This window comes from Iodobacter fluviatilis (assembly GCF_004194535.1).
GTDB classification, from domain to species: Bacteria; Pseudomonadota; Gammaproteobacteria; order Burkholderiales; family Chitinibacteraceae; genus Iodobacter; species Iodobacter fluviatilis_A.
This window is the reverse complement of the sequence record NZ_CP025781.1, coordinates 2,015,331-2,073,001: the sequence shown is the minus strand read 5'-3', so window position 1 is coordinate 2,073,001 and position 57,671 is coordinate 2,015,331. Positions and strand designations below refer to the sequence as shown.

Below are 57,671 nucleotides of genomic sequence, written 5' to 3'. Positions count from 1 at the left end.
CGGCGAAATCTCAATTTCTGGCGCAAAAAACGCCGCCTTACCTATTTTATGCGCCAGCTTGCTGACTGCAGGCACTTTGCGTCTGACCAATGTGCCTCAGCTGGCTGACGTAAAAACCACCCAAAAGTTGCTGCAAGGCATGGGCGTGCGCGTGATGACGGATAACGTGCACGAGTACGAAATCACCGCCAATGAAGTCACCACCCTAATCGCGCCTTACGAGCTGGTTAAAACCATGCGCGCATCGATTCTGGTACTTGGCCCCACTTTAGCGCGCTTTGGCGAAGCTCAGGTTTCCCTGCCAGGAGGATGCGCCATTGGCGCTCGCCCCGTTGATCAACATATCAAAGGTCTGCAAGCGATGGGTGCCGAGATTGTGATCGAGCACGGCTATGTAAAAGCCACTGGTAAGCTAAAAGGTGCACGCATTGTTTGCGATATGGTTACCGTAACCGGCACTGAAAACCTGCTGATGGCTGCCACATTGGCAGATGGCATTACGATTATTGAAAACGCCGCACGTGAGCCAGAAGTGGTTGATTTGGCAGATTGCCTGATCAAAATGGGCGCAAAAATCAGCGGCCACGGTACAGATACCATCACGATTGAAGGCGTTGCCAAGCTGCACGGTGCAGAGCACGCCATTGTGCCGGATCGCATTGAAACCGGTACTTTCCTGATCGCCGCCGCCGTGGCGCAAGGCAAGCTGGTATTACGTAATACCCGCGCCGACATCATGGAAGCCGTGCTAGAAAAACTACGCGAAGCCGGTGCGTATATCGAAGCGGGAGACGATTGGATCGCCATCGATATGAAGCAACGCCCAAAGGCTGTGAATATCCGCACCATGCCCTACCCAGCTTTCCCAACCGATATGCAAGCACAATTTATGCTGCTGAACTGTGTAGCGCAAGGCACGGGCATCATCACCGAAACCATCTTTGAAAACCGCTTTATGCACGCACCCGAGCTGATCCGCATGGGCGCTAAAATCAATACCGAAGGCAATACCGCGATTGTGACTGGGGTAGAAAAGCTAGAAGGTGCAACCGTAATGGCAACCGACCTTCGTGCATCGGCCTCTTTAGTGATTGCAGGGATGATCGCCACTGGTGAAACCATTGTTGATCGCATCTACCACCTTGACCGTGGCTACGAGCATATCGAACGTAAATTGTCGGCGGTTGGTGCGCAAATCGAAAGAATTTCCTAATTGCTTGTTGGGCGCGGCATGCCGCGCCCATACACCTAGGTATCTCCATGCTGATTTTCAATCCCAAACCCGCAGCAGAGGAGCAGGACGATAAGCCGCGCCCTCCCTCACAAAACGAAAAAGGAGCCGCCGCCCTTGCCCATCTAGCGGGTGTATTTTGGCTACCTATTTTGCCGATGGCGGCGCTGGCGCTATTGATTCCCGTGCTGGTACTGCAATTTGCGCGGGTGCATTCAGATTTTGTTGAACAACATGCCATTAACGCCTGCAATTTTCAGCTCTTAATGGGCTGCTTTTATGCCTTGGCGATGCTGGCAGGTTTTGCCCTGCAAAGCCTGCTACCACTTTGGTGGGTAGCCATAGGCTCCGCTATTTTTGCACTATGGGAAGGCGCGAAAGCCATTAATGGCTGGCCTTCTAAATATCCCGTTTCGTTTAAATTGTTTAAATAATCGCCATAGGGCACGGCTGCCGCGCCCCCTACACGGGTACCCACCATGATTACCATTGCACTGTCTAAAGGTCGTATCTTCGAGGAAACGCTGCCGCTCTTGGCTGCAGCAGGCATTGTCCCTTCTGAAGCACCAGAATCCAGCCGCAAGCTGATTATTGGCACCAATTTGGAAGACGTCAGGCTGATTATTGTTCGCGCAACCGATGTACCCACCTATGTGCAATACGGTGCTGCAGATTTGGGGATTGCTGGTAAGGATGTGCTACTAGAGCACGGTGGTGCGGGCTTATATCTGCCGCTAGATTTAGAGATCGCCAAGTGCCGGCTAATGGTGGCGGTGCAGCAGGGCTTTGATTACGAAGGCGCAGTCAAGCAAGGTGCGCGTTTACGCATTGCTACCAAATATACCCAGTGCGCACGCGAGCATTTTGCCAACAAGGGCGTACACGTTGATCTAATCAAGCTCTACGGCTCGATGGAGCTAGCCCCACTGGTGGGCCTAGCCGATGCCATCGTCGATCTGGTGTCCACAGGAAGCACGCTTAAAGCCAATAATTTGGTAGCAGTAGAAGACATCCGTGAGATTAGCTCTCGCCTTGTGGTTAATCAGGCCTCACTCAAGCTAAAGCACAGCCGAATCCAACCCATGATTGATGCCTTTGCCGCGACAGTAGCGGCGCGCAACGCTTAGACACAGCCTTTCTACGCAAGCTTAATGCCCTCATCTCTTGAGGGCATTTTTTCTGAACCTTGCTATTCAAATCTGCTTATTTCAAGCAGATGAATACGCCTGATAATCTACTCAATCCCAAATAGATATTTAATACTCAACACATTGAATAATCACAAATACAAAATAATTAATTAAGTCGCATTGACATTAATTAATTATTGGGTAAAATCCGCTGCATATTAACTATCTAAGAGGCTGTCTGTGGACAACGACGGATGTAATCAATCTGTGTTTGTAACCGCGGCATAGCAGGATAAAGTAGATTCAATCTGCCATATCCTGTTACGCAGGGTGTGGTGTCTTTTGGCTTTTTGCCGCCCGTACTCATCTATTCCATTGTTGCTGAAAGAATCAGCGCTTAATAAACTGCTCCTACGCCTATGCGTACAGGGTTTAATGGGCCGGTACACGCTTATTGATTTGGCTCTTCAAGAGCCGCGCATCCTCCCCTAACCGGAGGAAAATCATGCATTATCTAAAAAAAATCTTTATTGCCCTAAGGGCTATGCACGGCCGTAAAACCAATAACTCACAGTATTTTTTGCAAATTACCAGTGCCGAATCTAGCATCAGTAATCTGCGCAAGCTATTGATTCAAAATCTAAATCACTTAGGCCTGCAGGCGCAGCAGCTAAAGGTTTTTCGCCTGCCTGAAGGCAAATACTGCTTGTCGGTCTTGCTGCATTTATCGGCCCATCTGCAGCAAAATTTTAACCAGATGGCCATCAGCCTCAGCCAGCATCACGATGTAAACCAAATTAAGTGGGGCTTAAGGCGTAATCACAAGCCGAGCTAGCTGCTAGGCAATTTACTATTTAGTGTTTATCACATTAAATAATGCGCCTATCGTTTATTTAATCATTTATTAATGAATAGGGTGCGCTCGTCCTTAATATTTTATATTAAGAATCATGTTATTCATTTTTATTGCTTAGGAATAAATCCCATGCCAGACCAACCGATACCGCTCGCTGAATTGCAATTAAGCAATTCAGCGGGCGAATTAAATCTCTTTATTCATTTCAGCGCCACACCCGTGCGCAAGGGGACTGCTTTGCTTAAATAATGCATCGCACCCCTGCACGCTGGTGAACAGGAATAAGCAGCATGACGCAAAATCACACACCAGCTCATCCGCAACACCCCAAAGCCTTAAGCGACAGCCAAGCTGCCGAACGCTTACATACCCATGGCCTTAACGAAGTCGCTCACGATAAGCCGCCACACGCCATCATCCAACTTTATCTCGCATTTAAAAACCCTTTTGTGATGGTGCTATTGGTATTGGCCATCATCACCTATATCACCGATGTGCAAATGGTTGGCCCAGACGAACAAAGCTGGATAGGGATTATCATCCTCACCACCATGGTGACCTTAAGTGGCTTATTACGCTTCTTTCAGGAATACCGTACTGGTAAATCCGCTGAAAAACTCAAATCCTTGGTCAGCAATACCGCCACCGTTTTACGCACTAACGCCACAGGCTTGGCGCGCAAACTAGAAGTGCCAATGAGCAATGTGGTGGTTGGCGATATTGTTTATTTGCAAGCTGGCGATATGATTCCGGCCGATATCGAGCTACTAGAGTCGCGTGATTTATTTGTGAGCCAAGCCGTACTCAGCGGCGAAGCGCTGCCGGTTGAGAAATACGATACCTTAGGCGATGTAGCAGAAAAATCAGCCGAGTCCAGCAGTAGCGAGGCAGAAAGCCTACTGGATAACAACAATATCTGCTTTATGGGTACCAATGTAGTTAGCGGCACAGCCTGCGCTAGGGTGGTTGCCACCGGTAGCCAAACCTATTTTGGCGCTCTAGCTAAAAATGTCCTTAGCCATAAGCGGGTAGAAACCAGTTTTGACCGAGGAGTAAGCAGCGTTTCATGGCTATTGATTCGTTTTATGCTGGTAATGGTACCGATTGTCTTTTTGATTAACGGGCTAACCAAGGGCGATTGGCTATCTGCACTGACCTTTGCGATGGCAGTTGCGGTGGGCTTAACCCCAGAAATGTTGCCGATGATTGTTTCTGCCAACTTGGCCAAGGGCGCAATCGCTATGGCCAAACGCAAAGTGGTCGTAAAACGGCTGAATTCGGTACAAAACTTTGGCGCAATGGACGTGTTATGTACCGATAAAACCGGCACGTTAACTCAAGATAAAATCATTCTAGAAGAGCATTTCAACTGCCAAGGACTGCTGGACGAAAGCATATTACAGCTGGCGTGGCTCAATAGCGTTCACCAGAGCGGTATTAAAAATCTGATGGATATTGCGGTGCTGGAGCGCGCCAAAGATGTGAGCGATTTACCTAGGAATTACCACAAGGTAGACGAATTACCCTTTGATTTTATCCGCCGCCGCTTAACTGTAGTCGTCGCCGATCAGCAAGATCAGCAGCTGATGATTTGTAAAGGCGCAGTAGAAGAAATGCTGGCCGTGTCGACACACTATCAAGCGGGCTCCAACATTCTCGCCTTAGACCAAGCCGCAAGGAGCCGCCTACTCAGCCAAACCCAAGCCTATAACGAACAAGGCTTCCGCGTTTTATTAGTGGCAACTAAAACCATTACAAAAAACAAAAAACACTATCTGGTGGCTGATGAATCCGATCTAGTCGTGCGCGGGTTTCTAACCTTTCTCGACCCACCTAAAGCCTCGGCCGCACCCGCCATTAAAGCGCTGCGTGATTACGGCGTAACGGTCAAAGTGCTTACTGGCGATAATCCTATCGTGACCAGTAAAATTTGCCGCGATGTTGGCTTAGAGCCGGGCATCCCGCTGCTAGGGCCAGAAATCGAAGCGATGGACGATATCGCGCTTTGCCAAGCCGTCAAGGATTGCAGCGTATTTGCCAAACTTACACCGCTGCATAAATCACGCGTGGTAAAAGCCCTACAGGCCAATGGCCACACCGTTGGCTTCTTGGGTGACGGGATTAACGACGCACCAGCGCTACGCGATGCCGACGTAGGTATTTCGGTGGATAGCGCGGCAGATATTGCCAAAGAAACTGCCGATATTATCTTGCTAGACAAAGATTTGATGGTGCTAGAAGAAGGGGTCATTACGGGCCGCGAAACCTTCGGCAATATTCTGAAATACCTGAATATCACGGCCAGCTCTGCGTTTGGCAATGTGTTTTCGGTGCTGGTGGCATCGGCTTGGCTACCTTGGGAGCCCATGCTGGCGATGCAATTACTGATTCAAAACTTAATCTACGATATTTCCCAGATTGTTTTACCTTGGGACAAAATGGATAAGGAATACCTGCAGCAGCCACGTAAATGGGAAGCAGGCAATATCCGCCGCTTTATGATCTGGCTTGGCCCAACCTCATCGGTATTTGATATCACCACTTATATTTTGATGTGGACCGTATTTGGCGCAGGAGCCGCCTATTACGCCCACGGCGGCGGTCAGCTGATTATGAATTCTGGCTGGTTTATTGTTGGCTTAGTATCGCAAACCTTAGTGGTGCATATGCTACGCACCAAGAAGATTCCTTTTCTGCAAAGCCGCGCAGCATGGCCAGTGATGCTCTCTACGGTGATTGCCGTTGCAATTGGCTGCTGGTTACCCTTCTCGCCCATTGCCGAATCGCTTGGCTTTGTCTCACTCGACTCTTCCTACTGGTACTGGCTCATCGCCACCATGATCGGCTATATGGCACTGGCGCAATTCGTTAAAACTATCTACATCCGCCGTTATGGGGTGTGGTTTTGAAAAATAACTAAATTAACTTAATCATCCATGGCTTCAAAGGTGCGCCCTTTGGAGCCATTTTTTTTGCACCTCAAGACAAGTAATCTTTATCAAACGGATAAAAAACGCCAATCAATTTTTTAAATTTGTTGTAAAAAAACAAAGTAGTCGCAAGGATTAAACCCCTGAAAAAGTGGCGGGTTATAAGGCTTTTGCTCTCATTTCTAGCTTTATATACAAGCCAAATATAACATCAAACACTTATAAGCCGACATACAATGTATTGCCTAAGTAAGTTTGAAGTATATTTATTGTGCCAAGATGGAAAAAAAATCATAAAGAAAGTGGATTACACCATTTTCAACTCCTATCCATTAAATCAAAAAATATTCAGGGGCATTATTCATGAAGCTAAAAGCCATTACTCATTCTATTCTTTTCGCCAGCGCAATCGCCTTCTCATCCAGCTCATTTGCAGCAATAATCAATGCAAACTTTAGCACTTACGCACCAGGCACTCTCCTTTCAAATCAAATTGATGGCGTTACTTTTGCCGTACTAGGTGGCCCTGGCCCATCTGGTGCCGCAGCCATTAATTATGGCGGGCTGACCAATAGCACAAGAGGCAGATATCCAACTAGTTCGATTTTAGATTTAAAATTTACCGGCCTAGCTAATTTTGTGAACTTCACTTTCAATAATCATGGCTATACCAGTACTGGCGTTGGAGCTACCTTTTATACAGCCTATGATGCTTTAGGCTCTGTGCTAGAAACCGGCAAGGTAGGTGGTGGTGGCTCATTCTCTCTTGTATCTACTGGCATTGCTAACTTACGTTTTAACAATAACACCAATGGCGCAAGCAACTGGATCTTCTCTTTAAACTCCCTCAAAGCAAATGTATCCCCCGTTCCAGAGCCAGAAACCTACGCCTTGATGGGCTTAGGTTTAGTGGGTTTATTTGCTGCACGCCGTAAAAAAACAATAAACACATAATCTTCCGCGTTAAGCTAAAAATCCAGCGATCTGCGCTGGATTTTTAGCTTTATACATCCGCCTATCAACTTCCCTTCAATAGCTACGATAAATCTAAAGCCGAGCGCACGCCCATTTTGGGGAGCCTATGGGGTCAGAAACCTATGGGTAAAGTAAAGAACAGGCTTTCACATACCCTTCCTCATCAAACCGTGCATGCGATTTTCTCCCACACGGCTTTCCGATATTTTTCACGCCTAGCAGCCCGCTTTTGTCGATATTTTATATAGCCCATCGCCTCCATACAGATCGACACTCGTGAATTGACTTAGGATTTAACGATTGAGGCGATAACTAGTTTGACAATTACCGTTACTACTTGATTTGCCTTACGCACCACTAATGATTTACAAATGCTTCTACCGCCGAACGACTTTGATGGTTCTTACATGCCCTAACAGGCAGAGGAATACACGATGCGCCAATATCACTTTACGCTATCCACCGCCAGCATGGCCCTCTTGGGCTTATTAAGTTTCTCCACCAGCTACGCAGCCCAGCCCATGGCTGACACCATTTATAGTGGCGGCACCATTGTGACGGTCAACGAGCTGCAAGCCGAAGCCGAGGCGGTTGCGATTAAGGGCGGTAAAATTACAGCGGTTGGTTATCTTGATGAAATCAAGAAGCTGCGTGGCCCGCGAACCAAGATGGTGGATTTAGCCGGTAAGACCATGATCCCAGGCCTGATTGATGGCCACGGTCATGTGTTTATGACGGGCATTCAGGCGCTATCGGCCAATTTACTACCACCACCTGATGGCGAAGGGGCTGATATCCCCGCTTTGCAACGTCTGCTTAAAGATTGGGCTAGCAAAAATCAAGCCGCCATCGATGCCGTAGGCTGGATTATTGGCTTTGGCTATGATGATTCTCAGCTTAAAGAGCAACGCCATCCAACGCGTGAAGATCTAGACCAAGTCTCCACCACCCTGCCAGTGGTGATCGTGCATCAATCGGGGCATTTGGGCTCGATGAATAGCAAGGCGCTAGAGCTAGCAGGCTATACCGCCGCCAGCAAAGACCCGAAGGTGGTGTGATTCGCCGCAAAGATGGCTCACAAGAGCCAAGCGGCGTACTCGAAGAAGCCGCATTTTTTAATTCAATATTCAAGGTATTAGGCACGCTAGGCCCAAAAGAAAATATCGCCATTCTGAAAGCAGGCACCGAGCTATACGCAAGTTTTGGTTACACCACCGCCCAAGAAGGCCGCGGTACACCAAGTGCGATTGCAACGATGAAAGCCGCCGCCAAACAAGGCGATCTTAAAATCGATGTGGTGGTTTATTCCGACATTATCGAAGCTGCAGGCACGATTAAAGCGCCACTCTTTTCACGCAACTACAGCAATCACCTGCGCATCGGCGGGGCAAAGCTTAACCTAGACGGCTCACCTCAGGGCAAAACGGCTTGGCTGACAAAGCCTTACTATAAAGTGCCTGCAGGCCAAAAAGCCGATTACAACGGCTACGCCACCATGACAGACGAGCAAGCTACCGCTTACGTCGACAAAGCCTTTGCCAATGGCTGGCAGCTATTAACTCACCTCAGCGGCGATGCGGCTATCGATCAATACCTCAAAGCAGTCAGAGCCGCCGAAGCCAAATACGGCAAGGCCGATCGCCGCCCTGTCGCCATCCATGCCCACACCGCCCGTGTCGATCAAATCGATGCCTTTAAAGAGCTGGGCATCATGCCCTCCTTCTTCCCCATGCACACTTTCTACTGGGGCGATTGGCACCGTGATTCAGTGCTAGGCGCTGAGCGCGGCCAAAATATCTCGCCAACGGGCTGGGCCATGCAACGCGGCATGATTTTTACTTCGCATCACGATGCACCGGTCGCCAAGCCTGATTCAATGCGCGTACTCGACGCCACCGTCAACCGTATCACCCGCAGCGACCAAGTGCTTGGCCCACAGCACCGTGTTACCCCCTTAATTGGGCTAAAAGCGCAAACACTTTGGTCGGCATACCAGTACTTTGAAGACAAGAGCAAAGGCTCGATCGAAGTCGGCAAACTAGCCGATTTTGTCCTACTCGATCAAAACCCACTCACCATCGACCCGCTGAAAATCAATGGAATTAAGGTGCAAGAGACCATTAAAGAAGGCAAAACTGTTTATCGCCGCAATGCCAACAAAGAAGTCTCAAGCCGCTGCGCCGATTCTGAAGCCTGCTTTAAAGTCGCCAGCAACGCGCTCAATACCTCGAGCGTGATCGATATGCATTCCCACCAAGACTAAATCCCACCGTGCACCCCATCGTGGGGTGCACTTTTAATCCAGACTCGAGCCCAACACCCATTTACCAAATGCAAATAACTCAAACAATTCACCGTATTCGCCAAGCGCAAGCCATCAGCCAAATCCCCCTTTACACGCCATACAAGCCCAATCCTATCAACTTAATAACTGATAAAAAAACCTATAGGTTCAGGTCTTACATTTAACATGAATTAATCAATTTAGGCGGCTTTGCAAACTTCTGTAAATTCTATCTTATGTAAAATGTAAAACCTGACCCCGTGATTTTTCTTTGGCGAAGTTAAAGGCGACTATGGAGAATTATTTAAAAAACGAGTTTATAATCTGGCGAGACTTGACACACCGTGCAATTTGTCTTTTCATACCCATGAATAGTAAGTTTTTAAAGCTATTCACTTTTATTTAAACATACCATTTAAGGATATCAAAATGAAAAAATTACTGATTGCCATGATTTTGGGCTTATTAGCGGCTACGGCGATTGCCGGGCCTAAGGAAGATAAGAATAAAGCACTGGTCCTTAAGTTTTATGATATTGCATTTAATAAGTTAGACGCCGAGGCCGTGGTCCCCTTTATTGCCAAAGATTATATTCAGCATAATCCAGAAGTCGCAAATGGCGTACAGCCTTTACAAGATTTTATTCGCTATTTAAAAACCAATTCACCGAATTCGCGTGCTGTGATTAAACGCGTGATTGCTGAAGGTGATTTGGTGATGCTGCATGTCCATTCACAAGATAAAGCCGGAGAGCGTGGTGTGGCCATTGTAGATATTTTTCGCGTTAAAAATGGCAAGATCGCAGAACATTGGGATGTGATTCAAGCTGTGCCAGAGAAAGATGCGAATGGTAATGGCATGTTTTAAATAATTTACAAATACAAATAACTAGGGTCAAATAACTAGGGTCAGAGTAAAGTTAAATCCGCTTTCTTTGGCTCTAATAGCATTAAGCATCGTAGGATTTAATTTTGGTAGAGTAGAGAGCAGGTTTTCACCTGCCCTCCCTCATCAAACCGTGCATGCGATTTTCCCGCACACGGCTTTCCGATGTTCTTCACATCAAGCATGCGCTGATTTCCAACCTGCTGCTGTCGGTAATGAATACAAACCGTATCGCTCATTTAGCACCCGCCTTGGATAACGGAGCATGCTCGTTTTCCAATCGCTGACTTTGTGCCGTTTGCGAAGATGTATCCTTAGCCGTTCTTCTGAATGACGCTTCACTTTATAAAATTGCTTGGATGAATTCCGGTAATGGAAGTAACTCGACCAACCGCGTAATGCTTGATTTAAATCTCGCACCACCTCTTCAATTGGTCGCCATGTTTGGGTTCTTCCAGTAATTTCATTTAGTCGCGTCTTGATTTTCTCTACCGATTTAGCTGAGGCCTCAATATAGGGATAGCGAGTGCCTTTAGCGGATAGGTTCGTGCGCAAATCAAATCCCAGAAATAGAAATGACGCGGCTTTAGCATCAACAATTTTTGTCTTGCTTTCGTTAAGCGTCAATTCCAGCCGATCCAATATCCACTTCATATGCGCCAGCGGGCTTTGGGTCTCGCCACGGCAGAGCACTACAAAGTCATCGGCATACCGCACCAAGCTCGCTTGTAGTTTCTTCCCTATATTGTGGCGATGCCAGATTCTATCCAGTAGATGTAAGTAAAGGTTCGATAGCAACGGAGAAATCACCCCACCTTGCGGCGTGCCCTTGCGCTGCCCTTTTCCTCCACTGACCGTTGCCGCTTTTCCATTCTCACTTTTTCCAATAACCGGCGCTTTAAGCCATTGTTGAATCAAGGCCAGTACAGCCCCATCCACAATGCGCTCAGCTACCGTGGCCATCAGTTTAGCGTGAGGAATGCTGTCGAAATACTTCGACAAATCAGCATCGATGACCTGCGTTTTACCTTGCCACAAAGCTTCTGCAATGGCGTCTATTGCTTGATGTGCTGATTTCCTTGGGCGAAACCCATAGGAGTGCTCGCAAAAATCCGCCTCAAAGATAGGCTCCATCACCAGCTTGGTCGCCATCTGAACCACGCGATCTCGTATCGTCGGAATCCCGAGTGGACGCAAACTGCCATCCGCTTTGGGAATCATGACGCGCTTGATTGCCCCAGTCCGGTAGCTTTTATCTTGCAGTTCCTGACTAATTACCGACAAGTAGCAATCTACCCCTTCGCCGCTTTCTATGGCAGCAAAGTCAATCCCATCAACCCCAGGACTGCCCTTGTTTGCCTTGACCAGTCGCCACGCTAACTTGAGGATGTCAGCACAGTAAATCTTGTCGTAGAGTGCGTAGAAACGATAGTTTGGTTCCTGCTTGGCTTTGATGTACAGCTTCCTCTGTAGCGTCCTGATCTCATTCGGAGTGATTAGCAACATGGCAATCTCCTGATCCTCAGCTCTTCAGTTGCATGAACAAAGCAGGGTCCCTTCCCTCGACTGGGGTTATGTTGTCCCTCAATCTCAAACGGTACTATGAACCCCTCCGACTTCCATCACGATACGCGCTGATTTCGTTTCCTTATACATTGCGCTTGGCAGTCTCCCTGCCACCGTGATGGATCTCCAGCACTGGGTAATTTAACTTCCAAAACATACCGCCCCTGCTACCCCGACAGCTCGCGGATGTGGCTTCCATTGCCAACACATCAGCACAACGGCCTTCCCTATACAGAAACGAGGTCGGCAACTGCAATGTTAACGAGGCTACTTCTAGGTTCACTTTCGTTACGGTCTGCCTCTTTGTCGTAAAGAACTCACGACCCTTGATTACTCAAACGCCGCTCTTTCGTACTACCGAGGCGTATGGACAATTCCTCGGGCGGGACTTTAACCCGCTAGCTAAATTACTGTTACTGCGAACTTCTGACCCCGATTATTACGGCATTCAAGGCACGGCAGGACTGTTTATTTCAAACCTGCAAGGCAGCTATAGCGGCGTAATGGGTTTGCCATTACACGATACGGCCACCCTACTCGCTCGTCATGGACTAGGTTTATTAGCGGCTTTGTCTTAAAAATCTTTAATTTTTAGCTAAAAATTAAACTAACTCTAAGCTTACTCACATTGTGCTTACAGTATGACATTTAGAATAAATGGTCTATCTGATGTCAAAATTGGGCGCTACCTGACTATTTTCGTCACATTGCAGCTAGTCGCCACAATAAAAAAGACCCAATAGGGTCTTTTTTTATTTAAAAGAAGTGGTGCCGTTGGGGTGAATCGAACACCCGACCTACTGATTACGGGTCAGTTGCTCTACCAACTGAGCTACAACGGCATCGTTAATCAAGTATATGGCAGCAATCTGCCGTTAATCAGCTTTGCAGTAAAAGTGGCATAGCTAGGTATTAATATTACTATGTCATACTCAAGCAATGCAAAGACAGCGCATAAATAATACTCAGGGAAAAAATATTTTGAATTAAAGACTTAGGAGCAAGAGATGAAAAACATGCAAAAGGGTTTTACCCTGATCGAACTGATGATTGTTGTGGCTATTATTGGTATCTTAGCTGCTGTCGCTATTCCGTCTTATCAGGATTACACCAAGAAAGCGAAGTACTCTGAAGTATTAAGTATTTCTGATTCTTACAAACAAGCTGTTGCATTATGCCACTCTGATTTGAATACCTTTGCCGGATGTAATGCAGGCACTCAGGGTATTCCTGCAACTCCCACTGTTGCTACTACTGGTTTGGCTACTGGTGGTACTGTTTCTAATGGCGTGATTAATTTTACTGGAACAGCCGCAGCAGGTGGATATACTTTTATTTTATCTCCTTCTTTGAATGCTCAAGGTACGGCAATTACTTGGGCACAATCAGGTAATTGTTTAGCTGCTAAGTACTGCAAATAATAAAAAACTGAATAAAAAAGGCTAACTTATAAAGTTGGCCTTTTTTTTGCAGTAAATTTCTAATTATTTACTAAAATGATTAAATAAAGGAAAACATCATGACTGATATGGTAAAAAAATTTTATTGAGATAAAATCATCCATGCTCAGTCGGGAAGAATAAAGTTAAATCTGCTTGCTTCGGCTCTAAGTATATGAAATATAACAGGATTTAAGTTTGCTCTGCCCCAGTTACTCCGTCACCACCTGCTTACTACCCATCGTAGCATAAGTGCCCTTTTGCTAGGCTAGCAAATTTTACATCGCGCTGTACCTAGTCTGCTTTAGCTGAAGCTTTTTATACGGCCAGCGGCATAGCTGCAGTGATCAATCTTTATGCCATCTTCAATAATTGAGATAAATCCAAAGCCGAGCGCACGCCCATTTTGGCGAAGACGTTGGCGCGGTGGACTTCTACCGTGCGAATTGCAATCTGCATCTCATCGGCAATTTGTTTATTGAGCTTGCCTTGTAAAATCCAATCCATCACTTCCCGCTCACGAGGGGTGAGCGAGCTAAGGCATTTTTCTAGTCGTTGCTGATTATTTCTCAGCTGATGACGGCCAATCGCTACATCTAAAGCATCATTAATCCGCTCCAATAATTGCTTTTCGCTGCATGGTTTTTCTAGAAAATCGAAGGCACCTTGGCGTATGGCTTGCACTGCCATTGGGATATCACCGTGGCCAGATAAAAACAGCACAATCAGCTCACTTCCCATGTCATACAGCAGCTTAAATACATCTGGCCCACTTAAGCCCGGCATGCGTACATCCAGCAGCACCACGCCCTCACTCTCTGGATGAATCTCGGCCAAGAGCTGCTCGCCACTTGCAAAGGCGTGCACGCTATAGCCATGTGACAGCAGCAATAAGCCGAGTGAATCGCGCACGGCGATATCGTCATCCACTAAATAAACAGTTTTCATCGCGGTAAGCTCATATAAAAATAGGTGCCGCCTTGCGGGTGGGCTTCAAACCAAAGTTTACCTTGGTGCTGCTCCAAAATAGAGCGGCAAATATTTAAGCCTATGCCCATGCCCAGTGATTTGGTGGTAAAAAAAGCGTCAAATAAGCGATTAGCCACTTCGGGTGAAATGCCCGCACCACGGTCGCATACCGAAAGATACACGCCATCTTTATCGCAAGAGGTTGCCAGCCATACATCGCGGCGGCTTTGTGGCTGCTCTCCACTTGCATCCAACGCATTGCGTAATAAATTGAGCACCACCTGCCCCAAGAGCACTTCATCCGCATGAATTTGCGGCAAGTCGGCAGCCAAATTAAAGTGCAGTCGCACGCCTTGGCTGCGTGCGCTTGCATCGATTAATTCAAAGGCATTGCTCGCAATATCATTCAGATCACAGTAAGAGCGTAGAGGGGTACGCTTTTGCACAAACTCGCGAATACGCTTCACCACGGCGGCGGCACGCTGAGCCTGCCCAGCAATTTTGCTAAGCGTTGAATCCAGCATCTCCTGATTATTTTGATTAGCAAACTGCCTAGCGGCGCTGGCGTAGTTACTCATGGCCATCAGTGGCTGATTTAGCTCGTGCGCCAAGGTAGATGCCATTTCACCCATGGTAATCAGCTTGCCAGTATGGCGCAGCATTTCTTCCTGCTCCCTTTCCCGCGCTTCGGCGGCTTTTAAGGCCGTGATATCCACGACCGAACTCATCCAGCCCCGCTGCTTGCCGGTAGCATCAATCAGCGGCGTGGTGTAAACACGCGTCGCCACCGAATGCCCATCGCGATGGCGCACCATCGATTCAAATCCCTCATGTGGGGCGCGGCCGCTGAGCACAATATCATTTTGTGCTTGATGCCCTGCGATATCTTCCTGCTTCCAGTATGGGTAAGGCGGCAGCGTGCCGATCAGCTCTTCGGGGGAATAACCCACCATGCCGCAAAACGCTGGGTTTACGTAGACAATTCGCCCTTGCATATCTCGGGCGCGCATCCCCACCGAGAGCGAGTTTTCCATGGCGGTGCGAAACGCATGTTCTTCGCGCAGGGCGTTTTCTGCCAAAATCCGCGCCTGCATTTGGCGGCGCAATCGCCACCAGCTAAACAATACAATCAAGGCCAAGCCTATCACGCTGGCAGTGAGCAGCTTTTGCACGAGGCCAGTAGGATGGCGGTAAGCTGTGATCCGCAGTAGTAAGCCACTACTTACTAAATCAAAGGGCAGCTGATAGCTGAGATTAGTATCATCGGCCTCAATTTTTGATTTACTGGCGACTTCCCGCCCGTCCACATCAATCATCGCCAGCCGATATTTATAAGCGAACCACCACGGCACCTGTTGCTGTAAGAGTTTTGGCAGGGCAATCGATGCCACTAGCTCTAAATCATGCTCAGCCAAAATCAGCGCAATCATTCCCTTAGGGTAAAGCGGCACCGTATAACTAGGCCGGCCTATTCCTTTTGCCAAGGCAATCGGCTCCCGAGTGACCTCAGCCGATAAACGCTGACCATAGCTAAAGCTCTGATTTTTAGTGCGTAGTTGAATACCGGTAATCGCCGCATTTGCGCCAATAACCAAATGAGCACGGCCACGAAACTCGGCCTCGCTTAAGCTACCATCGCGAGATTGCTCTAATAGTGCAGCCAAGCGTTCTTCCGATTGCCCCAATACAAAACGCAAGTTTTGCTCTACCCACAACACATCACTAATCAGCACCAGCCGCGCTTCTTCACGCTCGCCGTGGCGCAAATAGGCGAATAAGCCCAGCACCGTGGCCAGAAACAAGACCAAGGCCAATCTTGGTAAGAACCAAGGATGTGCACTAAGATAGCGTGAAATAGTTGTAAGCAAATGCATACTCCAATGTTAGCACAGCGCAATTTTATACTTACTGTGGTTTACCACAGTCGTGACAACCGCAATTGAAAAGATGCTCTCTCTCATCAACAATCATCAATACATTCAACAGATTTGGAGATTGTAATGCGTACTTTACTAGCGGCCATCTTGGCTCTTACTGTCACTTCTTCCTTCGCGGCTGAAGCACCGATCGTGATCAAGTTTAGCCATGTGGTTGCCGTGGATACCCCCAAGGGCAAAGCTGCTGATTACTTCAAAAAAATCGCTGAAGAGCGCACCAAGGGCCGCGTAAAAGTTGAGGTCTATCCAAACAGCCAGCTTTACAAAGACAAAGAAGAAATGGAAGCGCTGCAATTAGGCGCAGTGCAAATGTTGGCCCCTAGCCTTGCCAAATTTGGCCCGCTGGGCGTTAAAGAATTCGAGATTTTCGATCTGCCGTATATTTTTGATAGCTATGCCGAAGTCGATAAAGTGATGAAAGGCCCAATTGGTGCCAAGCTATTTACCAAGCTAGAGACCAAGGGCATTAAAGCGCTGGGTTTCTGGGAAAACGGCTTTAAGAATTTCTCCAGCAATAAACCCATACGCACTCCTAACGATTTACGCGGCATGAAAATCCGCATTCAATCCTCAAAAGTACTGGATGAAGAAATGCGCACCTTGGGCGCATTGCCACAGGTAATGGCGTTTTCTGAGGTTTACCAAGCGCTACAAACCGGTGTAGTAGATGGTACAGAGCTAGAGCCTTCCAATCTCTACACCAGCAAAGCCTTTGAAGTACAAAAACATCTCACCCTCACCAACCACGGCTTCCTTGGTTATGCCGTCATCGTCAACAAAACCTTCTGGGAAGGCCTGCCTGCAGATATTCGCGCCACACTCACCACCGCGATGAATGATTCATCGACTTACGCCAATCAGATTGCCAAGCAAGAAACTGATAAAGCACTGGCCGCCATCAAAGCCAGCGGCAAAACCACTATCTACACCCCAACCGCCGCCGAACGCGCTGCTTTTCGCAAAGCACTCATCCCCGTCCACCAAAAAATGTCCTCCCGCTTTGGCCAAGATTTGCTGACTGAGATTTACAAAGAAACAGCGTTTAAGCCGGTTGAATAAATGGATTTGAGGGTATGCAGCGTGGGCATTAAAACTTGCCCACCCTACAACTTCTGCATCGGGCTGATACTTACCAATTTGATTTTGCATTAGCAAACAGACCACGCTCTCTACATAGGGCTTAAGAACTCCCCTTGAAGCACGCCGAAGCGAGGAACAAACGGGCGGGGTTTCTTTGATGCCTGTTTGAGCGAAGCGAGTCCCGCAGCAGCCGACTCGATTGTCCGCAGTAAGGGGCCGTCGTGCTGGTCGGGGCGGCCTTCTTTGGCTTCGTTTCTTGGCCGCGCAAGAAAGGAAGGTCCAGCGGGACGTCCGCACCTAAATCAACGTGCCGAAGGCACTAAAAAGATCTTTTTGACTTTGCTTAGCTTTGGTTTACGTACATGAAATAAAACCCGCTAGTAATGCTGAATAAATACGCAAATACGCGGGTTCCACCCCGCCCAACAAGGGGCCACAAGCCCCTCTAAATAAAACCACCGTCCCTTCGGAGACTTTCATGAAAATACTCGATCACCTGGAAGAGTGGCTGATTGCCTCTCTGATGGCGGTGGCGACGCTGGTGATTTTTATCGCCGTGCTCCACCGCTACGCCTCCGGAGCCCATCTGCCCATCATCCAAAACTGGCTGCTCAGCATCAACCTTTCTTGGGCTCAAGAGCTGTGCATTATTTTATTTGTATGGATGGCTAAATTTGGCGCGGCGTATGGGGTACGCACCGGCATTCACGTAGGTGTTGATGTGATTATTAACCGGCTAGAGCCTAAGTATCGCACCGCCTTTGTCATGATTGGCCTGCTTGCTGGCGTGCTTTTTACCGGCATTGTTGCCATCCTTGGCACGCAATTTGTGTGGGGAAATGGCGCGCATTATGCCTTTAACCATGCTTTTGGTATGGCAATGGGGAGCCTCTACGAAGGCCCAACCACCCCAGATCTAGAGTGGCCAACATGGATGGTTTACAGCGCAATTCCACTAGGCACTAGCCTAATGTGCTTCCGGTTTTTACAAGTTGCCGCCGCCTTTATGCGCACTGGCGAGCTGCCTCACCATGACGTGGCCCACGTTGAAGGCTTAGAAGAAGAAGAAGGAAAACCAGCATGAGCAGCACGCCCAGCCTTATCCCGGTTGCAGAGGCAAACTGGTCCATAAAAATCCCTGCCCTATTATTTGGCTCCCTCGCCATTATCGCCATCGTCGGTGGCAATAAAGCCGTTGTGTTCTGCCTGCTGCTGGCGCTGATGGCCACCGGTATGCCGATCTCCATCGCACTAGGCCTTACCGTACTTACCTTCTTATTTACCATGACCAATGTGCCTATTGAATCGGTGGCACTGAAATTGTTCACGGGGATAGAAAAATTTGAAATTATGGCCATTCCCTTCTTTATTCTGGCCGGTAATTTCCTCACCCACGGTGGCGTGGCTCGCCGCATGATCGATTTTGCCACCAGCATGGTGGGCCACTTTCATGGTGGCTTAGGTTTGGCGGGCGTACTTGCCTGCGCCTTATTTGCCGCTGTTTCAGGCTCCAGCCCAGCCACGGTGGTGGCGATTGGTTCCATCCTCTTACCCGCCATGATTAAGCAGGGGTTTCCACGTCAGTTTGGCGCAGGGGTGATCACCACAGCGGGCGCTTTGGGGATTCTGATTCCACCCTCCATCGCCATGGTGATGTTCTCGGTTGCCACCAATACCTCGGTTGGCGCACTGTTTATGGCGGGGGTTGTGCCCGGCCTGATGTTAGCGTTCCTGCTAGGGCTAACTACTTGGTGGCGTGCACGTAAATTTGGCTATCCACGTATGCCTAAAGCCACTGCGGGCGAGCGTTGGGCCGCATTTCGCCGCTCGGTATGGGGGCTAATGCTGATTGTGGTAGTGCTAGGTGGGATTTACACCGGTATTTTCACGCCTACCGAAGCCGCAGCGATTGCCGCCGTTTATGCCTTTATCATCTCCGTATTTGTCTACCGTGATCTGCCACTCAGCCGCGTGCCTAAAGTGCTGCTCGATTCGGCCAGCATGAGCGCCATGCTGCTCTATATCATTACCAACGCCGTGTTGTTCTCGTTTGTAATGACCAACGAAGGCATTCCGCAAGCCATGGCCGATTGGCTACTGGGCATGGGCCTTGGCCCGATCACCTTCTTGCTGGCCGTGAATATTCTGCTGTTGCTGGCAGGTAATGTGATGGAGCCATCGTCCATCATCCTGATCATGGCCCCTATCTTGTTCCCTGTTGCTATCAAGCTGGGGATTGATCCGATTCACTTTGGGATTTTGATCACCGTAAATATGGAAGTCGGCATGTGCCATCCGCCAGTAGGGCTAAATCTTTACGTGGCATCCGGCATCACCAAAATGGGCATCACCGAGCTCACCATCGCCGTTTGGCCGTGGCTACTCACCATGCTGGGCTTCTTACTGCTGGTAACCTATGTACCCGCCATCTCACTCTGGCTGCCAAGAGCGATGGGAATGATGTAAACCTTTACTAACGCACAAACCACACAGGCCCCAGCCGCATTGATAGCAGCTGGGGCCTGTGTTAGTTTTGATTCCCCACTTGCCGAGAAAAACGCAAAATGATCCAGCCCCACTATCTGGCAAGAATCGACGCCCTATTGGCCAATGGCCAGCGCAAACTACTCGGCATCGTCGGCCCGCCCGGATCGGGCAAATCGACGCTAGCACAAGAGATTCAGCAGCTTTATCCAGAGCAAAGCATAGTTGTGCCGATGGATGGTTATCATCTGGCCAATAGCGAGTTAGCCCGCCTTGGCAAAGCAGCAAGAAAAGGCGCAGAAGATACCTTTGATAGCGCAGGTTTTGCCGCAATGATTCAGCGACTAAAAACCCAGCCCGCAGGCGAAACCATCTACGTCCCCGAGTTTCGCCGCGAAATCGAAGAACCCATCGCCAACGCCATTCCTATCCAGCCTGATCAACAGCTCATCATCGTTGAAGGCAATTACCTGCTGCTGAGCAGCGGGCATTGGGCCAAATTACATAGCTTGCTCGATGAAACTTGGTATGTAGACGTAGACCACGCGCTCAGAGAATCCCGGCTTATCCAGCGCCATATGCAATTTGGCCGCAGCGAAGCCGCAGCTATCGAATGGGTACGCAACACTGACGGCCCGAATGCAAAGCTAATTGAAGCCAGCAAAGAGCGAGCGGATGTGCTGTTTAGCTGGTGATTCAAAGAAATATAAAGTTACATCGAACTAAAATAGTATCAGCATACATTTACAACACCTAATCATCATCACCTTTAAATGTATTTAAATACTCAGCAATTACATCTCCGTGACAAGGTAAAGGTTTACAATGGCACCCAAGAATTTTCCCCTTCAAAGATAATATATTTTTTCTTTTAATTGGATCAGTCAAAATTTCTTTTTCAAAATACAATCTATATTTATTAATTACATCTTCTCTGCTCATTCCATCTTCACCAATTGGAAATGGATTCCCCCAAGGAGTCCCCCTTCCAATGTATACATCATATTTATCACCTACATCTTTATTGGCAACTTCAGTAACCTCAACTGCAATAATCCTATTAGATATTTTCATCAAAAATAAAGAGTAAACTAGCCACTCAATACCTCTTCCATCCCAAAAAACTATTGCGTGCGTTATTGTTTTCAATTCTTTATTTACATTATATTTATAATTATGATCCTCAGTAATATTTTTAACCGAATATTTGATAGAAAAATTAGAAATAACAAAACCATTATAATCATTCAAAACTACAATTTCACAATCTTCAAGACCGCTTATCAATGTACTAACTTTATCTACAAAAAAACCTTCAACTTTAAAATTTTTTGGATAATAAATCAATATTCTATTCATAATAAATGTTTAACTTCAAAAGACGATCCCCAAGATAAGTTTAAGTACTCTACTAATAATCTTCGGTGGCAAAAATGTGGTTGATGTTCACTACACAACAAACAGCTCCCATCAAGAAATTCAGGAGAATATTTTTTTTCAACTTTCCTTTTTATTATCAAATCGACATACAAATTTTCATACTCTGTCCACGTAATACCATTACTTCTATAACGGCTAAGTAAATCTTTTGTTGGCGCAAAATCGGCGACCCAAACATAATCAACATTGCATATTTCTTTTAGAAAATATTGCAAGTCATTTTTTTTTGCAAAACCAGACAACTGAGAGCCAGTGTTAATCCGAGTATCAATAATACGCTTAACATTATTTTGTGATATCAAATAAAAAAACTCTCGAGCGCTTTTATCAGTAAATCCAATTGTAAATATTTCGCTCATAAATATTAATTCCTTAATTAAAAATATACAACCCATTCACTTGAAGCCAAAATTCTCCTTTAAAAATACGAGTCAACCCAATCCTAGCATAAACATTGAATCGCACCGGGTTTCGCGGAGGCTGTTTGGTTTGAGTCAGACCAACATGGCCTGCTCGCTTTGATTACGATAATAATTTGCTTCTGCTTCCGCAGGTGGGATATGACCAATCGACCCAAGCAAACGATGGTGATTGAACCACGAAACCCATTCTAATGTCGCTAGCTCCACAGATTCTAGGCTTTTCCAAGGCCCCAAACGATGAATCACTTCCGCTTTGTAGAGTCCGTTAATCGTCTCAGCGAGTGCATTGTCGTAACTGTCGCCGGTCGTACCAACCGATGGCTCGATGCCTGCTTCAGTCAATCGCTCGGTATATCTAATCGATACATACTGCGATCCACGGTCGCTGTGATGAATCAGCGCTTCTCGCTCCGGTTGCCGCGCCCAAAGGGCTTGCTCTAACGCATCCAGCACAAACTCGGTTTGCATATTGCGACTCACTCGCCAGCCCACGATATACCGAGCGAATACATCAATCACAAACGCCACATACACGAAGCCTTGCCAAGTCGATACGTAGGTAAAATCCGAAACCCAGAGCTGATTCGGTCGTTCGGCGACAAATTGTCGGTTCACATGATCGAGTGGGCAAGCAACGGCAGGGTCTGGGCGTGTCGTGCGCACCGCTTTACCACGCGATATTCCGCGCAAACCTAGGCTGCGCATCAAACGCTCAACGGTACACCGCGCCACAAGATGCCCATCGCGCTTGAGTTGCCGCCAGACTTTGACGGCACCATACACCTGATGATTCTCTTGCCAGACGCGCGTAACTTCACCGCTCAGTTGCTCGTCACGAATGGCACGTTGGCAACGTAACGCGGGATTGCGCTGTCGAGCGACATAACGTCGATAGGCAGACGGAGCGACCTGTAACAGTTTGCAGATCGGCTCGACCCCGTGCTGACCACGATGGGAATCGATGAATGACCTTACGATTTCAAGCGGCGGTCGAGCTCCGCCTGTGCGAAATACGCGCTGGCTAGGCGCAGAATTTCATTGGCCTTTTTAAGTTCGCGTACTTCTCGTTCCAGCGCTTTGATTCGTTCGTTCTCTGCTGAATTTTTGTTGGCTTGAACGGTATCGCCGCCTTGTCGACGGCACCATGTGCGCAGTGTTTCGGGCGTGCAGCCTATTTTGCTGGCAATTGAAACGAGGGTAGCCCATTCGGATGGGTATTCAGCAAGGTGTTCAATGACCATGCGAACTGCTCGTTCACGGACTTCGGGGGAAAAGTGAGTTGATTTCTTCATGGTGCCATTCTCTCAAGAATTGGAGCCTCCGCGAAACCCGGTGCAATTCACATTGTTAGAAATCCTAATGCTTTCATTAAAAGATTCTATCTGTTTTTTATCAAAATTCAATTTACTAAGTAAATTATAGTCAGTTAATGATAAATCGCAATATAAATCACCTGCACCATCCTTAATATCTACTCTAATTTTTCCTTCAGAATCTGAAGACAAAGAAGAACAGCGTGCATTTATTTTAATAGTTACAATTGAGGTCTTTACTAAAGATGTATTACTCATTTTTTTACTTCCTGCAACAATACCCCCAAAACCTTCTACAATTGAATTGCTGCATATTTCAGACAACACAGAAAATAAATCAACACTCCTATAAATAAGATCAACTTCTAAATTTTTATAACTACAATCCTCCAAATGAGGAGCTAACAAAGATTCTTTAGGCCACCATTCACCCTTCAATATTGAGCCTGGTGAAATCCCCCTATCTAAAGCCCATGGAGTGTAAATATATGGCAAAGGTCTTATTAAAAGTTTACTTTCTAAATCAATACCAGCCAAACATATTTTATTGTCTTTCATTTTTGTAAAATCTGTAACTATTAAATTCATGATTTACCACTATGCACATAAATTCAAACAGCAGACACAAACAAACCAATAAAGTCAGTAATTTGTAATATAAAAGCATATTTTATGAAAATTAATTGTAAGTTAATCTGCAATTTCTAAACATTTTCCACCTAAATATGACTCCAGCTCCGGCCAAAGCTTTGGGTATAATCGTCCCACGATATATTTTTGGACCCTGCCATGTTGCGTCGCCTTGATTCTCGTTCTGCTGATTTTCAATCACAACTCGCCGCCCTGCTGGCTTTTGAAACCTCGCAAGATCCGGATGTGGATACCCGAGTTGCAGATATTCTGGCTGACGTAAAAGCACGCGGCGATGCGGCGGTGGTGGAATACACCCAGCGCTTTGATGCCGTACCTGCACAAAGCATGGAAGAGTTAGAGCTCACGCAGGCCGAGCTAAAAGCCGCTTTCGAGCGCCTGCCCAATGTGCAAAGAGATGCGCTAGTAGCCGCAGCAGAGCGAGTGCGCAAATATCACGAACATCAAAAAATGGCGTCTTGGCAATACACCGAAGCCGATGGCACGGTGCTAGGCCAGCAGGTTACCGCCTTAGATAGGGTGGGGATTTACGTGCCAGGTGGTAAGGCAAGCTATCCATCATCCGTATTAATGAATGCCATTCCCGCCCATGTAGCTGGTGTGGCCGAAATTATTATGGTGGTGCCAACACCACGCGGCGAAAAAAATGATCTGGTACTGGCCGCAGCCTATGTGGCCGGTGTCAGCCGTGCATTCTGTATTGGCGGCGCACAAGCCGTGGGCGCGCTGGCTTTTGGTACAGAAACCGTGCCTGCTGTGGATAAAATAACCGGCCCCGGCAACGCCTATGTGGCCGCAGCCAAACGCCGAGTGTTTGGTATTGTCGGCATCGATATGGTGGCTGGCCCTTCAGAGATTCTAGTAATTTGCGATGGCACAACCGATCCAGATTGGATCGCGATGGATTTATTCAGCCAAGCCGAACACGATGAAATCGCCCAAGCCATTTTGCTTTGCCCAGATAAAGATTTCATCCAGCAAGTTGCTGCCAGCATCGAAAAGCTACTCCCCACCATGCCAAGACAAGACATTATTCGCGCGTCCCTCACCGGCCGAGGCGCGCTTATCTTAGTAAAAGATTTACATGAAGCTTGCGAAATAGCCAACTATATCGCCCCAGAACACCTAGAATTGTCTATAGCTACCCCAAAAGTCTACCTACCTGAGCTGCGTCACGCGGGTGCAATCTTTATGGGGCGATTTACCAGCGAGTCTTTAGGCGATTATTGTGCTGGGCCAAACCATGTATTACCCACCGCCCGCACCGCCCGTTTTGCCAGCCCGCTAGGGGTATATGACTTTCAAAAACGCACGAGTTTGATCGAGGTTTCCGAGGCCGGTAGCCAAACCCTAGGCCGCATCGCCAGCACCCTAGCCCACGGCGAAGGGCTAACCGCCCATGCACGATCAGCGGAATATCGTTTGAAAGATTGATGAGTGTGCAAGGGATGGCTTACTACCCGCTTCCAAACTCCGCCCTTGAAGAACAAGAGGAAATAGTGATTTGGGCAAAAAAAGGCATTGCCGCTGCTTTACGTCAACGCTAAGGCTTCACGGCGGCACCGTTCTCGTAGACAATTGAGATGAAAATCGCCATTTGATCAAAAATCAAACCGGTGCCAGATCACTGTCACGCTGAACCCAGATAAGACACTGGTATAAAAATTTGATGCCGATATTATTTTTAAATAAACCACCTTCGGGGATTTATTAATGCGTCAGATCACTGTTAGCCGTAATACGCTGGAAACTCAAATTACCGTCACTTTAAATTTGGATGGAACAGGGGTATCAAAATTTGATACTGGCGTGCCCTTTTTTGAACATATGCTGGATCAAGTGGCTCGCCATGGCCTATTTGATATCGAAATCAAGGCGGTTGGCGATTTGCATATCGACGCTCACCACACCGTAGAAGACGTAGGCATCACCCTTGGCCAAGCATTTGCTCAAGCAGTGGGTGATAAAAAAGGCATTCGCCGCTACGGCCATAGTTATGTACCACTCGATGAGGCGTTAAGCCGTGTCGTGGTTGATTTATCTGGCCGCCCCTGTTTGGAATACAACGTTAACTACACGCGCGCCATGATTGGTGGTTTTGATGTTGATTTATTTGGCGAATTCTTCCGTGGTTTTATCAATCATGCCGCCATCAGCCTGCATATTGATAACCTAAAAGGCCAAAACGCCCATCATCAGGCCGAAACCGTGTTTAAAGCACTAGGCCGTGCCTTACGCATGGCGGTGGAGCGAGATGAACGTATGGCAGGCATTACGCCATCCACCAAGGGCACACTCGTCGGCTAATGCGCATCATCTGCATCTTGCTGCTGCTGTTTGTCAGCCCAAGCTACAGCAGCAACTGGCTACAATGGGCAAAGGATAGCGAGTCCAGCAGCTGGATCGATACCGATTCTGTGATCGAGCGCCGTAACCACGTTTACTACCACTACCAATGGCGCTACTTAAACACCCAGAGTAGCTCAGATGGCCATTTCGACACCCGCCAAACCAGCGTAGCGGTCGATTGCCAAACGGGGCGTAGCGCCAGCCTAAAACACCTATTGATACGGCAAAACACAGTGATCGCGCAGCTTGCTGGCCATGATTTTCTTACTCAAAATTTGGCTGGTACGGTACATGCTGTCGCTTGCCTGATCAATGAGCAGAAAACACGTGGCACAGCCTTGCAACTGTGTCAGTATCAAGCTGATATCAATCACCCGATCTGCGGCGATGCGGCCCTGATCAAACGCTGAAAATACACCATGAAAATTGCAGTTGTTGATTATGGAATGGGTAATTTACGCTCAGTCACCAAGGCTTTAGAACATGTAGCAGGCGATTTAGCCAATATTGTGCTAACTGCCGATCCAGCTATTGTTGCAGAAGCAGACAAAGTGGTCTTCCCCGGCCAAGGGGCGATGCCCGATTGTATGAAAGAGCTGACCGAGCGCGGCTTAAAACAAGCGGTACTTGATGCGGCCCAAAACAAGCCCTTTCTTGGTATTTGCGTAGGTGCGCAGCTTTTATTTGAATCAAGCGAAGAAGGACATACCCCAGGACTTGGCGTATTTAAGGGCAAAGTGGTGCGCTTTCCTAAGGAAAAAATGTTGGATGCCCAAGGGCAAAAATTAAAAGTGCCGCATATGGGTTGGAATGAAATGTTTAAAGTACAAGACCACCCGCTGTGGGCTGGGATTCCCGATGGGGAGCGCTTTTACTTTGTACACAGCTATCATTTTCAGCCCAGTGAAAACATCGCCGTGTTAGAAAGTGCCTATCCATATCGCTTTGCAGCGGCGGTTGCAAGGGATAATATCTTTGCTATTCAATGCCATCCTGAAAAAAGTCATCATGCTGGTCTAAGCTTATTGAAGAATTTTGTAAACTGGAATGGCAATACCTAAAAGGCAATAGAATGGAAACGCTTTGGGAAACGAGTTGGAAAGGCTGCAATGAAGCACTACAAACAAGCTTTCTTACGACCTGTATTTACAGCGTAATCACCGTCTACTTAGCCAGTAATCATTCTTTAGATTGGCATTCCTGTTTAGTTTTCTTTAGCGCTATGCTGATTGTTAATCTTTTAACTCAAGCAACAAAACATCTTTTCCCCTTCACAAAACAAAATCTGACGCCATTATGCTAATCATTCCTGCAATCGACCTAAAAGACGGCCAATGTGTACGCCTACGCCAAGGTGAAATGGACGACGCCACTGTGTTTTCTGACGACCCAGCCAGCTTTGTAAGCCATTGGCTAGGCCAAGGCGCTCGCCGCATGCACCTTGTTGATCTAAACGGCGCATTTGCTGGCAAGCCAAAGAATTTAGCGGCGGTTAAAAGCATTCTTAAAGCGATCAACGGCGAAGTACCCGTACAGTTGGGCGGCGGAATTCGTAGTCTAGAAACCATAGAAATGTATCTAGATGCGGGAATTGATTACGTTATCATCGGCACCGCCGCTATCAAACAACCTGGTTTTTTACATGAAGCCTGCGATGCTTTCCCTGGGCAAATTATTGTTGGGCTAGATGCCAAAGATGGCTTTGTCGCCACCGATGGCTGGGCAAAAATCACCGATTTAAATGTGATTGATCTTGCCAAACGCTTTGAAGGCTACGGCGTAGAAAGCGTGATTTACACCGATATTGGCCGCGATGGCATGCTCAGCGGCGTAAATATCGAAGCCACCGTAAAACTAGCGCAAGCACTGAGTATTCCCGTAATTGCCTCTGGTGGATTAACAAACCTAGACGATGTAAGAAAATTAGCCGCAGTAGAGGCAGAGGGTATTGAAGGTGTGATTACCGGCCGAGCCATTTACGAAGGCACGATAGACTTTAGAGCGGCGCAAGAACTCGCCGACGAGTTGTCCGACTAATGGAGGCCGCAAAAACCTACCTTTCTAAATAAGCCAAGACCTGCTTTAAATAGCGAACCTGCATCTGCTTGAGGTGTGAAACAATTTATTTAAAGCGTAACGCAGCATATTAAAGAGCTAGGATTTTAGAGGTTTCCATAATAGGGGCGCGGCAGCCCTATTCCGTGAGGCATTCATGTCACAGCCTAAATGGTTTGATTGGGCCAGTAGCGAAAGGAAAATTGGCGGCTATCTGCAAGAGCAGGATCCACTGTTCTTTGAGCAAGTCTGCCAACTGCTATTTGATTGTGACCCAATGATGATCCCGCTCGTCATGGAGCCTCAGGGCTACGCCCCCGAAGTTGGCAGTATTTTACGTGTGTTGCCGCAATGCCAATCTGAAGACGATGTTCGAGAAGTCGTGCATAACATCTTTGTTCAGTGGTTCAGCTCCGAGTTTGCCGGCTGCCCAGGCCAATATAGTGAAGCAGCCAGTAAACTCTGGGCTCTCTGGATCGCTCAGCAATCCGAATAAGCCCCGTCTTTTCCTAAAAAGCAAAAAAAACGCCATGTCTCTTGCTAAACGTATTATTCCCTGTCTTGATGTAACCGCTGGCCGAGTAGTCAAAGGTATCAACTTTGTAGGCCTGCGTGATGCAGGCGATCCAGTCGAAATCGCTAAGAAATATGATGACCAAGGCGCAGACGAGCTGACCTTCTTAGACATTACCGCCTCATCCGATCAGCGGGATATTATTTTGCATGTGATTGAAGAAGTCGCAGCCCAAGTGTTTATTCCACTCACCGTAGGTGGCGGCATTCGGGTGGTAGATGATATCCGCCGATTACTTAATGCGGGTGCCGATAAAGTCAGCATCAACACCACCGCCGTAACCAACCCACAAATAGTCAAAGACGCCAGCGATCGCTTTGGCAGCCAAGCGATTGTGGTGGCCATTGATGCCAAGCAAGTCAGCCTGCCAAATGAGCCATTACGCTGGGAAGTATTTACCCACGGTGGGCGTAACCCAACAGGGCTAGATGCCATTGAATGGGCAACACGGATGCAGCAATTGGGCGCGGGCGAGATTCTACTCACCAGCATGGATAGAGATGGCACCAAAATTGGCTTTAATCTACCACTCACCCGCGCAGTAAGCGATGCGGTAGATATCCCCGTGATTGCCTCTGGCGGCGTGGGCAACCTGCAGCATTTAGTCGATGGCGTGATCCAAGGGCACGCCGATGCGGTGCTTGCTGCCAGTATCTTTCACTTTGGCGAATATACAGTGCGCCAAGCCAAAGAAGTCATGCGTGCCGCAGGGATTGAGGTGCGCTTATGAGCTGGCTAGATGAAATAAAGTGGGATGAAAAAGGCCTAGTACCAGTGATTGCCCAAGATCAAGAAAGCGGCCGTATACTGATGTTTGCCTACGCTAACCGTGAAGCGGTAGCGCTTACTGCCGAAAAAAAAACTGCACATTACTGGACCCGCTCCAGACAAAAGCTCTGGCATAAGGGCGAAGAATCTGGCCACTTTCAAAAGGTATCGGCCATCCAATTTGATTGCGATGGTGATGTGCTGATCTACCAAATCGAGCAAGTAGGCGGGATTGCCTGCCATACAGGCCGCCCCAGCTGTTTTTTCCGCACTTTGGTGGATAGCAAGTGGGTCATCACTGATGCCGTACTCAAAGATCCCGTGCAAATTTATGCCACTAAGCCTTGATATCACATTGCTAAGGCGGGGCATCACTACCCCCTTATTGGCAAGATTTCCATATAATCGCCACATACTTGTAACCTATTAGCAATATAATCGAGCTTGAAGTACATCAGACAAGGTAAAGCTATGGTCTCTGCAGATATTCTGGAACGCTTATCCACCACGCTGGCCAAGCGCCGTAATAGTGATCCTTCCACCTCTTATGTAGCGAAGTTGCTGCATCAAGGCACCGATGCCATCTTGAAAAAGGTGGGGGAAGAAGCGGTAGAAACCATTATGGCGGCCAAAGATGGCGACAAGCTACATATTGTCCGGGAAGTGGCCGATCTGTGGTTTCATACCTTAGTGCTACTGGCGCATAAAGGCTTAAGTGCCGACGATGTACTCGCGGAATTAGCCCGCCGTGAAGGCATTTCTGGCATCGACGAAAAAAACTCACGGCAGGAGCAATAGCATGAGCGATTGCCTATTTTGTAAAATTGCCGCTGGTGAAATTCCTGCAAAGAAAATATTTGAAGACGATGATGTGATCGCTTTTCACGATATACACCCCGTTGCACCCGTGCATTTTTTAGTGGTGCCTAAAGTGCATGTCGATTCTTTGGCGCATGCCACAGCAGAACATCAAGCAGTGCTTGGCAAAATGCTGCTTTTGACGGCCAAGCTTGCCAAAGAGCAAGGCTTGGACGATGGCTACCGCACTATCATTAACACCGGCCATGGTGGTGGGCAGACTTTCTTCCATCTACATATGCATGTGATTGGCGGCAAGCCCCTTACAACTAATATTTCAGACATCACCACGCAATAAGCGTGAAGCAAGGAGATTATCATGGGTTCATTTAGCATATGGCATTGGCTGATCGTTCTGGTCATTGTGGTTTTGGTTTTTGGTACCAAAAAGCTCGGCAATATTGGTAAAGACTTAGGCTCTGCGGTTAAAGGCTTTAAAGACGGCATCAAAGATGGCGAAACACCCGCTGCTAAGAGTGAAGATAAACCCGTCGAAACCGACAAACGCTAAGGTTCGCCCGTGTTTGATGTTAGTTTTGGTGAGCTCATTATTATCAGCGCCGTCGCCTTAGTTGTGATTGGTCCAGAGAAACTCCCTAAGGTGGCGCGTACTGCCGGTGCCTTGCTGGGCCGAGCACAGCGCTTTATCTCGACGGTAAAGTCTGATTTAGATAAAGAATTTCAACTGGCGGAGCTTGCTAAAGTCGAAGCAGAAATTCGTGCCGAGGCTGGCTATCTCAGTCAAACCATTCATCAGCCTCTAGAGGAAGCAAAGGCCGCATTGTCTGAGCCTACTGAACCTAAAGAACAGCCAACGATGGATGAAATTCCTACTGGCCCTCAAGGTGATTTATTCGCCCCACCTGTAACACCACATGCAGAATCTAGGCCAGATCGGCGTTAAAACTAATCAGATGATGCAGGCTTAAGGTGGGCAGCTTTGCCCACTCCGCCTCGCTGATAACAATACACATCATCATTGGGCAAAGAAACCTGCCCACTCCACATATCTCGGCGTTAAATATGACGGATAACCTCCAGCCTCTCTTAGTTCATTTACTCGAATTACGTACGCGAATTGTACGTATCGCAGCGGTTTTCTTAGTCGGATTTCTTGCCTGCTTTTATTTTTCAGAACAACTTTATGATTTAATGGTTGCCCCACTGACCCACGTTTTACCTAATCAGCGTCTAATCACCATCGGCATTGCCTCCCCCTTTATGCTGCAGATAAAAATCACCTCGATGGTGGCTTTTATGATTACCTTGCCGCATACGCTTTACCAGCTATGGGCCTTTATTGCTCCCGGCCTTTATGCGCAGGAAAAAAAACTCATCCTGCCACTGGTTGTCGCCTCTAGCCTGCTCTTTATGCTGGGCGTTGGTTTTGCTTATTTCCTAGTGTTTGGTGTGGTCTTTAAATTTATTGTTTCGGTGATTCCCGCATCAATGCAATGGCTGCCCGATTCTGGCGAGTATTTAGATTTTGCCATTGGCATGTTTATCTCCTTTGGCGTGACCTTTGAAGTACCAATTTTGGTGATTGTGCTGGTTAAAATGGGCTTTATTAGTATCGCAAAACTGAAAGAAATCCGCCCCTATGTTATCGTCGGCGCCTTTGTCATCGCGGCGGTAGTGACCCCGCCAGATGTAGTATCCCAATGCCTGTTGGCTATTCCGCTTTGGCTTCTCTTTGAAGCGGGTGTTTTGGTCGCCAGCTGGATGTATAAAACTCCCCAAGAAAGCATCGAAAACACACCATGATCGCGCAACTAAGAGTATTCCAAACCCTGCTATTTTTGCTTGCCGCAGTTCCCTGCGGCATTCCTTTTCGCTATGCGCCCAATCCAGTATTCCCTTCTGAACTAGCCGCCTTAGTGCTTGCAGTCCTGATGGTACTTACCGCTGCGGCTCTGCCTAGCTATAAAAAATCCAGCCCGCCTTATGCCAGCTTGATCTGGTTTGGTTTAGCTGCGGTCATTGCTCTGCAGATGCTCGTCATGCCAGTGCTCTATTGGTCTGATCGCACCGAGCCAATTCTTTACGCACTGACCGCAGCGTTTTCAGTATGGGCATTAGCCAGAGCAAGGGATCATTTTGGTAGCATGCAGCTCGCCCCCTTCTTTGCTTGGGGCTTATTAGCTGGAGCCATTTTTAATTCTGCCATCTCTGTACAACAGGTTATCGAGCTAATCCAAAACGGCCCACGCTTAATCTTTGGCCACTTAGGTCAGAAAAATCTCTATGGTCATTATCTAACCTGGGGCTTAGCCGCCGCAGCGTGGCTAGCCGCAGAAAAAGAATTACCTAGAACATGGTTTTGGCCAGTGGCGATGTGGCTAGCACTAGCCATTGCATGGAGCAGCTCGCGCTCTCCATTTATGTATGCAGGGGCTTGGCTGGTATTTGGTGGCTTATCCGCATGGCTAGGCAAAGATAGCGTGCGCCGCTTTGGCGGATATTTAGTCGCTTGTGCCGTGCTGATCATCGTGATGCAGTTTGTAGCCCCGTGGGTAAATGAAGCACTACAATCCTTGCTACACGCCAAAAATGAAGTGCCAACTGGCTTAGACAGGCTAGATTCCAACGGTGCACGCCGTTTGGTGGAATGGCATAAAGCATGGCTAACCTTTTTAGCCCACCCTTGGCTAGGTATTGGCTGGGGCGCTTATCCATCGCAAAGTATCGCCCTGCAAATCAACCCCGCTTTTGCCATCGTGACAGAAAGTGTGCTGTTTACTCATGCACATAATTCACTACTCAATATCATGGCAGAAACGGGTTTAGCGGGTGCCATCGTTATGGCGGGTGGGATTTCATGGATGTTTATTGCTCTACTTAAACGCGAGCACGACCCCGTTAAAATCTTCGGTGCATCCATGGTGATTGTGTCGGTACTACATAGTTTGGTTGAATACCCACTATGGTATTACCACCTAATGGGCCCATTTGCACTGGCGCTGTTCTTTATGCGCTCTGATGCACCACGTATGCTAGAGATACCCAATTTGGCAGTACGCGCCACCCTTGGCAGCTACGGCGTTGCAGCCCTCGCCACTGCCGTGTTTGGTGGCCTGCTGTATATACAGATTTACCCAATCATGGAACCATCGACTAAACCTACAGAAAACGCAAGCCGGATTAAAACCCTGCAAGGGTTGAAACAAAACCCCCTCATCGATTTCTACGCTGATTTTGCGCTATCCAACTACATCGTCGCCAGCAAGGTAGACATGTCATGGAAACTGCAAATTTTGGATAGACTAAACCAAGTACGCCCCTATCCTACCCAGCTGAGCGATCAAGCCATTATGGAAGCCCTACGTGGTAACACCGGCAAAGCCCACAGCTTAATGCGCCAAGCCGCGTTTGCTTATCCAGAAAGCTTGGAATACTACAAAGAAGCGATCAGCGAATTTAAAGAGCCCGAAGTACGGGCGCTATTAAAAGAAGTAGATGACGCTGAAGTGTTATTTGGGAAAAAGAAATAAAACGTAGAGTGGGTTAGACAGATTTCTGTCATAACCCACTGTGCTTCTGTATGCCGTGGCGAGTTACACCAAGCAAAAACCACTTAGCTACAGCCTAAGCAAGGTGATATGCAGAGGGCACGCCATGCCGTGCCCCTACAGAGCTAGCGCATAAATAAAGAATTCACGGTTCCCATCGCCACCGTTAATCGAGCTGGCAAAGTAGTCTTTCACGCTAAATCCAGCCGCTATTGCGGCTGTTTTTATTTTGGCTTCTACCTCGGCATAAAGGCTTTCGTCTTTAACAATGCCGCCACGGGCAATGCCTGCCTTGCCAACTTCAAACTGTGGTTTCACCAAGAACAACAACGCCGCTTGGGGCTGCAGCATGGAGCGCAGCGCCGGTAAGATTAACGTGAGCGAGATAAACGATACATCGCCCACAATCAGCTGCAGTGGCCCATCTTGGGCGCTAGCAATCAGCGCTGGGCTAAGGTGACGGGCGTTTACGCCTTCAAACTGCACGATACGGCGATCCGCCAGCAGCCTAGGGTGTAGCTGGCCGTGGCCGACTTCTACTCCGATCACTTTGCGTGCCCCAGCTTGTAGCAGGCAATCGCTAAAGCCACCCGTAGAAATCCCCACATCTAGCACTTGCATACCCGCTACATCCACACCCGCTTGAGCGAGAGCCCCTGCCAGCTTGAAACCACCACGCGAAACAAAGCGATCGCTTTCATCCGCCGCCAGCTGTAGTACGCAATCCTGCGCCAGCTTCAGGCTGGCTTTGCTAATCACCTTGCCAGCACTGCTCACGCGCCCAGCGGCAATCATGCATTGAGCGGCGGTACGCGACGGCGCTAGACCCTGCTCAACTAATAACACATCAACGCGCAACATTAGTACGCCGGCTTCTTCAGGCAATCTTTAGCAACCATGACAGACTGGCGTTCTAAAAAGCTATCCGCGCCCTTAGTCCACCAAATCCATTCTCCATCACTCCAAGCTGCACCACTGGCGGTGCGCATGGTGACTAGATCATAAATCCGGCCATCAACACGTAGCCTTACCTGCTCCATGTCGGTGCTGGAGGTCATATAAAACTGCGCCGAGCCGCATTGATAGCGCCCCGTAATTTCATCCGGCGAAGCCAATGCCGCGCCACTCAATAACATCAAAGCCAGTGCACGCAACATTAGAACCGCTCCGTTGCAGAAAGATAACGCCATTTACCCGGCGGCAAATCGCCCAATAAAACCTTACCAATTCGAATCCGCTTTAAGCCCACCACTTCTAGGCCAACTAACTCGCACATGCGGCGAATTTGGCGTTTTTTACCTTCGCGCAAAATAAAGCGCAGTTGGTTTTCATTTTGCCAACTTACACGCGCCGGTTTCAGCGCCTTGCCATCTAGGCTTAAGCCATGATTGAGCTTTTTCATGCCATCGCTGGAAAGCTGCCCCGTTACCCGTACTAGATATTCTTTTTCAACATTGGAACCTTCACCAACCAAAGTTTTAGCCACCACGCCATCTTGGGTCAGCACCAATAATCCAACCGAGTCGATATCCAAGCGCCCAGCCGGGGCCAAATCACGCATATGCGGGGGCACAAAGCGTATTCCGCTGGTATCGCCTTCCCAATGGTTATCCGGCACCACCAGCGCCACGGCGGGGGTGTAGCCTTTTTCAGCTTGCCCAGACACATAACCCACGGGCTTATTCACGAGGATAGTCACTCGGCCAGCCTGAGTGGCTTTGGCCGCTGGCTCTAAGCTCACGGTTTGGCTAGGCAGCACCTTGCTACCCAACACATCCACCACTACGCCATCGACTTTAACCCAGCCTTTAGCAATATATTCATCGGCCTCACGGCGCGAACAAAGGCCCAGCTCAGCTAAGCGCTTTGATAATCGTAATTCTTCCATAAACCCTTATCCTTTCATTTCACCGGCCACATCCACAAGCATAAGCCAAGTAAGATGCAGAACTCACCATTTTCGCACGAGAGCGCCCTTGCCATGGAATATCTTGCTGTAAAACATCTACATATGCTGTGTGTGGCCCTGTCTGCGGGGCTATTTTTACTGCGTGGCGGCCTGATGCTGCAAGGCTCCGCCTACTTACAAACAAAATTTCTGCGTATTGCGCCGCATATTATCGACACCCTGTTGCTGCTGAGCGCCATTCGCCTAGCCATGCTCTACCCCGGCCCCAAGATGTGGCTGGTGGCTAAAGTCTGTGGGCTGTTGGTGTATATCGTACTGGGGACAATCGCGCTAAAGCGTGGCAAAACCAAAACAATCCGTGTAACTGCCTTAATCGCAGCGATCGCTTGTTTTGCCTATATTGTGGCGGTGGCATTGAGCAAGAATGCATTGCTGGGATTAGCTTAGCTCTGGCAACAAATGAGCCTGCCACAGGCTTTCGCTAAAACGAGGCTTAAAAAAACCAAAGTGTCCTATCTGTTTTACCCCAATATCATAGGGTGAGAGGCGCTTGGTTTTTTGTGGGGAATGGGTATAAAAAGCATGTAAAGAGCGAATACTTTTAGCCGTCATCAGCTCATCATCGGTAAACGACATCACCGTAATCGGCTGCGTGAGCGCTGCAAACCGGCCCTTCACCTCAAGCCCTTCTGCACCCACAGCGTAATCTGAGTTTAAGCACCAGCGCCGCCATTGCCCAATCACACCACGCGGCAAATTGCCAACTTTGCGTAAACGCTTGCCAGGGAAATAACCACACACGGGCACCAATAAGGGCACCAGCACAAACCATAGCCACCAGACTTTCCAGCGCAAGCTCAGTGCGTTTTCCAGCCAATAACCGCTGCCACTGGCAATGGTGATGGCCTTGGTAATCCGCTCTGGGTCAGGAATCAAGCCTAGTAATTGACCACCAAGGCTGTGCCCCAGCCAATACAGCGGGCGATCGGCTTGTGAAAGCGCCGCTAACATCGTGTCGCAATCGTATTTAGCCCAATCCAAAATATTGACTTCAAGTTGACGCAAACTGCCCTGTGTGGATAAACCCATACCGGTGTAATCAAAGCTGGCCACTAAAAAACCCTGCTCAGCCAGCCAAGAGGCCAGCGGCGCGTAATAAGACTGACTCACGCCCATCGCGGGGACAATGAGCACCGCCGCTTTAGCCTGATCTTGGGGATAGAAAAAAGTCGCGCTAATTTCCGAACTTCTACTCGTCATTAGCTTCAGGACTTCTATCATTACTATCCCCTTAAATGCTATGGCTGGCCTGCCAATGTCCAGACTTACCGCCTTGTTTTTCCAGCAGGCGGAGCTGCGACATAATCATGCCGCGATCCACGGCTTTACACATATCGTAGATAGTTAATAGGGCGATATTCAACGCGGTAAGCGCTTCCATTTCTACCCCTGTGCGCCCGATTGTTTCTGCCGTGACTTCACAGCGCACAAGGCTGCCTGCCCGATCAATCGTGAAATCCACGCTCACGCTGGTTAGCGGGATAGGGTGGCAAAGTGGGATTAAATCCGCGGTGCGCTTAGACGCCATAATCCCAGCAATCCGTGCCACGCCCAGCACATCGCCTTTTTTATGGCTGCCGGTTTCAATCAGATGCAAGGTAGTGGGCAGCATACGAATCTCGCCCACGGCGCGGGCAATGCGGTGGCTATCTACCTTGCCCGCCACATCCACCATATGCGCTTCGCCATTAGCGTTGAAATGCGTGAGCCCTGATGCGCTATCTGCGCTCTGGTCTGTAGATCGGTAAGGCATAGGTATTGTATCAACGCCAGATAGCCGCGCAGCACAAGCGGCTAAATCATCCTGCGTATTTAGATTAGGAAAAGCCAACTCGGGGAAGTCTACATATTGCAACTGCAAGCTCTCTTGCCATGCAGATAATTTCAGCTCTTGCCTAGATAACCTTTCCATTAAGGAAGGCAAAACATCGTGACGCAACATGCAAATCGTGGGATGAACTTGCCCATCTGGGGTGCGTGCCATCACCACTTGTGTTTCATCTTGCTCTATTTTTGCCAATAACTTTTCCACCAAATCTGCAGGCAAAAATGGCACATCACAAGGTAAAACTACAAGATATTTAGCGGGGGAAGCTAATAAGGCTGAGTGAATTCCAGCCAAAGGGCCCGGATGCCCTGGATAAACATCACGCAAAACAGGCGCACCAAAACGTGCATATTCAGGCAAATTACGATTGGCCGAAATTAAAACATGATCAACAGCACGAGTCTGCCGCGATAAGGCTTCTAGGCTCCACTCTACCAAGGGGCGACCAGAAAGCTCAACCAAGCCTTTATCACGCCCCCCCATGCGGCGCCCTTCGCCACCAGCCAGAATGACTGCATCCAAAATCATGTTAAACCACCCTCAAGTACTGCCAACGATCCAGCGCGCCTTGATCACTTGATCGTGCATCAACCCATTGTAGGCAAGCAGCAGTTCCTTCTTTTTTCCAGAACGGCGCTTGTGTTTTTAGGAAATCCATAATAAATGCATTTGATTCATAGGCCGCTTGCCGGTGCTTTGATGCCGTTAACACCAGCACAATTTGCTCTGCTGCTTGCAAAGCACCAATACGATGAATCACCGTCACCGCTTGCAAAGGCCAATATTGGCACGCCTCTCCGACTATTTTAGCGAGAGCTTTTTCAGTCATACCAGGATAATGCTCTAAATGCATGGCGGTAATGCTTTGATCTAAATCGCGCACTCGGCCCACAAAAGCCACTATTGCGCCCATGCTGGCATCGTTATCAAAGCGCGCATATTCTGTAGCTAAATCAAAATCTGCGCTTTGCACCAGAATTCGAATATCCGCCATTAGCCCCCCGTCACAGGAGGAAAAATAGCCACTTCTGCATTACTTGGAATCATATCGCTGAGCTGAGCCATTTCTTGATTAACGGCGACTCTAAATATTTTATTCCCCGATAATTCCGCCGCCCAAATATCGCCACGCGATATCAATATTGCAATCAATCCAGCCACGGTTGCGGGGCTTGGCATAGGCAGCTCTTCACTTTCACAAGCAAATGCATCACGCAGCCGAGCAAAATATAAAACACGAATCATGGTCATCTCTAAAATCGCTCTTTCTTAAAACTCAGCTTGGTAAAGCTCTTAGGGCGCTGCTAGCAGCGCCCCCAAACACAAAGTAAGCCAGTAGGCCTACGATATTTCACCTAGATATCCAATAATTGATACTGTACTACATCAGCCTTACTTATATGTTTGCAGCATAGCATTAATCACCCCATTCATCGCATGCTATGGAATGGAATGAACTGCACGCTATCCCCAAGCTTAATCGTTTCGCCCACGGCAATATCCACCAAGCCATCGCCCCAAACTAAAGACGTTAATACACCAGAGCCTTGCTGTGGGTAAATCTCTACATGGCCTTGTTCATTTAACTTGCCACGTAAAAACTCACGGCGATTACCTGCTTTTTTCCAATCAAAAGCGGCCATTAATTTAAATCTTGCAGGTTGCAGCTTTAAACACGCTAAGCGGGCTAATAAAAAAGGCCGTACTAATAATAAAAAGGTCACTAAGCTAGAAACCGGATTACCTGGCAAACCAATAAAATCACAATCGCCAATTCGCCCATAGGCAAAAGGCTTGCCTGGCTTTATTGCAATTTTCCATAAATCTAAATGACCTAGCAGCTCTACCGCACCCTTGACATGATCTTCTTCCCCTACCGATACGCCACCAGAGGTAATCAGCACATCGTGCTGCTTTGCGGCTGTTTGCAGAATATCCCGAGTCAGCTCCGCATCATCCGGCACAATGCCTAAGTCAGTAATCAGGCAATCGTCCAGTAGTGCAGTCAGGGCATAGCGGTTGGAGTTATAAATTTGACCTGCGCCAAGTGGCTGTCCGGGCTCTACCAGCTCATCACCAGTCGATAGTAGGGCCACTCTTAAACGCTGCTTCACAGTGAGCTCTGCAACACCAATCGATGCGACTAAGCCAATCGCCGCAGGGCTAAGCCGCGTTCCCGCTGGCAAAATCACGCTACCTGCAGCGATGTCTTCACCCCGTAAACGAATATTGCTCCCGAGCTCAAGCGGCGCTGCGATATAAACTTGCCCATCCTCGGTGCGGCAATTTTCTTGCATCACCACCACATTGGCCCCAGCTGGAATTGGCGCTCCAGTAAAAATACGGGCCGCCTCGCCACTATTTAAAGCCTGCCCAACATTACCAGCGGCAATACGCTGCACTAGCTTAAAACTGTCGGGCCATGAGTCGCCAATATTCAGGGCGTAACCATCCATGGCGCTATTATCAAAACTTGGCACGGACACCTGCGAAACCAAGTCATGACTAAGTACACGGCCATTAGCTTGGCTCAGCGGCAACACGTCCACCCCACTTGAAACACGGGCTGCTAGGAGTAAACGGGAAAGGGCTGTATCAAAATCTAGCATGGCAAATCACTAATAAACGCCGCAATGACTGCAGCTTGGTTAAGATCGAGTACAGGCAGGGAGCTGTGAAGTGAGTAATCGCTGGCAATCGCAATAATATAGGGATCCACCAAGGCGGGGTGGCTGGCACGGCGGACTTCTAACTTAGGAATCGCCGCCGTTTTAAAGCCTTCAACCAGCACTAAATCAACGGGGGCCATTCGTGCTAGCAACGCACTTAAAGGCAGCGGCTCAGGCATTTCATGCTGTAGGACAAAGCGCTTTGGTGTAGCGAGTAATACTTCCCCCGCACCCGCGGCCCTGAATCGTATGCTGTCTTTACCCTCGGGCTCAAACTCCACATCATGATGCGTATGTTTGATGACACTCACTTTAAGTCCCAAACGTGCCAATTCTGGCAGCAGTTTTTCTATTAGGGTGGTCTTACCGCTGCCTGACCACCCCACAATACCTAAAACGCGCTGAGGACTTTGTAAGTGCAATTAAATCTCGATCCAAAAATCTTTGATTGGCAGGGCGCTTACTAAGGGCTGAAATTGCTTGCTCTCTTCATCAAACCCCAACAAAGCACCGTGCTCAAAATCAAAAAACCAACCATGTAAACTCAGTTCAGCACTACCAAGCCGCTGTTTAATCCAAGGAAAAGTCTCTAGATTAACCAACGAATCACGAATCGCTTCCAGCTCACAGGCCCGATACTGAGTAGCTTTATCGGCATGAGGTAGCTGCTGCAAGACCCGCTGCTTTGCCTTACTCGCAATATGAATCCAACGGCCCAAGAAATCGTCTTTATCCACGATATCATTACTATCCATTAAGCCTTTAATACCGCCGCAATGGCTATGCCCTAGCACCACAATCCGGCTGACATTAAGCACCGTCACTGCGTATTGCAGAGCCGCCGAGACCCCTTGATTGGTTGTTCCCTGCTCAAATGGCGGCACCAAATTAGCCACGTTGCGAATAATGAACATTTCGCCTGGTGCACATTGGGTAAGAATGGCGGGATCGACCCGAGAATCACAGCAGCCTATCAACACAGTAGTTGGTGTCTGACCAGCGCGTAAACGATCAAACAAAGCGGTTTCACCAGCAAAATATTGTTGCTGAAATTCACGAAAACCTTCAATAAACTGATGCAAATCGGCCATAGGGGTTTACCCGTAATAAAAGACCGGCTGATTATCCACCACAGACCGATTACGTGAAAGAAAAACATCCACTATAGAAAATGACTTAACCGCCGGTCTGCGACATAAACCGTACGATTTGCAACGGTGATTCCCGAAACTCATGTTTTTCTGGTTTTAATTCAATTGCCTCGGCAATCGCAGCCAAAATTTCTGTATCGGTAGCTCCTCCTCTAAGCAACGGCCTAAAAGAGAACTTTTCCTCCTGCCCCAAGCACATATAGAGCGTGCCATCGACCGCCAGCCGAATTCGATTACAGGTGGCACAGAAGTGCTGTGAAATCGGTGTAATAAAGCCAATCCGGCCACTACCGTCGCTGGTTTTCCAGTAACGCGCGGGCCCCCCCCCAACTCCAAGGCTTCGGGCTCTAATCCTAAGCGCGCCACTAGCGAATCCCTCACTTCATCCAGCGGCATATACTGCGCATTGCGCCCCGTGTCCCCCATCGGCATGGCTTCAATCAAGCGCAAAATAAAACCGTTTTGGAGGCAAAATGCCGCCATATTCTCAATTTCATGGTCATTTACGCCACGCATGGCGACCATATTAATTTTGATGGGATCAAAACCAACCGCCTTGCCCGCCATAATACCGGCCATAATCCGCTCAAAAGCAGCCTTCCCCACAATGTCTTCCAAGCAGGCTTTTTCCAGTGAATCTAAGCTGACATTAATCCGGCTAACGCCTGCAGCTTTCAGCGCAACAGCGTGCTTTTCTAACTGAGTGGCATTGGTCGATAGGGATAAATCGCGGATACCCGGTAAGGCGGCAATTCTTGCGGCCAGCAGCGGCAAATCTTTGCGCAGTAGTGGCTCGCCCCCCGTTAAGCGCACCCTGCCCACACCTACTTGGGCAAACAGCCCGATCAAGCGCGTCATTTCATCAAACGTTAGCCAGTGAGCGGGCTCTTCAAAACCAGAGAAGCCTTTAGGCATGCAATAACTACAACGCAAATCACAACGATCTGTGACTGAAACGCGCAAATAGCTGATAGAACGTCCGAACCGATCTTGAAGCATGGCTTTTCTCCTACGGCTTATTCTACTGTTTTTTTTGCCTCAAAAGCTTAGTCGGACGAGGGAGGTAAACTACTACCAAATAGATAGAAATATATTTTAAGGCCGCGGATGAGCGAAGCAAAACAAAGCCCGTCCGCAGCCTAATCACAGACAAATGTAACAAGGTAAATGCAAATTACTCGAAGCCCACTTGATAAATAGTCATCAATGGCTTCAGGGATAAACCAATATCGCCCTTCAGATGCACAATTAAAATACGGATTCAGCAAATTAAGGGCTTCAATGGTAGCTTTCGCGGACGAAAACCTCTTGTACTTAACCTCAGTTACTGAGCGGCATCAGGGCTAGGCAAGGTATAACCTTCAATTTTAGCGGCATTCACTAGCGTTTGTAGGTATTGATTCATGGCACGACGGGTTGCCACATCACTCAGAAATTCGGCTAGTTTTGCTTTTACTTCATCAAAACTCACCATTGCGCCTTCAGCCTTGCTACCTGCGCGAATAATATGTAAACCAAAGCGTGTTTCAACTAAATCAGCGGCAATTTCGCCTTCATTCAGGCTAAATGCCACTTGTTCAAATTCTGGCACCATTTGGCCACGGCCAAATTGGCCCAGATTACCGCCCTGCTGACCAGATGGGCAGCTGGAATGTTGACGCGCGAGCTCTTCAAACTTTTCTGGATTAGCTTTTACTTCGGCCAATACCGCATTAGCCAGCACGGTATCTACCAGCTCTGTTTCACCGGTTTTAAATAAAATATGACTGCCTTCTAACGTTTCACCTCGCACAAAAGATTGTGGGTTATTGTCGTAATACTGCTGGCAAGCGACCTCATCTGGATCCGTGATTTTTACTTCCGTTTGCAGCAATAAACCAATGGTTTCTTCTGGGCTAGCGGCTTCAATCGACAGCGTTGCAGCACGTTGCAACAATAGCTCACGCAAAATAAGCTCTTGCACCGTTGCATCGATCGCAGATGGAGCATCCTGGTGATGCTGGCTTTCAGCCGCAATCATTACATCGGTAATCTCAACACCATTAACAGTAATGCTCATCATTTTTCCTGAGTTCTTTATTGATTGAGCAAATGAAATGGGGGCTGAATGCACGCATTTCTAGCCCCCCAAAGCATCTACTCATGTAAAAAAATCAGAAAAGACCCACTTGTAATTCATCGAACCAATTGATAAATCTCTCTACGTCATCCCCAGAATAAACTGACCCATGCTGAGGGCAAATCATATCTATTTTTAAGCTAGTCACCCTTTCACACCACACCCGCTTTGCACTATTGGAACCCATCCAGCGCTTATGAAAGCCCTCTGCAAAACGAATATGCCGATCAAAATCAGTCACAAATAAATCACTATTTCCTTCTGGCAGCAGAGCCGCCCCTACATCGCCAGAAAAAAGCACTTTAGCCAAAGGATCATAAAGATGAAAATTTCCTGAAGAATGTAGGTAGTGAGCAGGAATCGTGCTGAGATGAGCACTCCCAACGATCATTTCACTGCCTTGATCTGGAATACTGACCATGGTGTCACTTGAGCCACCAAAGTGTGGAACAAAAGTAGCCCATAAACCAGAAATATGGCACTTCAGCTCGGGGTTAAATTCCAACCAAAGCGCCAAAGATGAAATCACATCGGGATCTTGGTGTGAGGAAAAAATAGTACGAATAAGCCGAGGATCAAGCACCGAGCTTACTGCGGAAAATACGGCAGGGAAAACTTCTAATCCACCCGGATCGGTTATTAATGCCTCCCCCCCATTAACAATGACATATTCATTGGTATCAATTAAATGATTGGGGCGCTCGGGATCCCGCGAAATGGCCAACCAACGATGATCTCCCTGCTCAAACAATATTTGGGCTTTTTTCATTTCATATTTCCAGAAATGCGCCTCAGCTCTTCTAACCTTGGCACGATGGAATCAACCTTGCTGGCAAAGTCATTAGACAACTCAGCCAGTACATTAGAATGCTCACCGGAATAGGCCGATTCAATTCTAGCGGCACGCGCAATCACCACCCCAAAAACACAAGCCTGATAGGCCTCATCAATGTATTCTGACAAACGCTGATGCACGAGTCGCAAGCGCGCCGCATGCTCATCACTGGCAAGCCGTGTACGCGAAAGCGTATCTGCTAGGTAAGTCGTATTGTCCGCAGACTGCTCAGATGTATGCAGCAACATCTGATTACGCCGCTCTTGCGTCATACTATGAGAGGATTCAGCCAACATATCTTGGCTGGCGCTACTCAGCCGATTCATACTGCCTTGCAGTTGCAATGATAGCTCTCGTAACTCGCCCGAAATCACCCCAAACCCACGGGCCATTCGGCCCGCTCGTTTGGCTAATAAAATGGCATTTAAACCCATTAGATTAATTTCAAAGCAATTCCAAATCACCATTTTTATATTTTCATTAATCAAAACTGTATTTTGTAGTTCAGTCGCAATAGCTGCCATGAGCTAGCCCCCCCCGCATAACCCGTCCCAAATAACGGGCTTTTTCTTTATAGATCACTAAGTGAAGAGAAAGAAGAGTAAGTGAACATTCCAACATAAACTGACAAAACTAAAGTCTTTTGGCTTGATTTTGTGCTGCCAGCTTGAAATATAGGCTGCAAAACATTAGACCCTTCTGCGCTTATTGCGCATAAAAGGCATAAAAATAGGCCTTCCAAAGAAGGCCCATTTCAACGGTGCAATCGCTTACACGTTAATACGCCCTACCACTCGTTACTTTCTCTGCTTTGATTTTCCACTGTCCGCCTTGTTTCACCATATCTAAAGTCTTTTGAACTACGTCGGTATAGTCTTTGGACTTATAGCTTTGGCTAAATGTAGCTTCAGCTTGAGTGTCATTTAATTGCCTAAGCTTCATATTGCTCAACGTAATAGTTATATCACCCTGCTTGCCCACGCGAGTACGACGGAATGCCTTCCATTTATCCGCGCTCATGCCATTGCTTGGCACAAAACTATCAGCGTAAAACGCTAGGTAATCATCCGTGCGTTTTTCTGCCCACGCTTTAGACCATTTGTCGGCTAGATCAATGCCAAATTGAGCGAGCTCTTTGCCCACTGGCACGTCTTTAGCTGCTTCTGGCGCAGCAGTGACAGCTACTGGGGCAGTAGTGACCGCTGCTGGAGCAAGTGATGGGCGATTTGCCATTGCGGCATCGCGATCCATCGTATATTCCTTCGGCATTTCAGCGCTACAGCGAACACGCTCATCATCAAGCTGATTATCGTCCAGCGCTTCAGGCACTGCCGTTTCTAAAGGTGCCAACTTCAGAGCTGCCAATAATTGATGCATTTGAGTAAGAACACCCGCTTCTGAGGTTTTTAAATCATTAACTGCGTTTACAACCGCGCGCTTAGCGGTAAACAACTCGTTTTCTGTATCCAATAAATCTAATAAAGTACGCTGGCCAATATCAAATTGTTTGCGATAAGCATCTCGTGATTTCTCTGTAGAAAGTTGATGCTGATCGAGGAATTTCATTTGCTCATTCAAGCGGCGAACATCATTCCACGCAATCTGCGTTGTCTGACGAATATCTCGGCATGTTTTATCACGTAATTCATAGGCGGTATTCAGCTTTTCAACCGCACCACGAGTACGCGCACTATCACGCCCACCACTAAATAAGTTGTAATTTAAATTAAGCTGAATAGTACGATCTTGAAAAGTGCCGCTAATACCATCACGATCACGATCTAAGGCTTGTTTTGCCACCAGCTCTAGCTTGGGATAATTATTTGCCTTACGTGTTTCGGCATCGCTACGTGCTGAGCGAATATTTGATACTGCAGCTAAAAAACCAGGGTTTTGCTTTAAAGCAGTTGCTAACGCGATATCCCCTTCCTTGGGCAAGGCTGTACGTAAATCTTGTGATGGCGCCAAGGCTGCGGCGGGTGCCTCGCCAACAATACGTTGAAAACGGGCAGAAACATCGTGCAAATTAGATAGATCAGTAAGCCAATTAGATTCAGCTAAGGCTAAGCGTCCAGATGCTTGTTCCAAATCAACCCGGCGGCCTACCCCTGCTTTAACCCGCTCTTCAATTTGCCCTAAAATTTCTTTATGTAACGCAAAATTGTCTTGAGCCAAGGCCACCAACTCACGGTAACGCAATACATCTTGATAAGCACGTACCGTTTCAAAGGCAATTTGATCTGAAGAAGAAAGCAACTCGTAATAACGAGTGAGCCTTGCATACCCTAAACGCTGCACTTCATTGCTCGTTGCAAAACCATCAAACAGCATTTGACGTAATGTGAGTGAAGCTCCTGGATGATTAAACCCACCGGTGTCACCACTTGGTCGCTTTTCCCACTCTCGCCCAGCAAAAGCCTGAAAATCAACTTGGGGCATATAACCACCACGCGCAGCTGATACATCTTCAACCGATGCTTTAAATTCGAACCAGCGCGCACGTAACTCGGGATTATTGCTAATAGCCCGCTCTGCTGCTTCTTGCAAAGAAGCAGGGGCAGCAGCTTGTACACCAATACTGCACAATGCCAAGGCAACAGCCAAGCATAACTTTTCTTTCATCTTTTTAATCCAGTGAGATTCGCAAGTGCAATTATTTTGATGTGCTCGCCCTGATGACGAAGTCTTTTTTATGTGCTGCCAAAATTATAGTTCAGCCTCTTTCTTTCGGCTAGCTGCGTTTATAATTGTAAGTTGGACAATTAGCTTTAATTAAACCACTATAAAGATAGTTACCTACAAACTATATACACATGCTCCAACGCCCCCCATCTTACTTACAAAAAATAACAATTTGGCTTTTAATCGCCACATCACTGGCCTTGCACGCAGCGGCAGGCTTAGATTTTGATCGTTTACAAAAATCATTAGTACTGCGCTGGGGGCAAACGCCTGTTCGCTTATTTAGCGACTGGCAAACTTTGATTAATGAGGCACGTAACGCAACTGAAACCGATAAACTAAAACGAATTAATGATTTTTTTAATCGCAGAATTCAATTTGGCGACGATCAAACAATCTGGAATGCGCCTGATTATTGGGCAACGCCCCTTGAAACCATAGGCAAAGGCGCTGGAGATTGTGAGGACTTTGCCATTATTAAATATTTCAGCTTAAAAGAACTTGGTGTTGCAAAAGAGAAACTACGTTTAACCTACGTTAAAGCTAAAATTGGTGGTATCTCCAGTAATATTAGCCAAGCTCATATGGTTTTAACGTATTACCCTAGTACTGACGCAGAACCATTAGTATTAGATAATTTACTTAATGATATTCGCCCTGCTTCACGCCGCCCTGATTTAACGCCTGTATTCAGTTTTAATAGTGATGGAATTTTTACTGGTGCAAGCGCACAACCATCAGGCTCGGTCGATAAATTATCTCGCTGGAAAGATCTTATTTCAAAAATGAAAGCAGAAGGTTACGAGACTGATTAATTATCCATACAGTGTGCTTAACATCACAATTATTTATATTAATGGGGCATTGGAATGCGAAATATATGCCCAGCTCTGCTAAGGAAATACCATGTCACTCTTTCGCCAGCTTTGGATGATGATTATTTTGGCCACCTTAGTGGCCTTTGCTGGTAGCTTTATTGTCAGCGTTTATACCGCTCGCGGTTATTTAGAGCAGCAGCTATTTACGCAAAGTAATGACAATGCCTCCTCTTTAGCCCTATCCATGTCGCAGCAAAGCAAAGACCCTGCAACGATTGAGCTAAATGTGGCAGCTCTGTTCGATACTGGCCACTTTGAGTTAATTCGCTTTAGCGATAATCACGGCAAATCGATTGTTGAGCGCACAAATAACGATAAAGCCGATGGAGTGCCTAACTGGTTCGTTAAAACCTTCCCCTTACAAATCTCATTTGGTAAAGCACAGGTTAGTGATGGCTGGAAGCAAGCGGGCACCGTCACCGTTGTTGCCCATTCACGCTTCGCCTATCAAGCGCTTTGGGAAGGCGCAATCAGACTATTTATTTGGATTATTGGTGCAGGCTTAGTGTGTGGCGCAGGTTTACAAGTGCTGCTGAACTGGGTCAAAAAGCCAATTACACAAATGGTTGAACAAGCAGAAGCGATTAGCGAACGGCGCTTTATTACCATTCCAGAGCCACGTTATAAAGAATTAAAAAGTGTCGTCAATGCCATGAACACCATGGTAAGCCGCGTTAAAACCATGTTTTCTGAACAGGCGGCACGCATTGATGCCCTGCGCAGCGAAGCCAATAGGGATACGCTCACCCAGCTACCTAACCGCAGCTTTTTTATGGGCAGGTTGTCACAAGCCTTAGAAGATGATGAGGCAGCACCCAGCGGCATTTTACTCATTATGCGTTTGCATGATTTAGCGGGCGTCAATCGCCGCCTTGGCAGAGAACGCGCCGATCAGTTTCTGCAAATGGCGGCAGGCCGGCTTGCCTCACTCACAGGGCAAGAGCCCGATTGGCTGGTAGCCCGTTTAAATGGTGCAGATTTTGCATTACTCGCCCCCAGCTTAGATCGCCAACAAGGCTTAGATTTAGCCAAAAACCTACATCAGGGCTTAGCTGAGCTACGCCAACACGAGCTGACGGATGCAGATGATTTAGCCGCCATCGGTATTGCCACATATCAGCATAATGACAGCATTAGCCAACTACTCGCAGGGACAGACCAAGCACTCGCTCAAGCAGAAAGTAATGGAGCGAATGGCACTGGCCACGTCAGTAGCGCCAGCGCTACCCAAGCCTTACCAGCCCAAGACTGGCAGCCATTATTGCAAAAAGCATTTAAAAACCATTGCTTTGAATTGGCTTCTTACCCAGCGCTTTTGGTTGATGGTCAGCCTTTGCATCGCGAGCTACTGCTGCGCTTACGCCACCCAGAAACGCAAGAGCTGCTCACGGCAGGGACTTTCATGCCCTTTATTAGCCGTTTAGGCTTGAGCAATACCCTAGATTTAGAATCCGTTCAGCTAGCTTGCGCTGAGCTTAAATTGCACGATGCACAGCTTGCAATCAACCTAGAAGCAAAATCCATTGCAGATGAGCAGTTTATTGAAGATTTGCTACTTATCCTGCAACAACATAAATATGCCACCCATCGCCTGTGGTTTGAAGTCAATGAATTTGGCTTTAGAGATGAGATCACTGCATTAGCCAATTTTGCCCAAAAAGTGCGCCCTTTAGGTTGTAAAGTAGGGATTAAACACTTTGGCCGCCATTTTGGCAGCATCCCTCAGCTTTACGAATTGCAACTTGATTACTTAAAAATTGACGGCAGCTTTATTCAAGCCATTGATCAGCATCCAGGCAATCAAAATCTAGTGAAAGCGATCATCGGCATTGCTTCTGGCCATGATATTTTAACTATTGCTGAGCGCGTACATACGCGAAGTGAATGGGATATGCTTAAAACCTTAGGCATTAACGGTTTAAGTGGCCCTGTCGCCAGCAAGGCTAAGTAAACTGCCAGCAGCAAAACTTGAATACCCCGAGCTTGGGCGATGATCCAATAAAAAACGGCCAACTTGCACTGGCCGTTTTAACGTTGATACTCATTCATTAATCAGTAATCAATTTACCCTTATTCAACAGGTCTTGGATAATTGCAGCGTCTGCCAAGCTGCCATTACTGGTTAAATCAACGCCTGCTAATACGATACGTTGGTCATCACCATTTGCATTAAACACCCCTGTGAAACTACCTGCACTACTGACATGAATAATAGTATCGGTGCCTGATTTTTCAAAATGTAAATACTGAGTTAAATTACCCGAACCCACATTGTGATTTTCTGATTGCAATAGATCACGCAAATCAAGGCGATCACCTCCGGCGTTGTAACTTGCACTATTGAAGTCGGTAATCTTATCGATATCAGGCGTGCCAACCGCTCCTTTATCCGCCAAGGCCCAGCGGAAAGTATCGGCACCCAAACCACCCGTTAATGTATCATTCCCCCCACCCCCTTCAATACGATCTGCCCCAGCTCCGGCATTGATTACATCTTGGCCTGCACCACCATGAATAATATCGCGCCCCGCCGAGCCGGTAATCGTATCAGATAGATTGCTACCCGTTACTTCTTGCCCGCTACGTACAAGGTAGTGCCCATTATTACTTGGGTCTTCAATAATATCTTGTAGCCCAGTGAGTACCGGAGCTTGTGTGCCATGGAATAAGGCCATGTCATTAATCCCTAGCGTGACATAAGCACTATCGGCGGATCCAGTTGGTTTAAATTCAACTTTTAAAGCCGCATTACCTCCTTGCTCCCAATACAACACTTCGAGATTATGCATCCCTTCACTAATGACCACGCCGGTTTGAACCCGTGTGGTTGGAGGCTGGTTGGCGTTGTATTCAAATACCGACAAACCATCAACCGCAATACGGAAACCATCATCCGCATACACGCGAATATCGTAAGTGCCTGCTGCAAAATAAGCGCCACCCACCATCCGCATAATCGAATCTGTGGTATTGCCAAAGGTACTGGTCGCAGCAAGCCCTGCCGTATCGGCTCCAGCGTTATTTGCGCCAAGGAAGTTATACAAATTGCCCGCTGTAATGGCTGAGCCTGCCGTTACTGCATTATTAGTGCCCAAATTGCCTGTCACCGCAGGTGTCACGCCATATTTAACCGCATCGGCAATAAAGGTGGCATCGCTGGCAGTCGCGCTGGCCTCGATTTGAGTGCCGACAATATTGCTACCTTGACGGCCATTAATCACCGAGGTGATATCACTGATATTGTCGAGATTGCCAACCGTATTATCTTGGCTTTGCACGTTGTATGTGATGCCAGCGCCCTTATCCGGATCATTGTTATAACCAAAGAACTCACCATGCAAGCCACGAGTAGCATCTGCAATCGCCGTGGTTGATGTGCTTAGTTGCAAGGTACTGCCTTGTGCGGGCGGAACCACATTGATAGTGAGATGGCTATTAGACTGATCTAAATCACCATCATTATCAATCAAGGTAAATCCAATATTTTCACTACTACCAGAAGTTTTAATGACTGGTGGGGTATAGGTGTATTTTCCATCATCCATATCAATTACAAATTGCCCGCCTAAAACGGTATTCACTTTTAATTGATGGGTTGCCGCATCAAAGGAATAAGTACCCGCCCCAGCTGCAGTAGTGATTGAATTACCCGCCACATTAAAGGTGTATTTCACACCATCTACAGTAATGTCATTCATATGGCCGCCATCGGCACCAAAGCCCGAAGTCACCCCTGCAACCGTTCCAGTTAAATCACCCGCATTTGGGGCCACTATCGTATCTCTTAGGATAGGTGGCAATTGCGCCAGATCAGTCACGATGATGGCGTTAGTTTCTGAGCCTGCTCCTGTGCCATTGTATGCAAGCGGATTCAAATTAACATCGGTCACACCCGAGCCTAAGCCCAAAGCGAGTGAGTTAATATGGTTAGCCTGCAAGAAGGACTTCCAAGCACCTTCTTCAGTTACATCTAAACCAAGCCCAGTATTAGGCGCTCCATCAGAAAAGAAATAACCAATATTTTGCCCACCAACAATCTTACCTGCATCAGAAAAGTGCGTTGTTACTTGACTCACTGCAGCGTCGTAGTTTGTCCCGCCGTTCGCAACAAGCCCAGCTAAAACAGCTTTAGCTTCAGTAACTGACATCCATGTTTGTCCGCCACTTTGCTGTGTGGCAGAGGAGGAGCTAAACGTAACCAACATGACTTTAACGTCACCTAAAACATCGTAATCGTCGATTAATTTAGCAATTGCCTCCTTAGCAACCTGCAGCCTTGTTTTGCCAGTGATTCCACTTGGGTCTCCCATGCTGCCGGAAATATCAAGAGTAAGAACCAAATTACTATCCACATTTGGAATCTGTACATTAGCCGTTTGGCTACGCCCAACTGGAGCATCATCTTCAACATTAACGGTGAGCGTACCTGTTGAGCTTAAAGCACCATCAGATACTTTAACCCCCACATTGAATGATTTCACATCCTCAACACTATTCACCGGATGATCAATTGGTGCTTTTAAGGTGACGGTGTAATTCCCTGCGTTATCAATGTTAATGGTTGCAACAACAGGGCCACCAACACCAGCGGTGGCGGCTAAATCATGTGTGCCACTTCCACTCCATACCAAGGCATGACCACCAGAGGACAAGGCCGTGGTAGGGGCAATCAAAGAAGTTGTTAAAACAGGACTACCAGGATCACTAATTGCAATCGTCCCAGTACGAACCGTACTGTCAGAGGTATCTGTTGGTGACCCTGTAGAATCTTTAATACCACCAAGCAAGCCCTCTTCCGAAACCGTAGCACTTGCGTTGCCAATGATAGGAGCTTGATTAACGTCGTTGTCCAGAATCCCGCCGGTAGCCGAAACGCCACCAATGGTGAGCGGCACGGTTTCTGGGGTGATTTCTACCAGTGCGTCGTCCACTGTTGGAAGAGTGACTGCGAAACCAGTGACGCCCGCAGGAACCGTAATCAGACCTGTGGTGGCGTTATACGTCACGCCATTGCTAAAGGTGGCTGTGCCGTAGTCTGCCGCTGATGCTGAACCACCACCCAAACTGAAGGCGTAGCTTTCAACCTTAGTCGTAGCCGTACTCAGAGTGACGTTGAAGACCAGATTATTGCCTTCCACCACATTGTCATCCGCCACTCCTGGGTTACCCACTTCAATGCCAGTAATGGCTGGGCTGTCGTTGTCCAGAATCCCACCGGTGACCGAAACGCCACCAATGGTGAGCGGTACAGTTTCTGGGGTGATTTCTACCAGTGCATCATCCACTGTTGGCAGAGTGACAGCGAAATCAGTGACGCCCGCAGGAACCGTAATCAGACCTGTGGTGGCGTTATACGTCACGCCATTGCTAAAGGTGGCTGTGCCGTAATCTGCAGCCGATGCGCTGCCGCCGCCGAGATTAAATGCGTAGCTTTCAATCTTGGTGGTGGCGGTGCTGAGGGTGACGTTGAAGACGAGGCTGTTACCTTCCACCACATTGTCATCCGCCACACCCGGATTACCCACTTCCACTTTGGTAATCGTTGGGCTGTCGTTATCCAGAATCCCACCGGTAGCCGAAACGCCGCCAATGGTGAGCGGTACGGTTTCTGGGGTGATTTCTACCAGTGCGTCGTCCACTGTTGGAAGAGTGACTGCGAAACCAGTGACGCCCGCAGGAACCGTAATCAGACCTGTGGTGGTGTTATACGTCACGCCATTGCTAAAGGTGGCTGTGCCGTAATCTGCAGCCGATGCGCTGCCGCCGCCGAGATTAAATGCATAGGTTTCTGGTTTCGTGGTGGCAGTGCTGAGCGTGACGTTAAAGACTAGGTTATTACCTTCAACCACATTGTCATCCGCCACTCCTGGGTTACCCACTTCAATGCCAGTAATGGCTGGGCTGTCGTTGTCCAGAATCCCACCGGTGGCCGAAACGCCGCCAATGGTGAGCGGTACGGTTTCTGGGGTGATTTCTACCAGTGCATCATCCACTGTTGGCAGAGTGACAGCGAAATCAGTGACGCCCGCAGGAACCGTAATCAGACCTGTGGTGGCGTTATACGTCACGCCATTGCTGAAGGTGGCTGTGCCGTAGTCTGCAGCCGATGCGCTGCCGCCGCCGAGATTAAATGCATAGGTTTCAATCTTGGTGGTGGCGGTGCTGAGGGTGACGTTGAAGACGAGGCTGTTACCTTCCACCACATTGTCATCCGCCACACCCGGATTACCCACTTCCACTTTGGTAATCGTTGGGCTGTCGTTATCCAGAATCCCACCGGTAGCCGAAACGCCGCCAATGGTGAGCGGTACGGTTTCTGGGGTGATTTCTACCAGTGCGTCGTCCACTGTTGGAAGAGTGACTGCGAAACCAGTGACGCCCGCAGGAACCGTAATCAGACCTGTGGTGGCGTTATACGTCACGCCATTGCTGAAAGTGGCTGTGCCGTAGTCTGCAGCCGATGCTGAACCTCCACCCAGATTAAACGCATAGGTTTCTGGTTTCGTTGTGGCGGTACTTAACGTGACGTTAAAGACTAGGTTATTACCTTCAACCACATTGTCATCCGCCACTCCTGGGTTACCCACTTCAATGCCAGTAATGGCTGGGCTGTCGTTGTCCAGAATCCCACCGGTGGCCGAAACGCCACCAATGGTGAGCGGCACAGCTTCTGGGGTAATTTCGACCAGTGCATCGTCCACTGTTGGCAGAGTGACAGCGAAATCAGTGACACCCGCAGGAACAGTAATCAGACCTGTGGTGGCGTTATACGTCACGCCATTGCTGAAAGTGGCTGTGCCGTAGTCTGCAGCCGATGCTGAACCTCCACCCAGATTAAACGCATAGGTTTCTGGTTTCGTTGTGGCGGTACTTAACGTGACGTTAAAGACTAGGTTATTACCTTCAACCACATTGTCATCCGCCACTCCTGGGTTACCCACTTCAATGCCAGTAATGGCTGGGCTGTCGTTGTCCAGAATCCCACCGGTGGCCGAAACGCCACCAATGGTGAGCGGCACAGCTTCTGGGGTAATTTCGACCAGTGCATCGTCCACTGTTGGCAGAGTGACAGCGAAATCAGTGACACCCGCAGGAACAGTAATCAGACCTGTGGTGGCGTTATACGTCACGCCATTGCTGAAGGTGGCTGTGCCGTAGTCTGCAGCCGATGCGCTGCCGCCGCCGAGATTAAATGCATAGGTTTCTGGTTTCGTTGTGGCGGTACTTAACGTGACGTTAAAGACTAGGTTATTACCTTCAACCACATTGTCATCCGCCACTCCTGGGTTACCCACTTCAATGCCAGTAATGGCTGGGCTGTCGTTGTCCAGAATCCCACCGGTGGCCGAAACGCCACCAATGGTGAGCGGCACAGCTTCTGGGGTAATTTCGACCAGTGCATCATCCACTGTTGGCAGAGTGACAGCGAAATCAGTGACGCCCGCAGGAACCGTAATCAGACCTGTGGTGGCGTTATACGTCACGCCATTGCTGAAGGTGGCTGTGCCGTAGTCTGCAGCCGATGCGCTGCCGCCGCCGAGATTAAATGCATAGGTTTCTGGTTTCGTGGTGGCAGTGCTGAGCGTGACGTTAAAGACCAGATTATTACCTTCAACCACATTGTCATCCGCCACTCCTGGGTTACCCACTTCAATGCCAGTAATGGCTGGGCTGTCGTTGTCCAGAATCCCACCGGTGGCCGAAACGCCACCAATGGTGAGCGGCACAGCTTCTGGGGTAATTTCGACCAGTGCATCGTCCACTGTTGGCAGAGTGACAGCGAAATCAGTGACACCCGCAGGAACAGTAATCAGACCTGTGGTGGCGTTATACGTCACGCCATTGCTGAAGGTGGCTGTGCCGTAGTCTGCAGCCGATGCGCTGCCGCCGCCGAGATTAAATGCGTAGCTTTCAATCTTGGTGGTGGCGGTGCTGAGGGTGACGTTAAAGACCAGATTATTGCCTTCAACCACATTGTCGTCCGCCACACCCGGGTTGCCCACTTCCACTTTGGTAATCGTTGGGCTGTCGTTGTCCAAAATCCCGCCGGTGGCAGTGACGCCACCGATGGTTAAAGGTACGGTTTCTGGAGTAATTTCTACCAATGCGTCGTCCACTGTTGGAAGAGTGACTGCGAAACCAGTGACGCCCGCCGGAACAGTAATCAGGCCTGTGGTAGCGTTATACGTTACGCCATTGCTAAAGGTCGCTGTGCCGTAATCGGCGGTTGATGCTGAACCACCACCTAGATTAAATGCATAGGTTTCTGGTTTCGTGGTGGCCGTGCTGAGCGTGACGTTAAAGACGAGGTTATTGCCTTCCACCACATTGTCGTCCGCCACTCCCGGGTTACCCACTTCCACTTTGGTAATCGTTGGGCTGTCGTTGTCCAGAATCCCGCCGGTAGCCGAAACGCCACCAATGGTGAGCGGTACAGTTTCTGGGGTGATTTCTACCAGTGCATCATCCACTGTTGGCAGAGTGACAGCGAAATCAGTGACGCCCGCAGGAACCGTAATCAGACCTGTGGTGGCGTTATACGTCACGCCATTGCTAAAGGTGGCTGTGCCGTAGTCCGCTGTGCTGGCTGTGCCGCCTCCCAAACTAAAGGCGTAGCTTTCCACCTTGGTGGTGGCCGAACTCAGAGTAACGTTGAAAACGAGGTTGTTACCTTCAACTACATTGTCGTCTGCCACACCGGGATTACCGACTTCAATCGTACTAATCACAGGATCATCGACTGGCGTAATGGTCAGTGTCAGCGTGCTACTGCCCGTGCCACCTAATGGGTCAATTACGTTGTAGGTGATAACGGGTACGGGGCCGTTGTAGTTATTTTCTGGTGTAAAGCTGTAATCGCCATTGGGCGCAATCACCAACGAGCCTACACCGGGGATAGTGGCTGGCTGACTAGTGGTAAACGTGCCAGCTAGACCTGCAATAGTGAAGCCAGTAACCGTCAACGGGCCATCTGGATCGCTATCGTTGCTCAATACATTGCCTGTTGCGGGGGTGTCTTCAAGTAGCGTTGCGGTATCTGCTTGTAAATTTGCCGGATCATCAACAGGTGTAATGGTAATAGTTAAGGTGCTACTACCCGTTCCGCCCTGTGGATCAACCACATTGTATGTAATCACTGGCACGGGGCCGTTGTAATTGCCAGCAGGAGTAAAAGTGTAATCACCACTAGGCGCAATCAGAAGAGTACCCACGTTCGGGATGCTGGCAGGCTGCCCAGCTGTAAATGCGCCGGTAAGCCCTGCAATAGTAAAGCCAGTCACCGTTAGAGCCCCGTCTGGATCGCTATCATTACTTAATACATTGCCCGTTACTGGTGTATCTTCGGCTGCCGTTGCCACATCGCTTTGTAAATTCGCAGGGTCATCCACTGGGGTAACGGTTAGTGTTAAAGTACTGCTGCCTGTCCCACCAACAGGATCAACCACGCTATACGTCACGACCGGCACTGGCCCATTGTAATTAGCGACAGGTGTAAAGGTGAAATCACCATTGGGCGCAATGACCAAGGTACCTACATTTGTGATCGTAGCCTGCTGGTTGGGAGCAAAGGTATCGGGCAAGCCCGCAACTGTAAAACCAGTAACACTGAGCGGGCCGTCAGCATCGCTATCATTACTAAGTACATTGCCAGAAGCGGGAGTATCTTCAGCGACACTAACTGTATCTGCGCCCAGAATAGAGGGGTTGGGGCTGGGCTGAATAGGTAGTGCACCTACAATGGGCAGATCTGTTGTGCCTAAATCAGAGCCTGCAAAATTAAATGCCAGCGGATTTACGCCCTCAGCAATTCGCCCTAACTCAACAAAGGAGTGGC

General features: G+C 48.2%; 53 protein-coding genes, 1 tRNA gene, 2 pseudogenes and 1 other annotated feature (2 of these 57 cut by a window edge). Of the genes and pseudogenes, 31 read left to right on the top strand and 25 right to left on the bottom strand.

The window, feature by feature from the left end; all coding sequences use genetic code 11:
- The 8 genes and pseudogenes from murA to C1H71_RS09265 form a co-directional block, all read left to right on the top strand.
- Positions 1-1,213, top strand: the 3' portion of a protein-coding gene (murA, locus tag C1H71_RS09300) for a UDP-N-acetylglucosamine 1-carboxyvinyltransferase (protein ID WP_130106310.1). The gene continues 38 nt to the left of window position 1, outside the view; only the last 1,213 of its 1,251 coding nucleotides appear in the window; the start codon falls outside the window, past its left edge; its stop codon occupies positions 1,211-1,213.
- A gap of 47 nt (positions 1,214-1,260) precedes the next feature.
- On the top strand, positions 1,261-1,665 hold the full coding sequence (locus C1H71_RS09295; RefSeq protein ID WP_130106309.1) for a DUF4870 domain-containing protein: 405 nt from the start codon (positions 1,261-1,263) through the stop codon (positions 1,663-1,665).
- A 45-nt stretch (positions 1,666-1,710) separates the two neighbouring features.
- Positions 1,711-2,358, top strand: coding sequence for an ATP phosphoribosyltransferase (gene hisG / locus C1H71_RS09290; protein ID WP_130106308.1), 648 nt, complete (start codon positions 1,711-1,713; stop codon positions 2,356-2,358).
- Between the two features lie 508 nt (positions 2,359-2,866).
- Positions 2,867-3,196 carry a hypothetical protein gene (locus tag C1H71_RS09285; RefSeq protein ID WP_130106307.1) on the top strand — a complete coding sequence of 110 codons (330 nt, stop codon included), beginning with the start codon at positions 2,867-2,869 and terminating at the stop codon, positions 3,194-3,196.
- 311 nt (positions 3,197-3,507) lie between these two features.
- The gene (mgtA, locus tag C1H71_RS09280; protein WP_130106306.1) at positions 3,508-6,126 is read left to right on the top strand and encodes a magnesium-translocating P-type ATPase; all 2,619 of its coding nucleotides are present in this window, start codon (positions 3,508-3,510) and stop codon (positions 6,124-6,126) included.
- 384 nt (positions 6,127-6,510) lie between these two features.
- Positions 6,511-7,101, top strand: coding sequence for a PEP-CTERM sorting domain-containing protein (locus tag C1H71_RS09275; protein ID WP_130106305.1), 591 nt, complete (start codon positions 6,511-6,513; stop codon positions 7,099-7,101).
- Between the two features lie 455 nt (positions 7,102-7,556).
- Positions 7,557-9,385: pseudogene (locus C1H71_RS09270) on the top strand (amidohydrolase).
- Positions 9,386-9,835: 450 nt separating this feature from the next.
- A complete protein-coding gene (locus tag C1H71_RS09265) occupies positions 9,836-10,273 on the top strand; it encodes a nuclear transport factor 2 family protein (RefSeq protein WP_130106304.1) in 438 nt (145 codons plus the stop codon).
- Between the two features lie 195 nt (positions 10,274-10,468).
- On the opposite strand, the gene ltrA is transcribed toward C1H71_RS09265, so the two are convergent.
- The gene (gene ltrA / locus C1H71_RS09260; RefSeq protein ID WP_130104759.1) at positions 10,469-11,797 is read right to left on the bottom strand and encodes a group II intron reverse transcriptase/maturase; all 1,329 of its coding nucleotides are present in this window, start codon (positions 11,795-11,797) and stop codon (positions 10,469-10,471) included.
- A 386-nt stretch (positions 11,798-12,183) separates the two neighbouring features.
- Between ltrA and C1H71_RS21410 the strand changes: the two genes are divergently transcribed.
- Positions 12,184-12,435: a Maf family protein gene (locus C1H71_RS21410; protein WP_262488421.1), complete on the top strand. Its 252-nt coding sequence runs from the start codon at positions 12,184-12,186 to the stop codon at positions 12,433-12,435.
- A 188-nt stretch (positions 12,436-12,623) separates the two neighbouring features.
- Here C1H71_RS21410 and C1H71_RS09250 read toward each other — a convergent pair.
- Positions 12,624-12,699, bottom strand: a tRNA-Thr gene (locus C1H71_RS09250).
- A 165-nt stretch (positions 12,700-12,864) separates the two neighbouring features.
- On the opposite strand from C1H71_RS09250, the gene C1H71_RS09245 reads away from it, so the two are divergent.
- Positions 12,865-13,278, top strand: a complete 414-nt coding sequence (locus C1H71_RS09245) for a pilin (protein WP_130106302.1) — start codon at positions 12,865-12,867, stop codon at positions 13,276-13,278.
- Positions 13,279-13,650: 372 nt separating this feature from the next.
- Here C1H71_RS09245 and C1H71_RS09240 read toward each other — a convergent pair whose 3' ends face one another.
- Together C1H71_RS09240 and C1H71_RS09235 are read right to left on the bottom strand one after the other, a co-directional pair.
- Positions 13,651-14,244, bottom strand: coding sequence for a response regulator transcription factor (locus C1H71_RS09240; protein ID WP_130106301.1), 594 nt, complete (start codon positions 14,242-14,244; stop codon positions 13,651-13,653).
- Positions 14,241-16,133, bottom strand: coding sequence for a sensor histidine kinase (locus tag C1H71_RS09235; RefSeq protein WP_188053692.1), 1,893 nt, complete (start codon positions 16,131-16,133; stop codon positions 14,241-14,243). Before C1H71_RS09235 ends, C1H71_RS09240 begins: the two co-directional genes overlap by 4 nt.
- Before the next feature lie 132 nt (positions 16,134-16,265).
- Here C1H71_RS09235 and C1H71_RS09230 point away from each other — a divergent pair, with 132 nt between their 5' ends.
- The 4 genes from C1H71_RS09230 to C1H71_RS09215 all read left to right on the top strand — a co-directional run bounded on the left by C1H71_RS09230 (position 16,266) and on the right by C1H71_RS09215 (position 20,461).
- Positions 16,266-17,261 (top strand): TRAP transporter substrate-binding protein, encoded by a 996-nt coding sequence (locus C1H71_RS09230; protein WP_130106299.1) that lies wholly within the window; start codon positions 16,266-16,268, stop codon positions 17,259-17,261.
- Positions 17,262-17,760: 499 nt separating this feature from the next.
- The gene (locus C1H71_RS09225) at positions 17,761-18,366 is read left to right on the top strand and encodes a TRAP transporter small permease (RefSeq protein WP_130106298.1); all 606 of its coding nucleotides are present in this window, start codon (positions 17,761-17,763) and stop codon (positions 18,364-18,366) included.
- A complete protein-coding gene (locus C1H71_RS09220; protein ID WP_130106297.1) occupies positions 18,363-19,748 on the top strand; it encodes a TRAP transporter large permease in 1,386 nt (461 codons plus the stop codon). The genes C1H71_RS09225 and C1H71_RS09220 overlap by 4 nt, the downstream gene beginning before the upstream one ends.
- A 98-nt stretch (positions 19,749-19,846) precedes the next feature.
- Positions 19,847-20,461, top strand: coding sequence for a nucleoside/nucleotide kinase family protein (locus tag C1H71_RS09215; RefSeq protein WP_130106296.1), 615 nt, complete (start codon positions 19,847-19,849; stop codon positions 20,459-20,461).
- A 58-nt stretch (positions 20,462-20,519) separates the two neighbouring features.
- Here the strand turns inward: C1H71_RS09215 and C1H71_RS21015 are convergent, their stop codons facing one another.
- From C1H71_RS21015 to C1H71_RS09195, 4 genes are all read right to left on the bottom strand, one after another.
- The gene (locus C1H71_RS21015) at positions 20,520-21,125 is read right to left on the bottom strand and encodes a DUF4326 domain-containing protein (RefSeq protein ID WP_223146023.1); all 606 of its coding nucleotides are present in this window, start codon (positions 21,123-21,125) and stop codon (positions 20,520-20,522) included.
- Positions 21,122-21,565, bottom strand: a complete 444-nt coding sequence (locus C1H71_RS09205; protein WP_130106295.1) for a DUF488 domain-containing protein — start codon at positions 21,563-21,565, stop codon at positions 21,122-21,124. Before C1H71_RS09205 ends, C1H71_RS21015 begins: the two co-directional genes overlap by 4 nt.
- Positions 21,566-21,700: 135 nt before the next feature.
- Positions 21,701-22,920 (bottom strand): IS3 family transposase gene (locus C1H71_RS09200; protein WP_374704445.1). Its coding sequence is split into 2 segments (ribosomal slippage): positions 21,701-22,641 and positions 22,641-22,920, totalling 1,221 coding nucleotides; the frame shifts between segments, so codons are not numbered across the junction.
- Positions 22,529-22,645: a sequence feature (AL1L pseudoknot), on the bottom strand. Its footprint overlaps the gene before it by 117 nt.
- A gap of 12 nt (positions 22,921-22,932) precedes the next feature.
- The gene (locus tag C1H71_RS09195; RefSeq protein ID WP_130106294.1) at positions 22,933-23,529 is read right to left on the bottom strand and encodes a hypothetical protein; all 597 of its coding nucleotides are present in this window, start codon (positions 23,527-23,529) and stop codon (positions 22,933-22,935) included.
- A 204-nt stretch (positions 23,530-23,733) separates the two neighbouring features.
- Between C1H71_RS09195 and hisD the strand changes: the two genes are divergently transcribed.
- From hisD to C1H71_RS09130, 14 genes are all read left to right on the top strand, one after another.
- Positions 23,734-25,026, top strand: a complete 1,293-nt coding sequence (gene hisD, locus C1H71_RS09190; RefSeq protein ID WP_223146062.1) for a histidinol dehydrogenase — start codon at positions 23,734-23,736, stop codon at positions 25,024-25,026.
- Positions 25,027-25,305: 279 nt separating this feature from the next.
- The gene (gene hisB, locus C1H71_RS09185) at positions 25,306-25,899 is read left to right on the top strand and encodes an imidazoleglycerol-phosphate dehydratase HisB (RefSeq protein WP_130106292.1); all 594 of its coding nucleotides are present in this window, start codon (positions 25,306-25,308) and stop codon (positions 25,897-25,899) included.
- Positions 25,899-26,351, top strand: coding sequence for a hypothetical protein (locus tag C1H71_RS09180; protein ID WP_130106291.1), 453 nt, complete (start codon positions 25,899-25,901; stop codon positions 26,349-26,351). Before hisB ends, C1H71_RS09180 begins: the two co-directional genes overlap by 1 nt.
- A 9-nt stretch (positions 26,352-26,360) precedes the next feature.
- On the top strand, positions 26,361-27,002 hold the full coding sequence (hisH, locus tag C1H71_RS09175; RefSeq protein WP_130106290.1) for an imidazole glycerol phosphate synthase subunit HisH: 642 nt from the start codon (positions 26,361-26,363) through the stop codon (positions 27,000-27,002).
- Positions 27,003-27,237: 235 nt separating this feature from the next.
- Positions 27,238-27,978 (top strand): 1-(5-phosphoribosyl)-5-[(5-phosphoribosylamino)methylideneamino]imidazole-4-carboxamide isomerase, encoded by a 741-nt coding sequence (hisA, locus tag C1H71_RS09170; RefSeq protein WP_130106289.1) that lies wholly within the window; start codon positions 27,238-27,240, stop codon positions 27,976-27,978.
- 175 nt (positions 27,979-28,153) lie between these two features.
- Positions 28,154-28,492, top strand: a complete 339-nt coding sequence (locus tag C1H71_RS09165; protein WP_130106288.1) for a hypothetical protein — start codon at positions 28,154-28,156, stop codon at positions 28,490-28,492.
- Between the two features lie 34 nt (positions 28,493-28,526).
- Positions 28,527-29,300, top strand: coding sequence for an imidazole glycerol phosphate synthase subunit HisF (hisF, locus tag C1H71_RS09160; protein WP_130106287.1), 774 nt, complete (start codon positions 28,527-28,529; stop codon positions 29,298-29,300).
- The gene (gene hisI / locus C1H71_RS21010) at positions 29,297-29,686 is read left to right on the top strand and encodes a phosphoribosyl-AMP cyclohydrolase (protein WP_223146022.1); all 390 of its coding nucleotides are present in this window, start codon (positions 29,297-29,299) and stop codon (positions 29,684-29,686) included. The genes hisF and hisI overlap by 4 nt, the downstream gene beginning before the upstream one ends.
- A gap of 123 nt (positions 29,687-29,809) precedes the next feature.
- On the top strand, positions 29,810-30,136 hold the full coding sequence (locus C1H71_RS21005) for a phosphoribosyl-ATP diphosphatase (RefSeq protein WP_223146021.1): 327 nt from the start codon (positions 29,810-29,812) through the stop codon (positions 30,134-30,136).
- A gap of 1 nt (position 30,137) precedes the next feature.
- On the top strand, positions 30,138-30,494 hold the full coding sequence (locus C1H71_RS09150) for a histidine triad nucleotide-binding protein (protein ID WP_130106286.1): 357 nt from the start codon (positions 30,138-30,140) through the stop codon (positions 30,492-30,494).
- A 21-nt stretch (positions 30,495-30,515) separates the two neighbouring features.
- Positions 30,516-30,707 carry a Sec-independent protein translocase subunit TatA gene (tatA, locus tag C1H71_RS09145; RefSeq protein WP_130106285.1) on the top strand — a complete coding sequence of 64 codons (192 nt, stop codon included), beginning with the start codon at positions 30,516-30,518 and terminating at the stop codon, positions 30,705-30,707.
- 9 nt (positions 30,708-30,716) lie between these two features.
- Positions 30,717-31,100, top strand: a complete 384-nt coding sequence (gene tatB, locus C1H71_RS09140; protein ID WP_130106284.1) for a Sec-independent protein translocase protein TatB — start codon at positions 30,717-30,719, stop codon at positions 31,098-31,100.
- Between the two features lie 119 nt (positions 31,101-31,219).
- The gene (gene tatC / locus C1H71_RS09135; protein WP_130106283.1) at positions 31,220-31,960 is read left to right on the top strand and encodes a twin-arginine translocase subunit TatC; all 741 of its coding nucleotides are present in this window, start codon (positions 31,220-31,222) and stop codon (positions 31,958-31,960) included.
- Positions 31,957-33,687 carry a PglL family O-oligosaccharyltransferase gene (locus C1H71_RS09130; RefSeq protein WP_130106282.1) on the top strand — a complete coding sequence of 577 codons (1,731 nt, stop codon included), beginning with the start codon at positions 31,957-31,959 and terminating at the stop codon, positions 33,685-33,687. Before tatC ends, C1H71_RS09130 begins: the two co-directional genes overlap by 4 nt.
- 135 nt (positions 33,688-33,822) lie before the next feature.
- On the opposite strand, the gene C1H71_RS09125 is transcribed toward C1H71_RS09130, so the two are convergent.
- From C1H71_RS09125 to C1H71_RS09115, 3 genes are read right to left on the bottom strand one after another with little or no spacing between them, the layout of a single operon-like run.
- Positions 33,823-34,566 carry a TlyA family RNA methyltransferase gene (locus C1H71_RS09125; RefSeq protein ID WP_130106281.1) on the bottom strand — a complete coding sequence of 248 codons (744 nt, stop codon included), beginning with the start codon at positions 34,564-34,566 and terminating at the stop codon, positions 33,823-33,825.
- A complete protein-coding gene (locus C1H71_RS09120; RefSeq protein ID WP_188053689.1) occupies positions 34,566-34,862 on the bottom strand; it encodes an MliC family protein in 297 nt (98 codons plus the stop codon). Before C1H71_RS09120 ends, C1H71_RS09125 begins: the two co-directional genes overlap by 1 nt.
- Positions 34,862-35,593 carry a pseudouridine synthase gene (locus C1H71_RS09115; RefSeq protein WP_130106279.1) on the bottom strand — a complete coding sequence of 244 codons (732 nt, stop codon included), beginning with the start codon at positions 35,591-35,593 and terminating at the stop codon, positions 34,862-34,864. Before C1H71_RS09115 ends, C1H71_RS09120 begins: the two co-directional genes overlap by 1 nt.
- Before the next feature lie 54 nt (positions 35,594-35,647).
- On the opposite strand from C1H71_RS09115, the gene C1H71_RS09110 reads away from it, so the two are divergent.
- Positions 35,648-36,061 carry a SirB2 family protein gene (locus C1H71_RS09110; RefSeq protein WP_262488420.1) on the top strand — a complete coding sequence of 138 codons (414 nt, stop codon included), beginning with the start codon at positions 35,648-35,650 and terminating at the stop codon, positions 36,059-36,061.
- Here the strand turns inward: C1H71_RS09110 and C1H71_RS09105 are convergent.
- The 13 genes and pseudogenes from C1H71_RS09105 to C1H71_RS09050 form a co-directional block, all read right to left on the bottom strand.
- On the bottom strand, positions 36,053-36,895 hold the full coding sequence (locus C1H71_RS09105) for an alpha/beta hydrolase family protein (protein ID WP_130106278.1): 843 nt from the start codon (positions 36,893-36,895) through the stop codon (positions 36,053-36,055). The genes C1H71_RS09110 and C1H71_RS09105 overlap by 9 nt on opposite strands.
- Positions 36,896-36,905: 10 nt before the next feature.
- Positions 36,906-38,030, bottom strand: a complete 1,125-nt coding sequence (gene moaC / locus C1H71_RS22115; RefSeq protein WP_130106277.1) for a cyclic pyranopterin monophosphate synthase MoaC — start codon at positions 38,028-38,030, stop codon at positions 36,906-36,908.
- A gap of 1 nt (position 38,031) precedes the next feature.
- Complete coding sequence (moaE, locus tag C1H71_RS09095) at positions 38,032-38,496, bottom strand: molybdopterin synthase catalytic subunit MoaE (RefSeq protein ID WP_130106276.1); 465 nt, start codon at positions 38,494-38,496, stop codon at positions 38,032-38,034.
- A complete protein-coding gene (locus C1H71_RS09090) occupies positions 38,496-38,747 on the bottom strand; it encodes a MoaD/ThiS family protein (RefSeq protein WP_130106275.1) in 252 nt (83 codons plus the stop codon). Before C1H71_RS09090 ends, moaE begins: the two co-directional genes overlap by 1 nt.
- A gap of 185 nt (positions 38,748-38,932) precedes the next feature.
- On the bottom strand, positions 38,933-40,111 hold the full coding sequence (locus C1H71_RS09085) for a molybdopterin molybdotransferase MoeA (RefSeq protein ID WP_130106274.1): 1,179 nt from the start codon (positions 40,109-40,111) through the stop codon (positions 38,933-38,935).
- A complete protein-coding gene (gene mobB, locus C1H71_RS09080) occupies positions 40,105-40,593 on the bottom strand; it encodes a molybdopterin-guanine dinucleotide biosynthesis protein B (protein ID WP_130106273.1) in 489 nt (162 codons plus the stop codon). Before mobB ends, C1H71_RS09085 begins: the two co-directional genes overlap by 7 nt.
- Complete coding sequence (locus C1H71_RS09075) at positions 40,594-41,262, bottom strand: carbonic anhydrase (RefSeq protein ID WP_130106272.1); 669 nt, start codon at positions 41,260-41,262, stop codon at positions 40,594-40,596.
- A gap of 85 nt (positions 41,263-41,347) precedes the next feature.
- Entirely contained in the window at positions 41,348-41,593 is a 246-nt protein-coding gene (locus C1H71_RS21810) for a hypothetical protein (protein ID WP_308418311.1), read from the bottom strand.
- A gap of 260 nt (positions 41,594-41,853) precedes the next feature.
- A pseudogene (locus C1H71_RS21805) lies at positions 41,854-42,237 on the bottom strand (radical SAM protein); the annotation flags it as partial.
- A gap of 409 nt (positions 42,238-42,646) precedes the next feature.
- Positions 42,647-43,384 (bottom strand): peptidylprolyl isomerase, encoded by a 738-nt coding sequence (locus C1H71_RS09065; protein ID WP_262488419.1) that lies wholly within the window; start codon positions 43,382-43,384, stop codon positions 42,647-42,649.
- A gap of 91 nt (positions 43,385-43,475) precedes the next feature.
- Positions 43,476-44,210 (bottom strand): MBL fold metallo-hydrolase, encoded by a 735-nt coding sequence (locus C1H71_RS09060; RefSeq protein ID WP_130106271.1) that lies wholly within the window; start codon positions 44,208-44,210, stop codon positions 43,476-43,478.
- On the bottom strand, positions 44,207-44,800 hold the full coding sequence (locus C1H71_RS09055) for a hypothetical protein (protein WP_130106270.1): 594 nt from the start codon (positions 44,798-44,800) through the stop codon (positions 44,207-44,209). The genes C1H71_RS09060 and C1H71_RS09055 overlap by 4 nt, the downstream gene beginning before the upstream one ends.
- Positions 44,801-45,053: 253 nt before the next feature.
- Positions 45,054-46,898, bottom strand: a complete 1,845-nt coding sequence (locus C1H71_RS09050) for a TolC family outer membrane protein (RefSeq protein ID WP_130106269.1) — start codon at positions 46,896-46,898, stop codon at positions 45,054-45,056.
- Between the two features lie 191 nt (positions 46,899-47,089).
- On the opposite strand from C1H71_RS09050, the gene C1H71_RS09045 reads away from it, so the two are divergent.
- Together C1H71_RS09045 and C1H71_RS09040 are read left to right on the top strand one after the other, a co-directional pair.
- The gene (locus C1H71_RS09045; protein WP_130106268.1) at positions 47,090-47,773 is read left to right on the top strand and encodes a transglutaminase-like cysteine peptidase; all 684 of its coding nucleotides are present in this window, start codon (positions 47,090-47,092) and stop codon (positions 47,771-47,773) included.
- A 91-nt stretch (positions 47,774-47,864) separates the two neighbouring features.
- Positions 47,865-49,787 (top strand): bifunctional diguanylate cyclase/phosphodiesterase, encoded by a 1,923-nt coding sequence (locus C1H71_RS09040; RefSeq protein WP_130106267.1) that lies wholly within the window; start codon positions 47,865-47,867, stop codon positions 49,785-49,787.
- Between the two features lie 97 nt (positions 49,788-49,884).
- Here C1H71_RS09040 and C1H71_RS09035 read toward each other — a convergent pair whose 3' ends face one another.
- On the bottom strand, positions 49,885-57,671 hold the 3' portion of the coding sequence (locus tag C1H71_RS09035; protein WP_130106266.1) for a retention module-containing protein. It continues 388 nt past the right edge of the window; the window shows 7,787 of its 8,175 coding nt (coding positions 389-8,175); the start codon falls outside the window, past its right edge; its stop codon occupies positions 49,885-49,887.

Coding starts and splice junctions, on each gene's coding strand:
- C1H71_RS09295 (WP_130106309.1), top strand. CDS start 1,261: ATGCTGATTTTCAATCCCAAACCCGCAGCAGAGGAGCAGGACGATAAG.
- hisG (WP_130106308.1), top strand. CDS start 1,711: ATGATTACCATTGCACTGTCTAAAGGTCGTATCTTCGAGGAAACGCTG.
- C1H71_RS09285 (WP_130106307.1), top strand. CDS start 2,867: ATGCATTATCTAAAAAAAATCTTTATTGCCCTAAGGGCTATGCACGGC.
- mgtA (WP_130106306.1), top strand. CDS start 3,508: ATGACGCAAAATCACACACCAGCTCATCCGCAACACCCCAAAGCCTTA.
- C1H71_RS09275 (WP_130106305.1), top strand. CDS start 6,511: ATGAAGCTAAAAGCCATTACTCATTCTATTCTTTTCGCCAGCGCAATC.
- C1H71_RS09265 (WP_130106304.1), top strand. CDS start 9,836: ATGAAAAAATTACTGATTGCCATGATTTTGGGCTTATTAGCGGCTACG.
- ltrA (WP_130104759.1), bottom strand. CDS start 11,797: ATGTTGCTAATCACTCCGAATGAGATCAGGACGCTACAGAGGAAGCTG.
- C1H71_RS09245 (WP_130106302.1), top strand. CDS start 12,865: ATGAAAAACATGCAAAAGGGTTTTACCCTGATCGAACTGATGATTGTT.
- C1H71_RS09240 (WP_130106301.1), bottom strand. CDS start 14,244: ATGAAAACTGTTTATTTAGTGGATGACGATATCGCCGTGCGCGATTCA.
- C1H71_RS09230 (WP_130106299.1), top strand. CDS start 16,266: ATGCGTACTTTACTAGCGGCCATCTTGGCTCTTACTGTCACTTCTTCC.
- C1H71_RS09225 (WP_130106298.1), top strand. CDS start 17,761: ATGAAAATACTCGATCACCTGGAAGAGTGGCTGATTGCCTCTCTGATG.
- C1H71_RS09220 (WP_130106297.1), top strand. CDS start 18,363: ATGAGCAGCACGCCCAGCCTTATCCCGGTTGCAGAGGCAAACTGGTCC.
- C1H71_RS09215 (WP_130106296.1), top strand. CDS start 19,847: ATGATCCAGCCCCACTATCTGGCAAGAATCGACGCCCTATTGGCCAAT.
- C1H71_RS21015 (WP_223146023.1), bottom strand. CDS start 21,125: ATGAATAGAATATTGATTTATTATCCAAAAAATTTTAAAGTTGAAGGT.
- C1H71_RS09205 (WP_130106295.1), bottom strand. CDS start 21,565: ATGAGCGAAATATTTACAATTGGATTTACTGATAAAAGCGCTCGAGAG.
- C1H71_RS09195 (WP_130106294.1), bottom strand. CDS start 23,529: ATGAATTTAATAGTTACAGATTTTACAAAAATGAAAGACAATAAAATA.
- hisB (WP_130106292.1), top strand. CDS start 25,306: ATGCGTCAGATCACTGTTAGCCGTAATACGCTGGAAACTCAAATTACC.
- C1H71_RS09180 (WP_130106291.1), top strand. CDS start 25,899: ATGCGCATCATCTGCATCTTGCTGCTGCTGTTTGTCAGCCCAAGCTAC.
- hisH (WP_130106290.1), top strand. CDS start 26,361: ATGAAAATTGCAGTTGTTGATTATGGAATGGGTAATTTACGCTCAGTC.
- hisA (WP_130106289.1), top strand. CDS start 27,238: ATGCTAATCATTCCTGCAATCGACCTAAAAGACGGCCAATGTGTACGC.
- C1H71_RS09165 (WP_130106288.1), top strand. CDS start 28,154: ATGTCACAGCCTAAATGGTTTGATTGGGCCAGTAGCGAAAGGAAAATT.
- hisF (WP_130106287.1), top strand. CDS start 28,527: ATGTCTCTTGCTAAACGTATTATTCCCTGTCTTGATGTAACCGCTGGC.
- hisI (WP_223146022.1), top strand. CDS start 29,297: ATGAGCTGGCTAGATGAAATAAAGTGGGATGAAAAAGGCCTAGTACCA.
- C1H71_RS21005 (WP_223146021.1), top strand. CDS start 29,810: ATGGTCTCTGCAGATATTCTGGAACGCTTATCCACCACGCTGGCCAAG.
- C1H71_RS09150 (WP_130106286.1), top strand. CDS start 30,138: ATGAGCGATTGCCTATTTTGTAAAATTGCCGCTGGTGAAATTCCTGCA.
- tatA (WP_130106285.1), top strand. CDS start 30,516: ATGGGTTCATTTAGCATATGGCATTGGCTGATCGTTCTGGTCATTGTG.
- tatC (WP_130106283.1), top strand. CDS start 31,220: ATGACGGATAACCTCCAGCCTCTCTTAGTTCATTTACTCGAATTACGT.
- C1H71_RS09130 (WP_130106282.1), top strand. CDS start 31,957: ATGATCGCGCAACTAAGAGTATTCCAAACCCTGCTATTTTTGCTTGCC.
- C1H71_RS09125 (WP_130106281.1), bottom strand. CDS start 34,566: ATGTTGCGCGTTGATGTGTTATTAGTTGAGCAGGGTCTAGCGCCGTCG.
- C1H71_RS09120 (WP_188053689.1), bottom strand. CDS start 34,862: ATGTTGCGTGCACTGGCTTTGATGTTATTGAGTGGCGCGGCATTGGCT.
- C1H71_RS09115 (WP_130106279.1), bottom strand. CDS start 35,593: ATGGAAGAATTACGATTATCAAAGCGCTTAGCTGAGCTGGGCCTTTGT.
- C1H71_RS09110 (WP_262488420.1), top strand. CDS start 35,648: ATGCAGAACTCACCATTTTCGCACGAGAGCGCCCTTGCCATGGAATAT.
- C1H71_RS09105 (WP_130106278.1), bottom strand. CDS start 36,895: ATGATAGAAGTCCTGAAGCTAATGACGAGTAGAAGTTCGGAAATTAGC.
- moaC (WP_130106277.1), bottom strand. CDS start 38,030: ATGATTTTGGATGCAGTCATTCTGGCTGGTGGCGAAGGGCGCCGCATG.
- moaE (WP_130106276.1), bottom strand. CDS start 38,496: ATGGCGGATATTCGAATTCTGGTGCAAAGCGCAGATTTTGATTTAGCT.
- C1H71_RS09090 (WP_130106275.1), bottom strand. CDS start 38,747: ATGATTCGTGTTTTATATTTTGCTCGGCTGCGTGATGCATTTGCTTGT.
- C1H71_RS09085 (WP_130106274.1), bottom strand. CDS start 40,111: ATGCTAGATTTTGATACAGCCCTTTCCCGTTTACTCCTAGCAGCCCGT.
- C1H71_RS09075 (WP_130106272.1), bottom strand. CDS start 41,262: ATGGCCGATTTGCATCAGTTTATTGAAGGTTTTCGTGAATTTCAGCAA.
- C1H71_RS09065 (WP_262488419.1), bottom strand. CDS start 43,384: ATGATGAGCATTACTGTTAATGGTGTTGAGATTACCGATGTAATGATT.
- C1H71_RS09060 (WP_130106271.1), bottom strand. CDS start 44,210: ATGAAAAAAGCCCAAATATTGTTTGAGCAGGGAGATCATCGTTGGTTG.
- C1H71_RS09055 (WP_130106270.1), bottom strand. CDS start 44,800: ATGGCAGCTATTGCGACTGAACTACAAAATACAGTTTTGATTAATGAA.
- C1H71_RS09050 (WP_130106269.1), bottom strand. CDS start 46,898: ATGAAAGAAAAGTTATGCTTGGCTGTTGCCTTGGCATTGTGCAGTATT.
- C1H71_RS09045 (WP_130106268.1), top strand. CDS start 47,090: ATGCTCCAACGCCCCCCATCTTACTTACAAAAAATAACAATTTGGCTT.
- C1H71_RS09040 (WP_130106267.1), top strand. CDS start 47,865: ATGTCACTCTTTCGCCAGCTTTGGATGATGATTATTTTGGCCACCTTA.